At 68.6% G+C, this 54,269-nt stretch carries 55 protein-coding genes, 1 other RNA gene and 1 pseudogene (1 of these 57 cut by a window edge); 25 read left to right on the top strand and 32 right to left on the bottom strand.

What is annotated here, in order from left to right:
* Window positions 1–195: 195 nt before the first annotated feature.
* The gene (locus AAD027_RS17245; protein WP_341727270.1) at window positions 196–768 is read left to right on the top strand and encodes an LON peptidase substrate-binding domain-containing protein; all 573 of its coding nucleotides are present in this window, start codon (window positions 196–198) and stop codon (window positions 766–768) included.
* 96 nt (window positions 769–864) lie between these two features.
* On the opposite strand, the gene AAD027_RS17240 is transcribed toward AAD027_RS17245, so the two are convergent.
* Complete coding sequence (locus AAD027_RS17240) at window positions 865–2,868, bottom strand: bifunctional DedA family/phosphatase PAP2 family protein (protein ID WP_341727269.1); 2,004 nt, start codon at window positions 2,866–2,868, stop codon at window positions 865–867.
* A gap of 64 nt (window positions 2,869–2,932) precedes the next feature.
* Here AAD027_RS17240 and AAD027_RS17235 point away from each other — a divergent pair, with 64 nt between their 5' ends.
* From AAD027_RS17235 to AAD027_RS17220, 4 genes are all read left to right on the top strand, one after another.
* Window positions 2,933–3,595 carry a protein kinase family protein gene (locus AAD027_RS17235; RefSeq protein ID WP_341727268.1) on the top strand — a complete coding sequence of 221 codons (663 nt, stop codon included), beginning with the start codon at window positions 2,933–2,935 and terminating at the stop codon, window positions 3,593–3,595.
* Between the two features lie 148 nt (window positions 3,596–3,743).
* Window positions 3,744–4,562 carry an SDR family oxidoreductase gene (locus AAD027_RS17230; RefSeq protein ID WP_341727267.1) on the top strand — a complete coding sequence of 273 codons (819 nt, stop codon included), beginning with the start codon at window positions 3,744–3,746 and terminating at the stop codon, window positions 4,560–4,562.
* Complete coding sequence (locus AAD027_RS17225; RefSeq protein WP_341727266.1) at window positions 4,559–5,029, top strand: HIT family protein; 471 nt, start codon at window positions 4,559–4,561, stop codon at window positions 5,027–5,029. Before AAD027_RS17230 ends, AAD027_RS17225 begins: the two co-directional genes overlap by 4 nt.
* Window positions 5,013–5,420 carry a DoxX family protein gene (locus AAD027_RS17220; RefSeq protein WP_341727265.1) on the top strand — a complete coding sequence of 136 codons (408 nt, stop codon included), beginning with the start codon at window positions 5,013–5,015 and terminating at the stop codon, window positions 5,418–5,420. Before AAD027_RS17225 ends, AAD027_RS17220 begins: the two co-directional genes overlap by 17 nt.
* A gap of 26 nt (window positions 5,421–5,446) precedes the next feature.
* On the opposite strand, the gene AAD027_RS17215 is transcribed toward AAD027_RS17220, so the two are convergent.
* Window positions 5,447–6,583, bottom strand: a complete 1,137-nt coding sequence (locus AAD027_RS17215; RefSeq protein ID WP_341727264.1) for a trans-sulfuration enzyme family protein — start codon at window positions 6,581–6,583, stop codon at window positions 5,447–5,449.
* 89 nt (window positions 6,584–6,672) lie between these two features.
* Here AAD027_RS17215 and AAD027_RS17210 point away from each other — a divergent pair, with 89 nt between their 5' ends.
* The 3 genes from AAD027_RS17210 to AAD027_RS17200 all read left to right on the top strand — a co-directional run bounded on the left by AAD027_RS17210 (window position 6,673) and on the right by AAD027_RS17200 (window position 9,102).
* Window positions 6,673–7,110: a VOC family protein gene (locus tag AAD027_RS17210; protein ID WP_341727263.1), complete on the top strand. Its 438-nt coding sequence runs from the start codon at window positions 6,673–6,675 to the stop codon at window positions 7,108–7,110.
* Between the two features lie 128 nt (window positions 7,111–7,238).
* On the top strand, window positions 7,239–7,775 hold the full coding sequence (locus tag AAD027_RS17205; protein ID WP_341727262.1) for a cysteine hydrolase family protein: 537 nt from the start codon (window positions 7,239–7,241) through the stop codon (window positions 7,773–7,775).
* A gap of 94 nt (window positions 7,776–7,869) precedes the next feature.
* Complete coding sequence (locus tag AAD027_RS17200) at window positions 7,870–9,102, top strand: acetylornithine transaminase (protein ID WP_341727261.1); 1,233 nt, start codon at window positions 7,870–7,872, stop codon at window positions 9,100–9,102.
* A gap of 324 nt (window positions 9,103–9,426) precedes the next feature.
* Here the strand turns inward: AAD027_RS17200 and AAD027_RS17195 are convergent, their stop codons facing one another.
* Together AAD027_RS17195 and AAD027_RS17190 are read right to left on the bottom strand one after the other, a co-directional pair.
* Window positions 9,427–11,778, bottom strand: coding sequence for a TonB-dependent receptor (locus AAD027_RS17195; RefSeq protein WP_341727260.1), 2,352 nt, complete (start codon window positions 11,776–11,778; stop codon window positions 9,427–9,429).
* 157 nt (window positions 11,779–11,935) lie between these two features.
* A complete protein-coding gene (locus AAD027_RS17190) occupies window positions 11,936–12,352 on the bottom strand; it encodes a hypothetical protein (protein ID WP_341727259.1) in 417 nt (138 codons plus the stop codon).
* A gap of 181 nt (window positions 12,353–12,533) precedes the next feature.
* On the opposite strand from AAD027_RS17190, the gene AAD027_RS17185 reads away from it, so the two are divergent.
* Both AAD027_RS17185 and AAD027_RS17180 read left to right on the top strand, forming a co-directional pair.
* Window positions 12,534–13,214 carry a Fe2+-dependent dioxygenase gene (locus AAD027_RS17185; RefSeq protein ID WP_341727258.1) on the top strand — a complete coding sequence of 227 codons (681 nt, stop codon included), beginning with the start codon at window positions 12,534–12,536 and terminating at the stop codon, window positions 13,212–13,214.
* Window positions 13,211–14,323: an alpha-hydroxy acid oxidase gene (locus AAD027_RS17180; RefSeq protein ID WP_341727257.1), complete on the top strand. Its 1,113-nt coding sequence runs from the start codon at window positions 13,211–13,213 to the stop codon at window positions 14,321–14,323. Before AAD027_RS17185 ends, AAD027_RS17180 begins: the two co-directional genes overlap by 4 nt.
* Before the next feature lie 326 nt (window positions 14,324–14,649).
* Here the strand turns inward: AAD027_RS17180 and AAD027_RS17175 are convergent, their stop codons facing one another.
* The 3 genes from AAD027_RS17175 to thiE form a co-directional block, all read right to left on the bottom strand.
* On the bottom strand, window positions 14,650–15,267 hold the full coding sequence (locus tag AAD027_RS17175) for an HAD-IA family hydrolase (protein WP_341727256.1): 618 nt from the start codon (window positions 15,265–15,267) through the stop codon (window positions 14,650–14,652).
* A complete protein-coding gene (gene hemL / locus AAD027_RS17170) occupies window positions 15,264–16,556 on the bottom strand; it encodes a glutamate-1-semialdehyde 2,1-aminomutase (RefSeq protein ID WP_341727255.1) in 1,293 nt (430 codons plus the stop codon). The genes AAD027_RS17175 and hemL overlap by 4 nt, the downstream gene beginning before the upstream one ends.
* A 141-nt stretch (window positions 16,557–16,697) precedes the next feature.
* Window positions 16,698–17,345, bottom strand: a complete 648-nt coding sequence (thiE, locus tag AAD027_RS17165; protein ID WP_341727254.1) for a thiamine phosphate synthase — start codon at window positions 17,343–17,345, stop codon at window positions 16,698–16,700.
* 65 nt (window positions 17,346–17,410) lie between these two features.
* On the opposite strand from thiE, the gene AAD027_RS17160 reads away from it, so the two are divergent.
* Entirely contained in the window at window positions 17,411–17,605 is a 195-nt protein-coding gene (locus tag AAD027_RS17160) for a rubredoxin (protein ID WP_341727272.1), read from the top strand.
* A 311-nt stretch (window positions 17,606–17,916) separates the two neighbouring features.
* Here the strand turns inward: AAD027_RS17160 and AAD027_RS17155 are convergent, their stop codons facing one another.
* The 4 genes from AAD027_RS17155 to AAD027_RS17140 all read right to left on the bottom strand — a co-directional run bounded on the left by AAD027_RS17155 (window position 17,917) and on the right by AAD027_RS17140 (window position 21,351).
* Window positions 17,917–18,765 (bottom strand): SirB1 family protein, encoded by an 849-nt coding sequence (locus AAD027_RS17155; RefSeq protein WP_341727253.1) that lies wholly within the window; start codon window positions 18,763–18,765, stop codon window positions 17,917–17,919.
* Between the two features lie 38 nt (window positions 18,766–18,803).
* The gene (locus AAD027_RS17150; RefSeq protein ID WP_341727252.1) at window positions 18,804–19,253 is read right to left on the bottom strand and encodes a DUF192 domain-containing protein; all 450 of its coding nucleotides are present in this window, start codon (window positions 19,251–19,253) and stop codon (window positions 18,804–18,806) included.
* 52 nt (window positions 19,254–19,305) lie between these two features.
* Window positions 19,306–20,778 carry a DNA polymerase Y family protein gene (locus AAD027_RS17145; RefSeq protein ID WP_341727251.1) on the bottom strand — a complete coding sequence of 491 codons (1,473 nt, stop codon included), beginning with the start codon at window positions 20,776–20,778 and terminating at the stop codon, window positions 19,306–19,308.
* A gap of 126 nt (window positions 20,779–20,904) precedes the next feature.
* Window positions 20,905–21,351: a hypothetical protein gene (locus tag AAD027_RS17140; protein WP_341727250.1), complete on the bottom strand. Its 447-nt coding sequence runs from the start codon at window positions 21,349–21,351 to the stop codon at window positions 20,905–20,907.
* 193 nt (window positions 21,352–21,544) lie between these two features.
* Between AAD027_RS17140 and AAD027_RS17135 the strand changes: the two genes are divergently transcribed.
* Window positions 21,545–21,934 carry a hypothetical protein gene (locus AAD027_RS17135; protein WP_341727249.1) on the top strand — a complete coding sequence of 130 codons (390 nt, stop codon included), beginning with the start codon at window positions 21,545–21,547 and terminating at the stop codon, window positions 21,932–21,934.
* 103 nt (window positions 21,935–22,037) lie between these two features.
* Here the strand turns inward: AAD027_RS17135 and AAD027_RS17130 are convergent, their stop codons facing one another.
* The 9 genes from AAD027_RS17130 to AAD027_RS17090 form a co-directional block, all read right to left on the bottom strand.
* The gene (locus AAD027_RS17130; protein ID WP_341727248.1) at window positions 22,038–22,469 is read right to left on the bottom strand and encodes a TA system VapC family ribonuclease toxin; all 432 of its coding nucleotides are present in this window, start codon (window positions 22,467–22,469) and stop codon (window positions 22,038–22,040) included.
* Complete coding sequence (locus AAD027_RS17125; RefSeq protein ID WP_341727247.1) at window positions 22,459–22,698, bottom strand: DUF2191 domain-containing protein; 240 nt, start codon at window positions 22,696–22,698, stop codon at window positions 22,459–22,461. The genes AAD027_RS17130 and AAD027_RS17125 overlap by 11 nt, the downstream gene beginning before the upstream one ends.
* Window positions 22,699–22,807: 109 nt before the next feature.
* Window positions 22,808–23,455: a ribose-5-phosphate isomerase RpiA gene (gene rpiA / locus AAD027_RS17120; RefSeq protein ID WP_341727246.1), complete on the bottom strand. Its 648-nt coding sequence runs from the start codon at window positions 23,453–23,455 to the stop codon at window positions 22,808–22,810.
* A 210-nt stretch (window positions 23,456–23,665) separates the two neighbouring features.
* Complete coding sequence (locus AAD027_RS17115; RefSeq protein ID WP_341727245.1) at window positions 23,666–24,133, bottom strand: EVE domain-containing protein; 468 nt, start codon at window positions 24,131–24,133, stop codon at window positions 23,666–23,668.
* Entirely contained in the window at window positions 24,130–24,732 is a 603-nt protein-coding gene (locus tag AAD027_RS17110; protein WP_341727244.1) for a 5-formyltetrahydrofolate cyclo-ligase, read from the bottom strand. The genes AAD027_RS17115 and AAD027_RS17110 overlap by 4 nt, the downstream gene beginning before the upstream one ends.
* Window positions 24,733–24,940: 208 nt before the next feature.
* Window positions 24,941–25,127, bottom strand: a non-coding RNA gene (gene ssrS, locus AAD027_RS17105) — 6S RNA.
* A gap of 80 nt (window positions 25,128–25,207) precedes the next feature.
* Complete coding sequence (locus tag AAD027_RS17100; protein WP_341727243.1) at window positions 25,208–25,504, bottom strand: cell division protein ZapA; 297 nt, start codon at window positions 25,502–25,504, stop codon at window positions 25,208–25,210.
* Window positions 25,501–25,722, bottom strand: a complete 222-nt coding sequence (locus AAD027_RS17095; RefSeq protein WP_267793510.1) for a TIGR02449 family protein — start codon at window positions 25,720–25,722, stop codon at window positions 25,501–25,503. The genes AAD027_RS17100 and AAD027_RS17095 overlap by 4 nt, the downstream gene beginning before the upstream one ends.
* A 208-nt stretch (window positions 25,723–25,930) precedes the next feature.
* The gene (locus AAD027_RS17090; protein ID WP_341727242.1) at window positions 25,931–28,192 is read right to left on the bottom strand and encodes a putative bifunctional diguanylate cyclase/phosphodiesterase; all 2,262 of its coding nucleotides are present in this window, start codon (window positions 28,190–28,192) and stop codon (window positions 25,931–25,933) included.
* A gap of 136 nt (window positions 28,193–28,328) precedes the next feature.
* Here AAD027_RS17090 and AAD027_RS17085 point away from each other — a divergent pair, with 136 nt between their 5' ends.
* The gene (locus tag AAD027_RS17085; protein WP_341727241.1) at window positions 28,329–28,871 is read left to right on the top strand and encodes a UPF0149 family protein; all 543 of its coding nucleotides are present in this window, start codon (window positions 28,329–28,331) and stop codon (window positions 28,869–28,871) included.
* On the top strand, window positions 28,871–30,196 hold the full coding sequence (locus AAD027_RS17080; protein WP_341727240.1) for an aminopeptidase P N-terminal domain-containing protein: 1,326 nt from the start codon (window positions 28,871–28,873) through the stop codon (window positions 30,194–30,196). Before AAD027_RS17085 ends, AAD027_RS17080 begins: the two co-directional genes overlap by 1 nt.
* 113 nt (window positions 30,197–30,309) lie before the next feature.
* Here AAD027_RS17080 and AAD027_RS17075 read toward each other — a convergent pair whose 3' ends face one another.
* Window positions 30,310–30,540 (bottom strand): hypothetical protein, encoded by a 231-nt coding sequence (locus AAD027_RS17075; protein WP_341727239.1) that lies wholly within the window; start codon window positions 30,538–30,540, stop codon window positions 30,310–30,312.
* 147 nt (window positions 30,541–30,687) lie between these two features.
* Between AAD027_RS17075 and AAD027_RS17070 the strand changes: the two are divergent.
* Window positions 30,688–30,951: pseudogene (locus tag AAD027_RS17070) on the top strand (IS30 family transposase); the annotation flags it as partial.
* Between the two features lie 21 nt (window positions 30,952–30,972).
* Here the strand turns inward: AAD027_RS17070 and AAD027_RS17065 are convergent.
* Entirely contained in the window at window positions 30,973–31,335 is a 363-nt protein-coding gene (locus AAD027_RS17065) for a hypothetical protein (protein WP_341727237.1), read from the bottom strand.
* A gap of 226 nt (window positions 31,336–31,561) precedes the next feature.
* Here AAD027_RS17065 and AAD027_RS17060 point away from each other — a divergent pair, with 226 nt between their 5' ends.
* The gene (locus tag AAD027_RS17060) at window positions 31,562–32,485 is read left to right on the top strand and encodes an IS110 family RNA-guided transposase (RefSeq protein ID WP_341727236.1); all 924 of its coding nucleotides are present in this window, start codon (window positions 31,562–31,564) and stop codon (window positions 32,483–32,485) included.
* Between the two features lie 427 nt (window positions 32,486–32,912).
* On the opposite strand, the gene AAD027_RS17055 is transcribed toward AAD027_RS17060, so the two are convergent.
* From AAD027_RS17055 to rph, 9 genes are all read right to left on the bottom strand, one after another.
* On the bottom strand, window positions 32,913–33,209 hold the full coding sequence (locus tag AAD027_RS17055) for a hypothetical protein (protein WP_341727235.1): 297 nt from the start codon (window positions 33,207–33,209) through the stop codon (window positions 32,913–32,915).
* 83 nt (window positions 33,210–33,292) lie between these two features.
* Entirely contained in the window at window positions 33,293–33,628 is a 336-nt protein-coding gene (locus AAD027_RS17050) for a hypothetical protein (RefSeq protein WP_341727234.1), read from the bottom strand.
* A gap of 348 nt (window positions 33,629–33,976) precedes the next feature.
* Window positions 33,977–35,320 (bottom strand): Xaa-Pro dipeptidase, encoded by a 1,344-nt coding sequence (gene pepQ / locus AAD027_RS17045; protein WP_341727233.1) that lies wholly within the window; start codon window positions 35,318–35,320, stop codon window positions 33,977–33,979.
* Between the two features lie 441 nt (window positions 35,321–35,761).
* A complete protein-coding gene (locus tag AAD027_RS17040; RefSeq protein ID WP_341727232.1) occupies window positions 35,762–36,109 on the bottom strand; it encodes a PilZ domain-containing protein in 348 nt (115 codons plus the stop codon).
* On the bottom strand, window positions 36,106–38,766 hold the full coding sequence (locus AAD027_RS17035; protein WP_341727231.1) for a DUF1631 domain-containing protein: 2,661 nt from the start codon (window positions 38,764–38,766) through the stop codon (window positions 36,106–36,108). Before AAD027_RS17035 ends, AAD027_RS17040 begins: the two co-directional genes overlap by 4 nt.
* A gap of 107 nt (window positions 38,767–38,873) precedes the next feature.
* Complete coding sequence (gene hemW, locus AAD027_RS17030; protein WP_341727230.1) at window positions 38,874–40,028, bottom strand: radical SAM family heme chaperone HemW; 1,155 nt, start codon at window positions 40,026–40,028, stop codon at window positions 38,874–38,876.
* 79 nt (window positions 40,029–40,107) lie between these two features.
* On the bottom strand, window positions 40,108–40,701 hold the full coding sequence (gene rdgB / locus AAD027_RS17025) for an RdgB/HAM1 family non-canonical purine NTP pyrophosphatase (protein WP_341727229.1): 594 nt from the start codon (window positions 40,699–40,701) through the stop codon (window positions 40,108–40,110).
* Window positions 40,702–40,724: 23 nt separating this feature from the next.
* Window positions 40,725–41,117 carry a VOC family protein gene (locus AAD027_RS17020; protein ID WP_341727228.1) on the bottom strand — a complete coding sequence of 131 codons (393 nt, stop codon included), beginning with the start codon at window positions 41,115–41,117 and terminating at the stop codon, window positions 40,725–40,727.
* 130 nt (window positions 41,118–41,247) lie between these two features.
* Window positions 41,248–41,973, bottom strand: coding sequence for a ribonuclease PH (gene rph, locus AAD027_RS17015; RefSeq protein WP_341727227.1), 726 nt, complete (start codon window positions 41,971–41,973; stop codon window positions 41,248–41,250).
* Between the two features lie 110 nt (window positions 41,974–42,083).
* Between rph and AAD027_RS17010 the strand changes: the two genes are divergently transcribed.
* The 5 genes from AAD027_RS17010 to AAD027_RS16990 all read left to right on the top strand — a co-directional run bounded on the left by AAD027_RS17010 (window position 42,084) and on the right by AAD027_RS16990 (window position 47,059).
* Window positions 42,084–42,944, top strand: coding sequence for a YicC/YloC family endoribonuclease (locus AAD027_RS17010; RefSeq protein ID WP_341727226.1), 861 nt, complete (start codon window positions 42,084–42,086; stop codon window positions 42,942–42,944).
* 40 nt (window positions 42,945–42,984) lie between these two features.
* The gene (gene gmk / locus AAD027_RS17005) at window positions 42,985–43,677 is read left to right on the top strand and encodes a guanylate kinase (protein ID WP_341727225.1); all 693 of its coding nucleotides are present in this window, start codon (window positions 42,985–42,987) and stop codon (window positions 43,675–43,677) included.
* A gap of 289 nt (window positions 43,678–43,966) precedes the next feature.
* Window positions 43,967–44,266, top strand: a complete 300-nt coding sequence (rpoZ, locus tag AAD027_RS17000) for a DNA-directed RNA polymerase subunit omega (RefSeq protein WP_341727224.1) — start codon at window positions 43,967–43,969, stop codon at window positions 44,264–44,266.
* A 132-nt stretch (window positions 44,267–44,398) separates the two neighbouring features.
* Window positions 44,399–46,570, top strand: coding sequence for a RelA/SpoT family protein (locus AAD027_RS16995; RefSeq protein WP_341727223.1), 2,172 nt, complete (start codon window positions 44,399–44,401; stop codon window positions 46,568–46,570).
* Between the two features lie 105 nt (window positions 46,571–46,675).
* On the top strand, window positions 46,676–47,059 hold the full coding sequence (locus AAD027_RS16990) for a RidA family protein (RefSeq protein ID WP_341727222.1): 384 nt from the start codon (window positions 46,676–46,678) through the stop codon (window positions 47,057–47,059).
* Between the two features lie 12 nt (window positions 47,060–47,071).
* On the opposite strand, the gene AAD027_RS16985 is transcribed toward AAD027_RS16990, so the two are convergent.
* Window positions 47,072–48,115: an AraC family transcriptional regulator gene (locus AAD027_RS16985; protein WP_341727221.1), complete on the bottom strand. Its 1,044-nt coding sequence runs from the start codon at window positions 48,113–48,115 to the stop codon at window positions 47,072–47,074.
* Window positions 48,116–48,200: 85 nt separating this feature from the next.
* Here AAD027_RS16985 and AAD027_RS16980 point away from each other — a divergent pair, with 85 nt between their 5' ends.
* The 4 genes from AAD027_RS16980 to recG form a co-directional block, all read left to right on the top strand.
* Window positions 48,201–49,472, top strand: coding sequence for a parallel beta-helix domain-containing protein (locus tag AAD027_RS16980; protein ID WP_341727220.1), 1,272 nt, complete (start codon window positions 48,201–48,203; stop codon window positions 49,470–49,472).
* 8 nt (window positions 49,473–49,480) lie between these two features.
* Window positions 49,481–50,665 carry an SO2930 family diheme c-type cytochrome gene (locus tag AAD027_RS16975; RefSeq protein ID WP_341727219.1) on the top strand — a complete coding sequence of 395 codons (1,185 nt, stop codon included), beginning with the start codon at window positions 49,481–49,483 and terminating at the stop codon, window positions 50,663–50,665.
* A gap of 45 nt (window positions 50,666–50,710) precedes the next feature.
* Window positions 50,711–53,146 (top strand): TonB-dependent receptor, encoded by a 2,436-nt coding sequence (locus tag AAD027_RS16970; RefSeq protein ID WP_341727218.1) that lies wholly within the window; start codon window positions 50,711–50,713, stop codon window positions 53,144–53,146.
* Window positions 53,147–53,248: 102 nt separating this feature from the next.
* Window positions 53,249–54,269, top strand: partial view of an ATP-dependent DNA helicase RecG gene (gene recG / locus AAD027_RS16965; protein ID WP_341727217.1) — the 5' end (the start) only. 1,133 nt of this gene lie beyond the right edge of the window; only the first 1,021 of its 2,154 coding nucleotides appear in the window; it begins with the start codon at window positions 53,249–53,251; the stop codon falls past the right edge of the window.

Below are 54,269 nucleotides of genomic sequence, written 5' to 3'. Positions count from 1 at the left end.
GAAGTTTGCTACCGCTTCAACCACCGCCAGCAGGATCTCAAACCCCTGCTTTTCAGGCTTTTGAAGGCCACTTCGATCCAGGAAATGCGGCCCATTCTGGTCCGGAAAGCTTAGGAATTACCTAAAAACCAGCCCCGGTACCTTTTGCAGTTAGCCTGTCGGGGCCCGAACCCTTTCCACGGAATCGTCGCCGCAATGGTCGAAACCCTGCCGCTGTTCCCGCTGCACACCGTGCTGATGCCCGGCGCCGCCATCGGGTTGCGCGTGTTCGAGCGCCGTTACCTGGACCTTGTGCGCGACTGCGGTCGCAGCGGCGGCGGGTTCGGCGTCTGCCTGATCCTGGAAGGAAGCGAAGTCGGCAAGCCGGCGACGCCGGCGGCCTTCGGTACGGAGGCCGCCATCGAGGATTTCGACACCGGGCCGGATGGATTGCTGACATTGCGCCTGCGCGGCCGCCGCCGTTTCCATGTCAGCCGCACGCGGGTGCGGGACAACGGACTGGTGGTCGCCGACGTGGCGTGGTGTCCGCCCGACCCGGATGACGAACTGCAGCCCGAGCACAGCCTGCTCGCCACCTTGTTGCAGACGCTGCTGGACCAGATCGGCGGCGACCAGCGCGGCCTGTCGCCACGCCTGTTCGAGCAGGCGGCCTGGGTGGGCTGGCGACTGGCGGAAGTGCTGCCGCTATCGCCCGAACAGCGCGTGTCGCTGCTGCAGGAAGACGACCCGCATCGACGCCTGGACCAACTGCTCGGCTGGATCGACTGAGCAGTCATGCTGCCGTAGGAGCGCCCTTGGGCGCGATGCTTTTTAAGGTGGTTGCCGAAGAAAGCAGGAGCATCGCGCCCAAGGGCGCTCCTACATTCAGTGCTCCGCCACGCTTTCCACCGTGCGGATGCGCAGCACCGGCAGGCCGGATTGCGGGTGCGGTGCGATCTGGTGATCCAGCGACTGCGTGGCTTCGGTCACCGCATCCAGTGCGGTGCGGGCTTCGCGCAGCGGGCGCCACAGGCGGATCAGGTTGAATGCGCGCTGCTGTTGCAGCACCTGCGCGCTGCCGATCCACAGCGGCGTGTCGCCGGGTTGCAGGCGCGCATGGGCCGGCCACAGCCGCAGCACCAGCACTTCGCCGGCACGGCCGCCCTTCAGCATCAGCAGGCTTTCGGCGCGCGTATCCAGCGTGGCGGGCAGTATCGGCTGCTGGTCGTCGGGCAGGTCGCTGTCTAGCAGGTTCAGCGCCTCCTGCCAGCCGGCCTGCGGCTGCGCGCGCCAGCCCGCCGCCTCCAGTTTCGCCTGCAAGGGCGCCAGCGGGCCCGCCACCTGCACGTCGAGCGGCCAGCGCTGTTCGTCGTCGAACTCGTTGCGACGTGCGGGCAGGGTCTGCCAGTCCTGCCGCCACCAGTCCTGCAACGCCAGCGTGCGCTCGACCACCGGAGTCTGGAACTGCGCCAGCATCGGTTCGATGTTGCGTGGCGCGTGCCACAGCGCCGCGGCGGCGAACGCGCCATAGAACAGCCAGGCCAGCGGCTTGATCCAGAACGAACGCACCACGCGCCGGCGGTAGGCGATGCCCAGCACCAGCAGCCACACCATGCCGAACAACATGCCGCCGATGATGTCGCTGAGCCAGTGCGCGCCCAGGTAGATGCGGGCGAAGCCGATCAGCGCCACCACCACGCCCGACACCAGGTACGGCCACACGCGGGTGCGTCCCGGCAACTCGCGCGCGATCAGCACCGCGAAGAAGCCGAAGGTGATGGTGGCCATCGTCACCGCGATGGACGGGAAGCCGAAGCCGCTGCTGACGCTGGGCGGCTTGGGGATGTCCACCGACGCCCCCAGCCACGCGGTCAGCGCCAGGCCGAAGGCCAGCGCCGCCAGCCAGTGCGCCGCCGCCATCCAGCGCTTGCGCCAGCACAGGTACAGCAGCACCAGCAGCGAGGCCGGCGCCAGCACCTGCTCGTCGCCCAGCGAGGCGATCGCGGCCAGCGGATAGTCGGCCAGCGGATTGCGCAGCGCCTGCATCAGTTCGTAGACCGCCAGGTCGACCATCAGCGGTTCGCCGTGGCCGATCACGATCATCAGGAAGGCGAACCATACCCAGACGATGGCCAGCAGCACGATGGCCAGCAGCGCCAGCGGCACCGATTCGCGGCGGCGCGGATCGAACAACGCCTCGGTATGCCGCCCCAGCACCGGATGCGCGTGCGACCACGCCAGCGCGCGCGCCAGCAGCGCATCGGCGTGGTCGGCGAACCAGCGGTAGGTATACAGCACCGCGGCCCAGGCCACCGCCAGCACCAGCAACAGCAGTCCCAGCACCAGTCCCAGGCGCCCGGCCACCGCCGCCACCGCGTCGTAGGCGTGGCCGAACACCCAGCCCGGCAACAGGAACAGCGCGGCCCACGATGCCGACGCCAGGCCGCTGGCCAGGAAATAGCGCCGCAGCGGCATCCGCAGCATGCCGGCCACCGCCGGCACGAACGGCCGGATCGGCCCCACGTAGCGCGCCACCAGGATGCTCTTCAGCGCATTGCGCCGGAACAGGGTCTCGCCCCGGTCCAGCAGCTGCGGATACTTGCTGAACGGCCAGGCCTGGCGCAGCCGAGGCCCCCAGCGGTGGCCGATCCAGTAGCTGGTCGCATCGCCGATCAGCGCGCCCAGCGCTGCGCACAGGAGGGCGTAGGGGCCGGATATCTCGCCCAGGCCGATCAGCACGCCCACCGCGAACAGCAGCGGCAGCGCCGGCACGATGGCTCCCAGTATGATCACCGCGTCGCAGAAGGCGATGGCGAAGATCACCAGGCCGGCCGCGATCGGATGTGCGCTGATCCAGGCCAGCAGGGTGTCGAACCAGGAGGAATTCATCCACCGATTATAGGCGGCGGCACATGACCGGCGCCTGCCACTTTCGGCCAAGTAGAATGGCCGCGTGGATACGCAGCCCCCCGTCGAGATCGCCGCGCTGAAGGCCGACAGCTTCGGCCGCATCGCCCTGATGCGCGATGCGCGCGGCGTTTTCGTGCGCCGCGACCTGTCGGCCTCGCCCTGGTGGCTGCGGCTGCCGGCATGGCGGCTGGCGCGGCGCGAGGCGCGCGCCATCGGCCAGTTGGCGGGGCTCGACGCCACCCCGCAACTGTTGGCGTGGGACGGCGTGCGGCTGGACCGAAGCTACCTGGAAGGCGCGGCCATGTACCAGCAACCACCGCGCGGCGACCTGGCCTACTTCCGTGCCGCGCGCCGGTTGTTGCAGCAGGTGCACCGGCGCGGCATCGCGCACAACGACCTGGCCAAGGAAGCCAACTGGCTGGTGCTGGCCGACGGCCGCCCGGCGGTGATCGATTTCCAGCTGGCCGTGCGCGGCGATCCGCGCTCGCGCTGGATGCGGTTGCTGGCGCGCGAGGACCTCCGGCATTTGCTCAAGCACAAGCGCACGTATTGCCCCGAGTCGTTGACGCCGGTGGAGCGGCGCGTGCTGAAACGCCACTCGTGGGTGCGCGATGCGTGGTTCCGCACCGGCAAGCCGGTCTATCGCTTCGTCACCCGCAAGCTGTTGAAATGGGAAGACAATGAAGGGCAGGGGCCTAGGCCTTGACGCCCGGGATTCGGGATTGAGGATTGAGGGTTGAGGATTGTAGGAGCGCCCTCGGGCGCGATGCTCTTGGCGGGATCGTTTGGAAAAGCATCGCGCCCGAGGGCGCTCCTACAATGGTGGCTTGACGAACGCAGGCGCAGGAGCCGACATGAACCTTGCAGGCAAGACCCTCTTCATCACCGGCGCCTCGCGCGGCATCGGCCTGGCCATCGCATTGCGCGCTGCGCGCGACGGCGCCAACGTGGCGATCGCGGCCAAATCGTCGGTGCCCAATCCGAAGCTGCCGGGCACCATCCATACCGCCGCGCAGGCGGTGACGGACGCGGGCGGGCAGGGGCTGGCGCTGAAGTGCGACATCCGCGAGGAGGACGAAGTGCGCGCCGCGATGGCGGCCACCGTGGATGCCTTCGGCGGCATCGACATCCTGGTCAACAACGCCAGCGCGATCTGGCTGGCCGGCGCGTTGGACACGCCGATGAAGCGCTTCGACCTGATGCACCAGGTCAACGCGCGCGGCAGCTTCCTGTGCGCGCAGGCCTGCCTGCCGTACCTCAAGCATGCCGCCAACCCGCACATCCTGACCCTGGCGCCGCCGCCATCGCTGGACCCGAAATGGTGGGCGCCGCACACCGGCTACACGCTGGCGAAGATGGGCATGAGCTTCGTGACGCTGGGCTTGGCCGGCGAGTTCGGCCCGCAGGGCATCGCGGTCAACGCGCTGTGGCCGCGCACCATCATCGCCACCGATGCCTTGAACATGATCCCCGGCGTGGAGATACCGCGCTGCCGCACGCCGCAGATCGTCGCCGATGCCGCGCACGCGGTGCTGGTACGGGAAGCGAAAGGTTTCCATGGCCGCTTCCTGATCGACGAGGACGTGCTGCGCGAGGCCGGCGTCAGCGATTTCGCGCCGTATGCGGTGGACGCGTCGCAGCCGTTGTTGCCGGACCTGTTCCTCGATCCGTGAGCGCGGACTGCCCGTTCTGCGCCATCGTGGCCGGCAAGGCGCCGGCCAGCCGGGTGGCCGAGAGTCCGGGTGCCGTCGCCTTCATGGACCTGCGCCAGCCGGTCCCGGGCCATGTGCTGGTCGTTCCGCGCGAGCACGTGGAAACGATCTACGACCTGCCACCCGACATCGCCGCCGACCTGATGCGGCTGGCGGTGCGCGTGGCCAACGCATTGCGGGCGCTGCACGATCCGCCCGGGCTCAACCTGTGGCAGTCCAACGGCGATGCCGGCGGCCAGGAAGTGCCGCACGTCCACCTGCACGTGCAGCCGCGCCGGCACCGCGACGGCCTGTTCCGCCTGTATCCCCATGGCCTGCCTTCACCCGTGCCGCGCGATGCGCTGGATACGATGGCCGCCGCGCTGCGCGCGCAGCTTGGCCCGCCCTCTGATCCGCACGAGGAAAGACACGATGGCACCCTCACGTGATGCTTCCACCCGCCAGGCGCTGGCGTTCGTCCGCGTGGCATTGGCCGTACTGCTGTTCATCCATGGCGTGGCGCGCGTGCTGGCGGACGGGGTGACGCCGTTCGGTGCGTTCCTGGATTCGCGTGGTTTCCCATGGGGCTTGGGCATCGCGTGGTTCGTGACCGTGTTCGAACTGGTCGCCGCCCCGGTGTTCGCGTGGGGCCGCTGGGTCGCGCCGATCGCGCTGGTGTTCAGCGCCATCTACGCCTGCGGCATCTGGCTGGTGCATGCGCCGGCCGGCTGGTTCGTCGTCGGGCTGGGCCGCAACGGTGCCGAATACAGCGTGCTGATCCTGGCCTGCCTGCTGGCCAACGCCTGGGCGCATCGCCCCCGCGCGTCCGTCCTCGACTGACGCTCGGTCGCCCGTCGTGGCCGCTTCTATCGCGCGTCCAATGCCTGCGCCAGGTCGTCGATCAGGTCCTGCGGGTCCTCCAGGCCGATGGAAAGGCGCAGCAGTCCGCGCGGCGACACCACGCGCGGTTCCTCGATCGAGGCGCGGTGCTCGACCAGCGACTCGGTCGATCCCAGCGAGGTCGCGTTGACGAACAGGCGCAGACGACCGGCGACTTCCAGTGCCGCGGCGCCGTCGGCGACCTCGAACGACAGCATGCCGCCGAAGCCGCCGCGCATCTGCCGCGCCGCCACGGCGTGCATCGGATGCGTCTCCAGGCCCGGATAGTGGACCTCCCGCGCGCGCGGGTGCGCCTCCAGGAAGCGTGCCACCACCAGCGCATTGCGGCAGTGGCGCTCGACCCTCACCGGCAGCGTGCGCAGGCCGCGCAGCACCAGCCAGGCCGACAGCGGCGAGGCGGTGTTGCCGGTGAAGCGGCGCAACTCGTTGCAGGCCGCGGCGAAGTCGTCGTCGGCCGCGAAGGCCAGCGATCCGCCCATCGCATCGCCGTGCCCGTTGAGGTACTTGGTGGCCGAGTGCAATACGATGTCCGCGCCCAGCGCCAGCGGCTGCTGCAGCACCGGCGTGGCGAAGGTGCCGTCCACCAGCAGGCGGGCGCCGGCGGCGTGCGCGATGTCCGCCAGCGCGACGATGTCGCAGACCTTCAGCAGCGGATTGGAAGGGGTTTCCGCCCACAGCAGGCGGGTATCGGCGGTGATGGCCGCGCGCACCGCGTCCAGGTCGGTCATGTCGACCACGCGATGGCGCACGCCCCATCGCGGCAGCCATTTCTCGCTGATCGCGCGATAGCCGAAGTAGGTGTCGCCGGCGATCAGCAACTCGCTGCCGGGCGGCAGGGCCTGCATCGCCGCGGTGCCGGCGGCCATGCCGGTGGCGAAGAACAGTGCCCTGGCCGCGCCGTCCAGTGCGGCCAGGGCTTCCTCCACCTGCCGCTGGTTGGGATTGTCGTAACGCTGGTACAGGTAGCCCAGCGGCGTCCGCGCGTCGGGCGTGTGCTCGAAGGTGGTGGCCAGCTGCAACGGCGGCGCCAGCGCGCCGTTGACGGGATCGGGATCGACGCCGGCATGCGCGGCGAGCGTGTCGAAGCGGAGCGGACGGGTCATCTCTGCGAACCTGGGAGTGAGGCACCATAATGCCAGCCTGCGGCCTGCGCGCCGCGGCTCCCTCGCCACACCGCCACCGGACCCCCGCCATGAAATACCTGCACGCCATGATCCGCGTCCACGACCTGGACGCCACCGGGAGATTCTTCACCGAAGGCCTGGGCCTGACCGAAACGCGGCGGATGGAGAACGCGCAAGGCCGGTTCACCCTGGTCTACTACGGTGCGCCGGCCAATCCCGAGGCCGAGATCGAGCTGACGTACAACTGGCCGCCGGAAGACGGCTCGCCGCCCGAGGACTACGGCAGCGCGCGCAACTTCGGCCACCTGGCCTTCGAGGTGGACGACATCTACGCCACCTGCGCGCACCTGCAGTCGCAGGGCATCGCCATCAACCGGCCGCCGCGCGACGGTCGCATGGCCTTCGTGCGCACGCCGGACCTGATCTCCATCGAACTGTTGCAGAAGGGCGAGCGCTTGCCGCCGCAGGAGCCGTGGCTGTCGATGCCCAATACCGGCAGTTGGTAGCGGGCGATGGCCTGCTCGCGGCACAGGACGCGCGCCGAAGGCCAGGTGAACGGAGTGCGACCCCGTACCTTGGCAGTGCGCCGGGGATGAGGGAAGCTGGCGGCCTGCCTCCCTTCCGCAGGTGACCGATGAACCTCGCCCTGGTCGTGATCGATGTGCAGCGTGGCCTGTTCGAGACCGAACCCGCGCCGGCGGAGGCCGGCGCGGTGGTGGCGCGCATCAATGGACTCTCGGCGCGGGCGCACCAGGCCGGCGTGCCGGTGATCTTCGTGCAGCACGAGGACGATGGCGACCTGGCGCCGGATTCCAGAGGCTGGGCGCTGCATCCCACGCTGGACGTGCAGCCGGGCGACCACCGCATCCGCAAGACCACGCCGGATGCGTTCCTGCGCACCGGGCTGGACGAAGTGCTGTCGTTCTGCGGTGTGGAGGGCGTGGTGCTGTGCGGCTACGCCACCGAGTTCTGCGTGGACACCACCACGCGCAGCGCGGCGGCGCACGGCTACCACGTGGTGCTGGCGGCCGACGCCCACACCACCCACGACAAGCCGCACGCCGACGCCGCGCGGATCCGCGCGCACCACAACGCCACGCTGCCGGCCATCCGCAGCTTCGGCCCGAGCATCCGCGCGTTGCCGTCGGCGGAGATCGCGTTCGCCGGCTGACGGCGCGTCCCGGGGCATATGCTGCGGTGCCCGGTGGCCTGGCCGGCGCGATCGGCGACAATGACAGGCTGATCCTGCCGCCCGAGCCGCCGCCATGAGCGCCATCGCCACGTCCGACCTGCTGGCCAACGGCCAGCGCTACTACCTCCCCGTCTACCGCCCGCGCGACGTCGTGCTGGAGCGCGGGCAGGGCGCGCGCGTCTGGGACAGCGAGGGCCGCGAGTACGTCGACCTGTCCGCCGGCATCGCCGTCTGCGGACTGGGCCACAACGACCCGGACCTGGTCGCCGCGCTGACCGAACAGGCCGGCAGGCTGTGGCACACCAGCAACGTCTTCTACAGCGAACCGCCGCTGCGGCTGGCGGAGGAACTGGTGGGCGCCTCGCGCTTCGCCGAGCGCGTGTTCCTGTGCAACTCCGGCGCCGAGGCCAACGAGGCCGCGATCAAGCTGGTGCGCAAGTGGGCCGCCTCGCAGGGGCGCGCGCCGGACCAGCGCGTCATCGTGACCTTCCGCGGCAGCTTCCACGGCCGCACGCTGGCCACGGTCACCGCCACCGCGCAGCCGAAGTACCAGGAAGGCTACGAGCCGCTGCCCGCCGGTTTCCGCTACGTCGACTTCAACGACCTGACCCAGCTGGAGATCGCCATGTCCTGCGGCGACGTGGCCGCGGTGATGGTGGAACCGGTGCAGGGCGAAGGCGGCGTGATGCCGGCCGCGTCCGGCTTCCTCAGCGCGGTGCGCGGGCTGTGCGACCACCATGGCGCGCTGCTGGTGCTGGACGAGATCCAGGCCGGCATGGGCCGCACCGGCACGCTGTTCGCGCACTGGCAGGACGGCGTGACGCCGGACATCGTGACGCTGGCCAAGGCGCTGGGCGGCGGCTTCCCGATCGGCGCGATGCTGGCCGGGCCCAAGGTGGCCGAGGTGATGCAGTTCGGCGCGCACGGCACCACCTTCGGCGGCAACCCGCTGGCCGCGGCGGTGGCGCGGGTGGCGCTGCGCAAGCTGGCCTCGCCGCAGATCGCCAACAACGTGGCGCGCCAGTCGGCGGCGTTGCGCAAGGGGCTGGACGCGATCGACGCGGAGTTGAACCTGTTCGCACAGGTACGCGGCCGCGGCCTGATGCTGGGCGCGGTGCTGAGGCCCGAATACGCTGGCCGTGCCGGCGAGATCCTCGACCATGCCGCCGCCCACGGCCTGTTGCTGCTGCAGGCCGGCCCCGACGTGCTGCGTTTCGTGCCGGCGCTGAACATCTCCGACGAGGAAATCGCCGAGGGCCTGAGGCGCCTGCATGCCGCGTTGCGCGAGTTCGTGGCCCGCCCGTAGGAGGCCTTGTGGGAGCGACGTCAGTCGCGACGGCTATCCGCAAGGACCGCGACGCGGATTGAAGCGGATGGAGACGACTGGAAGGCGACATCCCGGTTCGGGTCGCTGGCCGTCGGGAGGTTCCATTGAAGCGGTCCGTGTTCTTGCAGCCGACGGCATGCATTGCCTTGTCGCGACTTACGTCGCTCCCACAGGTCGCTACCATGGGTTGGGCGCATCCCGCACGGTGGCATCCGCCTTGAAGCGGCAAAAAAGAACCCCGGATGCCTGGGCATCCGGGACGGGTGGGGCGCGCGTCGGAGAGAGCAACGGCGACCCGGGGACTCACCAGAACCGGAAGTCGGCGCTGAGCAGGTACGAACGCGCCGGGCCGAGGAAGGCGCGACTCATCGCCCAGTTCGCCGACGTGGCGTAGGTCTCGTCGGTGACGTTGTCGATGTTCAGGCGCAGCGCGAACTTCTCGTTGAACTGGTACGACGCCATCAGGTTGCCGACGGTGTAGCCGGGCAGCTTGCCCCAGCGGCCATTGGGGATCAGGCGGTCGGCATCGTCCGGGCGGCCGGCCCAGGAGTCGCCGACGTGCTGCACGCCACCGCCGATCGTGAAGCCGTTGCCGAAGGCGTAGGTCGTCCACAGGTTGGCCGAGCGCTTCGGGGTGAACGCCAGTTCGTCGCCGTCCACGCCGCCGGACCCGGCGACGATGGCGGCGCAGTCGGCGACCGTGGCGCCGGCGACGTAGTCGGTCGGGGCGGCGGTGCAGCGGGCGGCGTCGAGGTATTCGCCCAGTTCGCGCTCGCTGTCCAGGAACACGGCGCCGGCGAACACCGTCCAGGCGTCGGTGATCCGGCCGACCGCGCTCAGTTCGACGCCGCGCACGATCTGCTTGCCGTAGCCGCGCAGCACTTCCGGACTGCTGGCCACGCCCGGCTCCTTGCCGGTGATCGCCACGCCGCGGCGCTGGGTATTGAACAGCGCCGCGCTGGTGCTCAGGCGGTCGTCGAAGAAGTCCCACTTCACGCCGATCTCGTGGCTGACCGCGCGCTGCGGCTTGGCCGCCTCGTTATTCTGGCCGACCAGCCCGGGGAAAGTGTTGACGCCTTCGCGCGAGATGTCCGGGTTGGACAGGTAGTTGCCCGGCGGCAGCGTGGCGATGTTGACCGAGGCGTACAGGCTGCCGTTCTCGGTGGGCTTGAACACCAGGCCCAGCTTGCCGCCCAGGGTGGTCTCGCCGACCTCGTAGCCGTCCGGGCCCTGCGGGCTGTCGTCAGCGTTCCTGCTGGCGATCTCCACCTCGTAGCGCTCCGCGCGCAGGCCGCCGGTCAGCTGCCAGTGCTCGTTGAACTCGACGGTGTCGTAGACGTAGGCGGCGACGGTGTCGATCTTCACCCGGCTGGTCTGCACCGGCGCGATCTTGCCTTGCACCGCCCGCAGGTAGTCGGGGTCGAGCACGCTGGTGGCGGGCTGGGTGATGGTGGGGAAGCGGTCGCTCTCGCTCTCCTCGCGGGTGAACTCCAGGCCGGCGGACAGCGTGTGGCTCAATGCGCCGGTGCCGAAGCGGGCGCTGAGGTTGGTCAGGTTGGCGAAGCCGGTGTTCTCGCGGCTGAAGAACTGGGTTTGGGTGCCCACCAGTTGCGTGGCCGGCGTGTAGCCGGTGGGCACGGTGTAGCCGGCGTCGCGGCTGGTTTCCGTCCAGCGGGTCAGGTTGCTGATCGATACCGCCGGCGAGAAGTCGTGCTCGATGCGCGCGCTGATCGATGTGGTGGTGTTGTCGTCGTAGTCCGACTTCAGGCCGTAGAAATTGTCCGTGTCCGCACGCGCGGCGTCGGCGTTGTAGTTGACGGTGCCCTCGACCATCGCGCCCGGCACACCCCAGTCGGGCCGGCCGCTCTGGCTCACGTACTGCGCGGCGAGGGTGAGGCGGGTGTCGGTACCCAGGCCGAAGGCCAGCGACGGCGCGATGCCGAAGGCGTCGCTCTCGACGTGCTCGCGGCCGGCGACGCCACCGGTCTTGGCCAGCAGGTTCAGGCGCAGCGCGCTGGTTTCGCCGATCTGGTTGTTCAGGTCGATGGTGGTGCGCACGCGGCCGTCGGCGTCGGTGGCGTCGGCGCCGAAGCTGGCGGTGCCCCGCGCGAAGTAGCCCAACTGCGGGGCCTTGGTGACCAGGTTGACGTAGCCGCCCAGGCCGCCGCGGCCGTTGTCGGCGGCCGGCCCCTTCGCCACTTCCACCTGCTCGATGTTGAACACGTCGCGGGCGTAGTTGCCCGAGTCGCGCACGCCGTCGATGAAGATGCTGCCGCTGGTGTCGAAGCCGCGCAGGCTGAAGTTGTTGTTGTTCGTGGCGAAGCCGTTCTCGCCGGCGCTGAAGCTGATGCCGGGGGTGTTGCGCAGCACGTCGGTCAGGTTCTGCGCGCCCTGCGCGTTGAACACGTCGGCGGGGACCACCGAGATCGTCTGCGGGGTGTCCAGCAGCGGCGCGGTGAACTTCGGCGAGGAAGCCTTCTCTACCGCTTCGCCGACCACTTCCACCGGATCGAAGGTCGGGGTCTTGTCGGCCTGGGCGTCGGCGGCGACTTCGGCAGCAGCCGGCATGGCGACAGCGACCAGCAGGGCGGCGGCCAGCGGCCGGCGGCGGAGTTGGGCGGCGCGCGCGGTGGCGTGGAGGGTGCGAGATGTCATGGTGTTCCCCATAGAGGTGTTGGAAATCGATAGGAGGCGGGAGAGCCGTGCGCGGCCGGGTGCTGCGGCGCGTGCGGCGGCTTGCCTGGGAGAGCGGGAAGATCCGGTTTCGCGGCGGCGTGCGGCTCGGGCCGCGCGCCGGGAGGACGGGCGTGAATCAGCCGGCGAAGCGGTGCGGCGGTGCGCGGCTGCGTTGCGTTTGCCGCGGCGGGTCGGAAGGCGGGCGGGCGGCGAAGCGCGGCGAACCGAGGCGATGCGGCGGGAGCGCCGCGACATCGGATGCGCGCACGACCGATGCGGCCGTGCGGAGGATGTCGGCCTTGGGCGCGGTCGGCATGCGCACCAGCCGGCGCAGCTTGGCTTCGTCCGGCAGCCCGTTGCGGGCGGGGGACTGGGGCGTGTCGCGGGTGCTGGATTCGCTGTACCCGATCGCCGTCGGCGAGGTGTCGGCCGGCATTCCCGCCAGCAGCATCAGGCATACCGCCAGCGCGCCCGCCATGGACACGCCGATCCGCCGCCAGATCGCGAGCGATCCGGCCCGGGCGAGGCCAGGGCAAGGGAGGTGTGGCGCCATGTCGGGAATCCGGGCGGTGGGATACTGCGGCTGTTAATGTAATCGATAATGATTATCATTGCCAGAATTTGAGCAAGTCTACGGCGGCCGGGCGTGCACGGGCGGGTACCGCAGGCACCCCGCCAGCCAGTAGGCTTGGCGGCTGCCGCCCCGATGCGACGATGCCAAGGCCTTCCGATCCATGATGCTGACCATCCCCGACGTGCTGGACCCGCAACAGGTCCGGCAATGCCGCCAGGCGCTGGAACAGGCCGACTGGACCGACGGCCGCGCCACCGCCGGGCACCTGGCGATCAAGGCCAAGCGCAACCTGCAACTGCCGGCCGACAGCCCGGTGGCCGCCCGCATCGGCGACCTGATCCTTGACGTGCTGGGGCGGACGCCGCGCTACCTGGCGGCGGCGCTGCCGCTGAAGGTGGTGCCGCCGCGCTTCAACCGCTACGAGGGCGGCGGCGAATACGGCAACCACGTGGACAACGCCGTCTTCAGCGTGCCGGGCACGCCGCACCGCATCCGCAGCGACGTGTCCTCCACCCTGTTCTTCAGCGACCCGGACGAATACGACGGCGGCGAACTGATCGTGCAGGACACCTACGGCGAGCATCGGGTCAAGCTGCCCGCCGGGCACCTGGTGCTGTATCCGGGCACCAGCCTGCACCGGGTGACGCCGGTGACGCGCGGCACGCGCTACGCCGCGTTCTTCTGGACCCAGAGCCTGGTGCGCGAGGACAGCCAGCGCAGCCTGCTGCTGGAGCTGGACGACGCCATCCAGGCGCTCACGCAGCAGGTGCCCGACAGCCCGGAGCTGTCGCGCCTGACCGGCGTGTACCACAACCTGCTGCGGCGCTGGTCGCAGACATGACGCCGCTGCCGCCGCTGGCCCAGATCCCGCCGCAGATCGCGGCGGTGGCCGATTACGAGACCTATGCGCGCGAACGCATGTCGCCCGCCGCCTGGGCGTATTTCAGCGGCGGCGCGGCCGACGAACTGACCCTGCGCGACAACGTGGAGGCCTTCCAGCGCCTGAAGCTGCAAGGCCGCGTGCTGCGCGAGGTGGTCGGCGGGGATACCCGGCTGTCGCTGCTGGGCGAAGAGTTCGATTACCCCATCCTGCTGGCGCCGGTGGCGTTCCAGACGCTGGCGCACCGCGACGGCGAGCTGGCCGCCGTGGTGGGCGCCTCGGCGATGAAGGCCGGCATGGTGGTCAGCACCCAGTCCGGCATCACCCTGGAAGAGATCGCGCAGGCAGCGCAGACCCGGCTGTGGTTCCAGTTGTACCTGCAACCGGACCGCGACTTCACCGCCGAACTGGCGAAGCGCGCCGAGGCCGCCGGCTACCGCGCGCTGGTGGTCACCGTGGACGCGCCGGTGAACGGTGCGCGCAACCGCGAGCAGCGCGCGGGCTTCGCGCTGCCGGCGGGCGTGGAAGCGGCCAACCTGCGCGGCCTGCACGTGCCCCCGCAGACCGCCACGGCCGGCGGCAGCCCCCTGTTCGGGACGGCGCTGCTGGACCACGCGCCGACCTGGCGCGACGTGGCCTGGCTGCGTTCGACCACTTCGCTGCCGATCGTGCTGAAGGGAGTGATGTCGGCCGACGATGCGGCGGCGGCGGTCGAGGCCGGCGCGGCGGGCGTGATCGTTTCCAACCACGGCGGCCGCACCCTGGACACGCTGCCGGCGACGATCGACGCCCTGCCCGCGGTCGTGCGGGCGGTCGATGGCCGCATCCCGGTGCTGCTGGACGGCGGCATCCGCCGCGGTACCGACGTGCTGAAGGCGCTGGCACTGGGCGCCGACGCCGTGCTGGTGGGCCGCCCGTACGTGCACGCGCTGGCCAGCGCCGGTGCGGTCGGCGTGGCGCACGTGCTGCACCTGCTGCGCGCGGAACTGGAAATGGCGATGGCGCTGACCGGCTGCCGCACGCTGGCCGACATCGACCGCGGCATACTCTGGAACCCGCCGCCCCTGTAGGAGCGGCTTCAACCGCGACCGGAAGCCATAAAAAAGCTTCAGCCACGGATCGACACGGATCGCATGGATGAAGCGAAGGCTTTATCCGCGTTTGTCCTCATCAATCCGTGGTAGCTCACGATGCATGGCCGTCGGCCGCGCAGGACCGGCCCGCGTCACCCCACCAGGGACGATCAAGCACTGTGGGAGCGACGTCAGTCGCGACTGCGCCACAAGACACCGGGAGTGTCCCAGGAATGAACGCGCCGCCGTGCGGCAGGGTGATGAGCAACTGGTTCTCGGGCCTTCAAGCCGTGCGGTCGCGACTTACGTCGCTCCTACAGGGATCAGGCCAGCCCGTAGCGCTTCAGCACCTTGCCCAGCGAGCGCGCATCGGTGACGGTCTCGGCATGCAGGCCGGCGGCGCGTGCGCCCTGCACGTTGGCGAAGACGTCATCGACGAACAGCGTGCCGGCGGCATCCCAGCCCAGCCGGTCCAACGCGCGCGCGTAGACCGCCGTGTCCGGCTTGCGCACCTTCAGGCCGCCACTGCACAGCACGCGGCCGTCCAGTCGCGGGAACACCGGCGCGACGATGCGCGGAATCGCCTGCGTCATCAGCAGGCCGTTGTTGGTCAGCACGCCCAGTTCCAGCCCGTCGTCGAGCGACTGGACATGCCGCAGCACATCGTCGTCCGCAAGGCTGCCGGCCATCCGCGAACCGATCCACGTCTCGCTGTCGATCGCCGCGCCCAGGCCCTCGCTCAGCCGGCCCAGGTAGGTGTCGGTATCGATCAGGCCGCCGTCGTATTCGGTTTCCAGCCCGGAGGCGAACAGCACCTCGCGCACTTGCTCGTGTCCGGCCTCCGCGTGGCGCGCCAGATGGCCGATGCGCAGTTCGTGCCGGTAATGCGCCAGCACGCCATCGAAATCGAACAGCACCCGGCGGATGCGCGGCGGCGTCATCCGGCCGCCACCACCTTGAACGCCTCGCGCGCGGCGGCCAGCGTGGCGTCGATGACAGCGTCGTCGTGCGCGCTGGACATGAAACCGGCCTCGAACGCCGACGGAGCCAGGTACACGCCGCGCTCCAGCATCGCGTGGAAGAAGCGGTTGAACGCCGCGGTGTCGCAGGCCACGGCCTGCGCGTAGGTATCCACTTGCTGGTCGGTGAAGAACAGGCCGAACATCGCGCCCACGCGGGTGGTGGTCAGCGGCACGCCGGCCTCGCGCGCGGCGGCTTCCATGCCTTCGCAGAGCTTCGCCGTGGCGGCGGCGAGCCGGTCGTGGAAGCCCGGCGCCTGGATCAGTTCCAGCATCGCCAGTCCGGCGGCCATCGCCACCGGGTTGCCGCTCAGCGTGCCGGCCTGGTAGATCGGACCGGCCGGCGCGATCTGCTGCATCAGGTCGCGGCGGCCGCCGTAGGCGCCCACCGGCATGCCGCCGCCGATGATCTTGCCGAAGGTGGTCAGGTCGGGCGTGATGCCGTAGTGCGCCTGCGCGCCGCCCAGCGCCACGCGGAAGCCGGTCATCACCTCGTCGAAGATCAGCAGCGCGCCGTGCTTCGTGCACAGGTCGCGCAGGTGCTGCAGGTAGCCGTCGCGCGGCGGCAGGCAGTTGGCGTTGCCCACCACCGGTTCGATGATCAGGCAGGCGATCTCGCCGCCGATCTCGTCGAACAGCTTCGTCGCGCCCTCGAAATCGTTGTAGCTCAGCGTCGCGGTCAGCTCGCTCAGCCCGGCCGGCACGCCCGGCGAAGTCGGCACGCCCAGCGTCAGCATGCCGCTGCCGGCCTTGACCAGGAACGAATCGCCGTGGCCGTGGTAGCAGCCCTCGAACTTGACGATGCGGTTGCGGCCGGTGGCGCCGCGCGCGAGGCGGATCGCCGACAGCGTGGCCTCGGTGCCGGAGTTGACCATGCGCACCATCTCGCAGGACGGCACCAGCCGGGTGATGGTCTCGGCCATCGTCACCTCGGCCGGGCAGGGTGCGCCGTACGACAGGCCGTCCTGGATGGCGGTCTGCACCGCGTTACGCACCGCCGGATGGTTGTGGCCGGCGATCATCGGCCCCCACGAACCCACGTAGTCGATGTAGCGGTTGCCGTCCACGTCGTGCAGGTAGGCGCCATCGGCGCGCTGCACGAAGAACGGTTCGCCGCCCACCGACTTGAACGCGCGCACCGGTGAGTTGACGCCGCCGGGCAGCAGCGTCCGGGCGCGGGCGAACAGGGCGTGGGACTTTTCGTGGTTCATTGCAATTCCTGTAGGAGCGCCCCATGGGCGCGATGCTTTTTTCTGGATGCCGGGAAGGGCTCGCGGCTGGCCGGCTGTTGCAGGAGGGGCTTCAGCCCCGACCGCTTTTGGCAGCGAAGGCGGTCGGGGCTGAAGCCCCTCCTACAGGGAGTCCAGGTCGAAGCCGCGGCGATAGGCCCGCACCGCCGCCGCCGGGTCCGGCGCATCGAACACGCCGCCGATCACCGCCATCAGGTCGGCGCCGGCCGCGACCAGAGGCCCCATATTGTCCGGGGTTATGCCCCCTATCGCCACCCGCGGCACGCCCAGCGCCGCGGCCTGCGCCAGCAGCGCCGGCGAGGCGCGACGCGTGGTGAGCTTGCTCTGGGTCGGGAAGAAGGCGCCGAACGCCACGTAGCTGGCGCCGGCGGCCACCGCCCGCTGCGCGCGCGCCAGTTCGTCGTAGCACGACGCGCCGACGATGGCCTGCGGGCCCAGCAGCGCGCGCGCGGCGGCGATGTCGCCATCGTCCTCGCCCAGGTGCACGCCGGCCGCGCCCACGGCCTGCGCCAGCGCGACGTCGTCGTTGACGATCAACGGCACGCCCGCTTCCGCGCACAACGCCTGCAGCGCGGCGGCCTGTTGGTGGCGCAGTGCGTCGCCCGCGGTCTTCTGCCGGTACTGCAGCCAGGTCGCGCCGGCCGACAGCAAGGGCGCCACGCGCGCCAGCAGGCGGGCGGTGTCGGGTTCGTCGGGGGTGATCAGGTACAGGCCACGCGGGGCGCCGATGGACGGCGGGACGGGATTCATCGGCAAACTTCCGGTGCGGGGGCGGGAGTGGGACAATGGATGCCCCCTCGAACGCCCATTATCCGATGACCGATGCCACCGCCACCATCTACCGCACCTGGATGTGCGTGGTCTGCGGCTTCATCTACGACGAGGCGGAAGGGCTGCCGGAAGAGGGCATCGCCCCCGGCACGCGCTGGGAAGACATCCCCGACACCTGGACCTGCCCGGACTGCGGCGTGACCAAGGACGATTTCGAGATGGTGGAATTCGACGCGTAAGCCCGGTCGGACTGTGGGAGCGACGTGAGTCGCGACACGATCACCCCGCCCTGCCAGGACAGTGACTTGCCCGCAAGAACGATGAGCCGGCCTTTGGCGGACTTTTTCCTTCTGCCGTGACCCTCCGGTTCGTGGTCTTTTTCTGTCGCGACTCACGTCGCTCCCACAACAGCGGCGTAGGGTGCGCCCTGGCGCACCATGACCGGTGCAAGGCACACCGCGTCGGCGCAGTGGAGTGGAACCAGAGGGGCCGGGCATGGACGGCGCATGCGCGCGGGTCCACAGAAGCGGTGCGCCAGGGCGCACCCTGCTCAATGCATCCGCGACGTGCGCGAGGCGCTGATCTCGACCAGCTGCTCGCGCACGGCGGTGGCATCGTTGGCTTCCGGCGCCAGGTGCAGGTAGCGGGCCAGGTCGTGGCGGGCGCCGGACTGGTAGTCCATCTGCAGGTAGGCCAGCCCGCGGTCGCGCAGGGCCTCGGGCTGGTCGGGCGAGAGCTTCAGCACGCGGTCGGCGCTGCGCGCGGCGCGGTCCCATTCCTCGCGCTCGGCGTACACGCCGTGCAGGTTGCGCAGGGTGCGCACCAGGATGGCGCGGTGCGAGGCGGGGTTGAGGATGTGCAGCAGCGCGTTGTCGTCGGGGATGTCGCCGCCCAGGTGCGGCTTGGCGCGTTCGCGCAGTTCGTCCACGCCCAGCGGGCGGCCGCCGTTGAACGGGTCCATCACCAGCAGGCCGTCGTCCACCGGCAGGCGGACCAGGAAATGACCGGGGAAGGAGACGCCGTCCAGCGGCACGCCCAGCCGCCGCGCGACTTCCATCTGCACCATCGCCAGCGACACCGGATTGCCCAGGCGGCGTTCGAACACCTGGTTCATGTAGCTGTTGCGCGGGTCGTAGTACTCGTCGTGGTTGCCGGTGTAGCCCAGCTCCTCGAACAGGTGGCGGTTGATCGCCGCCATCTTCAGCGGCCACGCCTCGATGGCGTCGATCTCGTGGCGCAGGTGTTCGGCGTAGCTCTGTGCCAGCGTGTCGTACAGGTCGGGGTCGAGATCGGGGTACTCGTCGCGCGCGATCAGCAACGAGGTTTCCAGCAGCGGCACGGTGTCGTCGGCCAAGGCAGCCAACGCATTCCAATCCGGCAATGTCAGTCGATCCCCCATGTCGGGAGAGTGCGACCAATCGCCGCGACAATCAAGTCTCAGCGGACGGGTGGGATGCCTTTGCCGAACCGGAGTTCGGCGCCGTCCTGCAGCTCGAGCCGCGCCGCCTCGCCGGCGTTCAGTTCCAGCACGTAGCGGGCGGGCCGGCCGCTGGGGTAGGACGGGCAGGCGTTGCCGCCGGAGCAGGGCGGGGTGTCGCGCCGCTGCGACACCAGCTTGCGGTCGTCGTCGAAGTACAGGATGTCCAGCGGGATGCGGGTGTTCTTCATCCAGTACGCCTGCGGCTCCTCGCGGTCGTGGATGAACAGCATGCCGGTGCCATCGGCCAGGCGGTCGCGGAACATCAGCCCGCGCGCGCGCTCGGCATCGTCGTCGGCGATCTCCACGCTGAACCGCTCGCCGCCGATCTCCACCCAGGGGTTGCCGGCATTGGCGCACCCGCTCAGCAGCAGGGCCAGGGCGAGCAGGGGCAGGCGGAAAGCGGGCATGGCGGATTCCATCGAGGGAGACGCCGCCTAGTGTATCGGCTGGTCGCCGCGCTCAGAACAGCGGCAGGGTCCGGCCGATCTCGGTGGCGGATGTCTCGTCGCGCCCGCGGCCCGCGGCCCAGCCGCCGGCGCCGGCCTTGAAGGGCTCGGCGGGCGCGGAGGCCTGGCGGGCACGGCGCTTCTGTGCCTCGCGATGGGCGGTTTCGGCCAGCGCCTTGTACTGGCGTTCGCGTTTCAGGTACAGCTCGTCGGCGGCCTTGTCGCGCGTGCCGATGTCTTCCTCGCGCGCGGTTTCCGGGATCTGCGCGAACGGGATGCGCATCGGCGCGGCGTCGTGCTTCAGCGCGTGCTGCATGGCGCCGAAGTAGATCGCGTTGTTGCCGTACTTCTGGTTGATGCGGTCCACCACGTGGCTCATGTCGCGGTCGCGCCGGCGCCGCTCGATCAGCTCGGCGGTGACGTCGCCGGCCTGTTCCAGCCCCAGCAGGGTCACCGCCACCGACAGCGGCGGGTGGCGGCGCGGATGCCAGCGTTTCCGTTCGATGGCCTGTTCCAGTGCCCGCAACTGCTCGCCCAGCAGGTGCAGGAAGGTGGGCGTGTCGTCGATGGGCGCGAAGCCCAGGTCGCGCTCGAAGCGGTGCTCCAGCCCGACGAAGCGGATGCGGATCGCCATGCCGGTGGCCAGGAAGCCGTCCTTGCGCAGCCGCATCGCCGCCTTGGCCAGCAGCTTGAACAGCACCGAACGCGCGCCTTCGAAGCTGCGCAGTTCCGGCCCCAGCACGTGCGAATGGCCGACCGAGCCGCGCTGGGTGACGCGGTCCGGCAGGTCGTGCCCGCGCAGCTGCATCCAGAAGCGTTCGCCCTCCACGCTGCCCCAGGCCGCGCGCAAGTGGTCGCGGGTGGTGCCGCAGAGCTGCTCGACGGTGCGGATGCCGGCGGCGCGCAGGCGCCGTTCCATCGACGGGCCGATGCCGCACAGGTCGCGCAGCCCCAGCGCATGCAGTTTGTGCGGCAGGTCGTGCGCCTCCAGCAGGGTCAGTCCGTCCGGCTTCCGCATGTCCGAGGCGGTCTTGGCCAGGAACTTGTTGGGCGCGATGCCGATCGAGCAGCGGATCCAGTCGAACTCGTCGGCGATGCGCCGCTTGATGCGGTGGGCGATGGCGATGGCGTTCGCGGGGTCGCGTTCGCGGCCGATCAGCCAGCACGGCACCTCGTCGATGGATTCGGCCTTGCCGTGCGGGATGCAGTCCTGGATCGCGTCCATCAAGCGGTGGTGCACTTCCACGTAGCGCGCCGGCCGCGCTTCGACCAGCGCGATGCCGGGATATTTCTCCATCGCTTCCCACACCGGCGTGCCGGTGCCGATGCCGTGGTCCTTGGCCTCCGTGCTGGCGGCGATGCAGCAGGTGGTGGCCGCGACCACCGGCACCACGCCGACCGGCTTGCCGCGCAGCGCCGGCCGGTCCTGCTGCTCGACCGAGGCGAAGAACGAATTGAAATCGACGAACAGGCAGCGCAGCGTCATGGCGGCCGGCGGGATTCCGATGGGCAGGCAGTATCGCGCCGGCGCGTCTCAACCCGGGAGATACCCGCCGGATCAGGCACTTGCCGGAACGGGCGGTCGGTCGGCGGAGGCGGCCGCGCGGGCCGGTCAGCCGTGGGGCGCGCGGAAGCAGGCGGCGATGCGCTCGGCCACCTGCGTGTGGTCGCGGTAGTAGGCCGCGTTGTCGGCCAGGGAATGCCAGCGCTGCTGGTCGTGGAACTGGTCGTGCAGTTGCCGCACCAGGCGCCGCATGGTGGCGGCGTCCGGCATCGCGCCGTTGTCCAGCATGCCCTGCAGCAGGTCCAGCACCAGCAGGATGCCGTCCTGGCAGTGTTCGGCCTGCCGGCGGGCGCTGAGTGTGAGTTGGTCCAGTTGCGATGGCGACAGCACGGTGATGCCGGGATCGGCCAGGCTGTTCGCCGTCGTGCCTTGCAGCAGGTGCAGCAACCGATCCAGCGAACTGGGCGAATCGTCCAGCGGATGCGGCGCGGCGAGGATGCGCCCGTTTTCCGGCGCGGATTCCTCCGACTCCTCGACGACATGGGGTAACGACATGAGCACTCTCCTTGGCGTCCGTGCGTGCTGGCCCGAGAGATGGAGCGACTCGGCCAGGCGGTCCGGCGAACGGCATCGCGCGTGTGACATTCCCGCGCGACATTCCGTGTTTCGACTATATGAACTCAAAAAGTTAGTGTCAATTAACTATAAATGTGAGTTAAGTGACAGCGCGCGCGCTTAACTTTCCCGCATGAGCGATGAGCGCGAAAAATTCTCGCAGCGGTTGGCGCAGTCGATGCGGCAGGCGGGCTACGAGCCGCGCCCGGCGGTCCTGTTCCGGCTGTTCAATGCGAAGTACCGCGGCCGCTCGGTCAGTTTCCAGACCACATCGCGCTGGCTGGGCGGGCACGCCATGCCGGCGCAGGACAAGCTGCAGGTGCTGGCGGATCTGTTCGGCGTCGAACCGCATGCGCTGCGGTTCGGAGCATCGTCCAAGTCGCGCGTGTCCGAGTCGCGCCTGCCGTGGCCGACGGGCGTGGGCAGCCGCGAGCGCCAGATGATCGAGACCTTCCTGGCGCTGCCGGCGAAGAAGCGCGAGCTGGTGGCCGAACTGGTCAAGGTGTTGTCGGAAGGCGCGTAGCAGCGCCCTCGGGCGCGATGCTCTTGTATCTTGGCATCAAAAAAAGCATCGCGCCCGAGGGCGCTCCTACAGGGCGAGACAGGCGAACGGGGTGCGCGGAACGTCAGGGCGCCAGGCGAGTGAACCGCGTGCGCGGCAGCAGCCGCTTGAAGTCGCCGTCGAAGCTGACCAGATGTTCGCCCTGCTGGATGACGGCCGCGGCCAGCCAAGCGTCGGGCAGGTCGTTGGCGCGCAGGTCCCTGTCCCTGCACAACTGTGACAAGGGTTGCCATTCTCCGTCCAGTACGCCCATGCCCACTCCGGGTGCGGCGAGCAGGGCTTCGATGAAGGCCAGCGCCCGGTCGATCGGTGTCGGCGTCGGGAAGATTTTCGGATGGGTCGCCAACCGCAGGAAGCTGGCCACCACCATGGGTTGCAGCATCAGGGGTGCACTTTCCGTTGCGGCCACCGCCTGTTCCAGCCATGCAAGCGCAACGGTGTGATGGGGATGATCGCGGCGCGAGGCGGCGAGCAGGACGTTGACGTCAGGCGTCATCGTCGGCCGCATCCCGCAGCGCTTGATTGCTCAGCCCATCCAGGCCGGGTGCGAGACCGCTGCCGCCATCGAAGACCGGAATCTTCACCCGTCGCCGGGGAGAGGACGGTGCGCGCAGGCGCAGGCGAAGCCCCTCCTCGATCAGGCGCGTCAGAGTGATGCGCTGGCGCGCCGCCTGCGCCTTGGCATCGGCGAGCAGCGCATCGTTGATGTCGAGCGTGGTCTTCATGGCGGCTCAGATCATACAGATTTCTGTATGAAATTCATGAATGGCGGGTTTCCGCCGTGGATCTGTCTATTCCGGGCCGGCATCCTGCCATCGCGCCGCCATGCGTCGTCTACAGAACCTTCGGCGGCTCGCCACCGATGATGACCACGTCCGCCGGGCGGCGGGCGAACAGGCCCACGCTGACCACGCCGGGGATCTGGTTGATTTCGCGCTCCAACGCCACCGGGTCGGTGATCGACAGGTTGTGGATGTCCAGGACGACGTTGCCGTTGTCGGTGGTCACGCCGTCGCGCCACACCGGCTGGCCGCCGGTCATCGCCAGGATCTCGCGCGCCACCAGGCTGCGCGCCATCGGGATCACTTCCACCGGCAGCGGGAACCTGCCCAGCACCGGCACCTGCTTGGACGGGTCGATGATGCAGACGAAGCGCTTGCTGGCCTCGGCGATGATCTTCTCGCGCGTCAGCGCCGCGCCGCCGCCCTTGATGAGATGCTTGCGCGGGTCGCATTCGTCTGCGCCGTCCACGTACAGCGACAGCGTGCCGGTGTGGTTGAGGTCCAGCACCTCGATGCCGTGCTGCTTCAGCCGCGCGGTGCTCTGCTCGGAACTGGACACCGTGCCCTTGATGCGGTGCTTGATCGTCGCCAGCGCGTCGATGAAATAGGCCACGGTGGACCCGGTGCCGACGCCGACGATCATGCCGTCCTCGACGTATTCGATGGCTTTTTCGCCGGCCAGGCGTTTCGCTTCGCTCATGGGTTCAAGAGTCTTGGTAAGGGATGGGGTTCATGTAGGAGCGGCTTCAGCCGCGACCGGGAGTTGGAGGCCAGAGACTGGGGACCAGAGACCAGGGACCAGGGAAAAGCGGTGAGCTGTCGCTTTGGCTTTTCCCTGGCCCCCGGCCCCTGATCCCTGACCTCAGCCCCCCGGTCGCGGCTGAAGCCGCTCCTACAGGGGGCGTGCGGATCATTCGAGGGAAAGCAGCAGCTTCCACTGCGCCGCCGTCACCGGCATCACCGAGAGGCGGCTGCCGCGCTGGGTCAGCGCGAAACCTTCGCCCAGGGCGTCGGTATGCCGCTTGATTTCCTCCAGCGTGATGGTGCGCGCGAGCTTGCGGTCGAACTTCACGTCCACCAGCGACCAGCGCGGTTCCTCGCGGGTGCTCTTGGGGTCGTAGTAGTCCGACTTGCGATTGAACTGCGTCTCGTCCGGGTAGGCCGCGCTGGCCACGGCGGCGGTGCCGACGACGCCCGGCTCCTTGCAGTTGGAGTGGTAGAACAGCACGCCATCGCCGACCTGCATGCTGCGCATGAAGTTGCGCGCCTGGTAGTTGCGCACGCCGTTCCACGGTTCCACGCCGACTTTCTCCAGGTCGTCGATGGAGAAGGCGTCCGGTTCGGACTTCATCAGCCAATAGCGCTTGCGTGCGGTCATTCGCGGGTTTCCGGCAGGGGGTGCGAGGGAATCAGCGTGGCCTGCGCCGTGCAGACCGCGTCCAGCGCCACGTCCCACGCCTGCGCGTCCACGTCGTCCACGCGTTGCGCGTCGAAGCCGACGCCGACCAGGTACGGCGGCGGCGCCTGGCGGTGGCGGAAGGCCAGCGTGCGGTCGTACCAGCCGCCGCCCATGCCCAGCCGGTGGCCGCGCGGGTCGAACCCCACCAGCGGCACCGCGATCAGCGACAGCTCCTGCGCGGACAGGCCGGAACGCGGATCGATGTCGGGTTCGGGAATGCCGTAGCGGTTGGTCACCAGTTCGTCGCCCGGACGCCACGGCGCGAAGCGCAGCGTCTCGTCCTCGGCCAGCACCGGCAGGCAGTAGACCAGTCCGGGCGGCAGCCGGAGCTGCCAGCTGTGCAGGCCGATCTCGCCATCCATCGCCCAGTAGCCGGCGACGTAGCCGCTGGCGGGAAAGAACGGCAGCGCGAACAGGCGCGCGGCCAGCGCGTCCGCGGCGGCGATGCGCTCGGCGGCGGGAATGGCCCGGCGGCGCGTACGCAGTTCGCGGCGCAGCGCATCGCGCAGGACCGTCATGGGCGTGGAAGGAGGGAAGAGGGCATGCCGCGAATTTTAAGGCATGCCGCCGGCCATTGCCGGCGTGGGACCGCGGGAGCGGCGCCAGTCGCGGCCCAAGGCATCGGGTCCCCGGTGCGTCGGCTTCGTTTCGAAGTCATCCCGCCCAAGGGTGGGTGCGACAGGACCGGCTGGGCCGCGGCTGATGCCGCTGCCGCGGGAAAAAAATACGTCCTCCGCCATGCACGATGCTCGCGAAACGACCTTGAACCCGGGGTTCAAGTGGGAGGGTTGGGCAACCATCGGGCTTTCCGCTGCGAGGCAGACTTGCACTCCCGGTAACCGTCACCTTCCCGTGGTCGTAATTAAGGGACAAGGCGAATGTTTGCGCTCGCTGTCGAGAACAGCAGAGGACGCCGGATCAGTATAGCGATTGAAGAAAAATTGCCTAGCCCGTTCGTCGGCAGGTTCAGTGTGCAGCGGGAATACGCTGCGTTTACGGCGCGCCGAGCACGCTGTCCAGCTTGCGGTGCAGTTCCTGCAGCGTGCGCGCCACTTCGCGGTCGCGCGCGTGCTGTTCGTCGCGCAGTTGCTGCAATTCGTGTGCCAGGTTGAGCGCGGCCAGCACGGCGACGCGGTCCACCGCGGCCATGCGGTTGCTGCCGCGCACCTCGCGCATGCGGCTGTCCAGCAGCTTGGCGGCGGCGATCAGACTGGTGCGTTCGTCGGGGGCGACGCCGACGGTGTATTCGCGGTCCAGCAGGTGGACGTTGACCGGTTCGGTGGCGCTCACGTGTGCTGCTCCAGGGATTTCAGGCGGGTGATCATGGCTTCCACCCGCGAACGCGCCTGCTCGTTCTTGGCCAGCAGTTGCGAACGCTCGCCGACCAGTTGCTCCTGCTGGTGGCGCAGGCTGCGGTTCTCGTCCGCCAGCCGCTGGCAGCGGTCGGCCAGGTCCTGGATGCGCGCGCTGAGGCTGCGGAGCTGGTCGAGGAGTTCGGCGTTGTCCATGGCGGTCACGATAGGCATGCGCTTGGCGGGCGGTCAAGGGACGAAGCGTACTGTAGGAGCGACGTAAGTCGCGACCGCACGCCGAAAAGAAGGCGGATGGGCTGTACCGGGCGCCGGCTGCGGGTGGCGTCCTGCCGCAGGGCTGCTCCAGTCGCGACTTACGTCGCTCCTACAGGGACCCGTCCGGGAACATGAACAGGCGCCGGGCTCAGGACGCCGCGCGGATGCCCGAGCCGGGGTAGTACTCGCGGATGAAGCGCAGGCACTGGTCGGCGGTGAGCGCCTGCGAGACCCAGTGCCCCTGCACTTCGTCGCAGCCGTGGTTGCGCAGGAACTCGTACTGGTCGTAGGTCTCCACGCCCTCGGCCACCACCTTCAGCGCCAGCGACTGGCCCATGGTGATGATGGTGCTGGTGATGGCTTCGTCGTCGGTGTCGTGGGTCAGGTCGCTGATGAACTCGCGGTCGATCTTCAGCGTGGTCAGCGGCAGCCGCTTCAGGTAGGCCAGCGAGGAATAGCCGGTGCCGAAGTCGTCGATGGCCAGCGAGATGCCCAGGCGGCGGCAGGCGCGCAGCGTGTCGGCGTTCTGCTCGGGGTTGGCCATGATGACGCTTTCGGTGAGCTCCAGTTCCAGCCGGTGGGCGGGGATGCCGGTTTCCTCCAGCGTGCGCGCCACCACGGTCTGCAGGTCGCCGCGCTGCAACTGGGTGGCGGAGACGTTGACCGCCATGCACAGTTCCTCCAGCCCGGCCTCGTGCCATTCGCGCAGGGTCAGGCAGGCTTCGCGCAGCGCCCAGGCGCCCAGTTCCAGGATCATCCCGGACTCCTCGGCCAGCGGGATGAACTGCGCCGGCGAGACCATGCCGAACTCCTTGCTGTCCCAGCGCAGCAACGCCTCGGCGCCGGTGACGCGCTGGCGCGAGATCGACAGGCGCGGCTGGAACACCAGCGACAGTTCGTTGCGGTCGATGGCGCGGCGCAGCGCGCTGGCCAGGATGGCGCGGTGGCGGTTCTTCTCGTCCATCGACTCCGAATACACCTGGTAGGTGTGCCGGCCCATCGCCTTGGCCTGGTACATCGCGGTGTCGGCGTGCTTCAGCAGTTCCGTGGGCACCTGCGCGTGCTCCGGGTACAGGCTGATGCCGATGGAGGGCGAAACCGCCAGTTCCAGCCGCTCGCCGAAATTCAGCGGCGTGCGGAAGGCCTGGATGATGCGCTGGGCGATGCCCTCGGCGTCGCGCATGCCGTCGATGTCCTCCAGCACCACGGTGAACTCGTCGCCGCTGAGCCGCGCGACCGTATGCTCGGTGCCGACGGTCTGCTGCACGCGCGCGGCGGCGGCGCGCAGGATGCGGTCGCCGGTGGCGTGGCCCAGCGAGTCGTTGATGTCCTTGAAGCGGTCCAGGTCGATGAACAGCACCGCCACGTGGCCGTGTTCGCGGCGAGCCCGCACGATGGCGCGCGACAGCCGCTCGGACAGCAGCGAACGGTTGGGCAGGCTGGTCAGGGTGTCGTAGTTGGCCAGGTAGCGCAGTTCCTGCTCGGCGCGCTTCTGTTCGGTGATGTCGGTCAGCACCTGCACGTACAGCGGGCGCTCGCCGCTGGCGTCGGGCACCACGTTGGTCTCGATGCGGCAGAGGATCTCCTCGCCGTCCTTGCGCACCTTCCAGATCTCGCCGGACCAGCGCCCGGTCAGGCGCAGTTCGCGGTTCATCCGCTCGAAGAACGCTTCTTCGTGCTGGTCGCTGTCCAGCATGGTCATCGGCTGGCCGATGATCTCTTCCTCGGCATAGCCGGTGATGCGGGTGAAGGCGGGGTTGATGGTGACGAACTGGTGCGCCCAGTCCAGCACCGCCACGGCCTCGTTCATGCTGCGCATCACTTCGCCGGCGATGCGGTGCTCGTGCTCGGCGTTGCGGCTGACGGTGATGTCGCGCGCGGTGCCGGCGATGCGCACCGGGCGGCCGTCGTCGTCGCGCTCGACCACGCGGCCGCGCGCGCGCACCCAGACCCAGGTGCCGTTGCCCTGCACGTCCATGCGGTGCTCGGACATGAACAGCGGCGCCTTGCCCTGCAGGTGCAGGCGCAGGCGTTCCATGACCAGCGGCAGGTCCTCCTCGTGGATGGCGGGGACTTCGCCATGGCGGGTCAGCACGGTGATGTCGGCCGACTGCACGGCGTTCTCGTCGGCGCGCATGCGGTGCAGCTTGCGCTGCACCAGGTCGTAGTCCCAGAACTGTTCGCCGGACGCCCACAGCGCCAGTTTCAGGCGTTCGTCGCGGCTGCGCAGCGATTCGCTGCGCGGCGGCTCCAGCGGCGGTCGCTGCGCCTCCAGCCAGGCCTGCCACCAGCGGCGCGTGGCGATGGCGATCACCGCCAGCAGCACGGCGCCGGCCAGCAGCATGAGCGGCAGGCGGGACGACAGCGGTGAAGCCGTTGCCAGGATTGCAGCGACAGAGGGGTGGTGCATGGGGTTTTTTGGCCGTCCCGAGCCAAGGCGTTGGTGGAGTGTAGGCATGCGATTGCACGCACAACAAGCCGGGCGTGCGCTTTTCGTTGCTACACTGGCAGGCCTGTCCGAATCCTCTGGCGGATTGCGTTTCTATATGCCCGAACTGCCCGATTTCGCCGATATCGCCCAGGCGTCGCGCCAGCTTGGCCTGGCCGTGGACACCGCGGAACTGCATGGCGCACTGTGCGGCTGGCTGGCCGGCGGCGGCGCCAACGTGGCGGCCTGGCCGGCGCGCGTGCTGGCCGACGACCAACTGCCCGAACCGGCCGCCGGCAGCCCGCTGGACGAGCTGCGGCTGGCCAGCGTGGCGCAGCTGGAGGACCGCGGCTTCGCCTTCGACCTGCTGCTGCCGACCGGCGGCAGTTCGCTGGACGAGCGCGCCGAGGGCCTGTTCGCCTGGTGCCGCGGTTTCCTGGGCGGGTTCGGGCTGGCGGCCGGCGCCGACGCGCCGCTGTCCGAGGAGGGCCAGGAAGCCCTGCAGGATCTCGCGCGGCTGGCCAGGGCCACGCCGGAGAGCAGCGAGGACGAGGAAGACGAGGACGCCCTGGCCGAACTGGAGGAGTTCGTCCGCGTCGCCGTACTGCTGCTGCATGGCGACTGCGTGCTAGGGCCCCGGCATCGCCGGAGCCTGAACTGATGAAGGCGGCGACGGGCATCGGCGCGGCGGAATTCGCGCGCCGGCGCAAGCAATTGATGCGGATGGCCGGCGACGACGCCATCCTGGTGCTGCCGGCCGCGCCCGAGCGCATCCGCAGCCACGACACGCATTACCCGTACCGGCAGGATTCCGACTTCTGGTACCTCAGCGGATTCCCCGAACCGGAAGCGGTGCTGGTGCTGGTGCCGGGCCGCAAGCACGGCGAGGCGCTGCTGTTCTGCCGCGAGCGCGACCCGGAACGCGAAGCCTGGGACGGCCCGCGGGCGGGACAGGAAGGCGCGGTCGGCGACTACGGCATGGACGACGCCTACCCGATCGACGACCTGGACGAGATCCTGCCCGGCCTGCTGGAAGGCCGGTCGCGCGTCTACTACCACTTCGGCCGCGATGCCGACTTCGACCTCAAGCTGATCGGCTGGGTGCGCCACGTGCGCGCGCAGGTGCGGCAGGGCGCGGAACCGCCGCACGAATTCCTCGAACTGGGCCACCTGCTTCACGAACTGCGGCTGTTCAAGTCCAGGGACGAGCTGAAGCTGATGCGCCGCGCCGCCGACATCAGCGTGCAGGCCCATCTGGCCGCGATGCGCGCGGCCAGGCCGGGCATCCACGAATACGAATTGCAGGCGGACGTGGAACGGGTGTTCCGCGCGCACGACGCATGGCCGGCCTACGGCAGCATCGTCGGCGCGGGCGCCAACGCCTGCGTGCTGCACTATCGCGCCAACAACGCGCAGGCGCGCGACGGCGACCTGGTGCTGGTCGACGCGGGCGCCGAGTTCCGCGGCTACGCGGCGGACATCACCCGTACCTTCCCGGTCAATGGCCGCTTCACGCCGGCGCAACGCGCCCTGCACGATCTGGTCGGCGCCGCGCAGCGGGCCGCGCTGGCCCAGGCGCGGCCGGGCCTGCCGTACGAGGCGGGCCACAACGCCGCGGTGGAGACCCTGACCGAAGGCCTGCTGAAGCTGGGCCTGCTGAAGGGAAAGCTGGAGAAGAACATCGCCGACGGCAGCTACCGCCGTTTCTACCGGCACAAGACCGGCCATTGGCTGGGCCTGGACGTGCACGACGTGGGCGACTACCGCATCGACGGCGAATCGCGCCTGCTGGAACAGGGCATGGTGTTCACCATCGAACCGGGCCTGTACGTGTCCCACGACGACGAGACCGTAGACGCGAAGTGGCGCGGGATCGGCATCCGCACCGAAGACGACGTGCTGGTCACCGATGGCGATCCCAGCGTGCTGACCGACGCGCTGGCCCGCAACGCCGACGAGATCGAAGCGGCGATGGCAGCGGGTTGATAGGGCGCCGTTGTCCCGACGCCGCGCGCGTCAGCGTGGGATAGGTCCGGCTTCCTTCGGCTGTCGCGGTGAGGTGCCGACCGCGACGCACGGCGTTCGATGTGGACGAATCGTCAGGCCGCCGCCGCGTGGCGCGCCTGCGCGGGTCGCCAGCCAAGCAGGCGCGCAGGCAGGAACAGGATGGCCTGCAAGAGCGCAAACAGGGCCGAGAACGTGATGCCCACCAGGCGGAACGGCAACGCAAGCAGCCAGACGATCGGCCAGAGCAGCAGGGCCAGCAAGGCCAGTGGCCAGCACAGTACGAACAGGATGCACCAGGCAATCACTCCAATCAGCGTCTTCATTCCAGGTCTCCTTGTGGCGTCATTAGCGATGCCGGATCGAACGGCACGACGAGCAGGGTGCAGAGCCGAGGAGCGACGGGCAACCGGCTTGCGACGAATCGCCGGAAATCCCGACCAAGCCGGAAAGAGGGCGACGAAAAGCCCCAGGGCTATCGGGAACTTGAGCAGTCCACGGGCGTACGCTGCTACTTCGCCTACCTGCACCGCCCATGGCAGCGCGGCAGCAACGAGAACTTCAACGGGCTGCTGCGACAGTACCTGCCCAAGGGCAAAAGCCTGTCACGAGTGTGCCAATCGGAGTGCGACCGGATCGTGCATAAACTCAACACACGACCGAGGAAACGATATGCCTACAAGGCACCCATCGAGCGAATGCAGCAACTCTCAGGCGTGTTGCACTTGGGGTGTTAATTCACCCCCCGGACCGACCATTCAGCAGGTCCAATAGACCTTCCGCTCAAGATCAACTACCTCGGGACCATCGCTGCAACCACCGACATCTTGGGCTTGTTGGTCTGCGGAGCTATGGCCAATGATCCATTGATTGGAGCCGGCGTGCCACATTAAGGTGCCCTCAGCGACGATGCCTTGTGGAAAAACGTCAGATGGCGTTTCGTTGACCAGGACGATGCGACCACCGCTGATCTTGGCGATAAGCGGAATGCTTGGGATGCTCGGATGCTCCGAGAACCTGTGCTGGAAAGTGTGCTGCCCAGATTGAATGGGCAGCGCCGGACCTGAGCTGGCCTGAGCTGATGTGACGAGGAGCGCGGCAAGTACGACCAAATGTTTCATACGGGGCCTAACGCCTTATGTCTTGAGTTTTCCCTAGCCTAAGAGCCGAGAGCCCGGCGTGCGCGCCCGATAACGCCTCGGTGTCAGCACCACCGTAATTCAGCAGGGGCCGCACGCCGGATCTCGCGCCCTGCGCCCGAACAGTTGATCGAGGTTGCCCTCGAACCGATAAGCGTGGGCCTCGGGCGCGATGCTCTCGGCCACTCAACTGTAGCGGAGAACGGGGATGACGGCAGCAGGGATCGACGTGTGCAAGGCCCATCTGGACCTGGCCGTGGACGGACAGCCGGGCGTGGTCCGGTTCGCCAACAATCGCGCGGGCATCAGCAAGCTGGTCAAGCGCCTGACAGCACTTGGAACCACACGGATCGTGGTCGAAGCCACCGGCGGCTACGAGGACCCGCTGCTTGAGACCTGCTGCGATGCCGGCCTGTGGATTGCACGAGTCAACCCGCGCCAGGCCCGCGACTTTGCTCGGGCCACCGGCAAGTTGGCCAAGACCGACGACATCGACGCCCGGATCCTGGCACTCATGGCCCGGCTGTTCGCCGAGCGCCTACGCCCGCATCTCGCACCGCCGCCCTGGCAGCGCGAGCTGCGTGACTGGCTGCGCCGCCGCGGCCAAGTGGTCGTCCTGCTTCAGGCCCAGAAGCAGCAGGCGGCCATGGCGCCGCCTTCGGTCCGCAAGCTGGCAGCACGCACCATCGCGGCGCTGGCCCACGAACTGACAGCCATCGAGAAGACGATGAAGGCCTTGATCCACGAGCACGCCACGCCGGCGCTGCGCTCGAGCAAGGGCTTGGGACCGGTGTTCCAGGCCACCATCCTTGCGTTGCTGCCGGAGCTGGGCCACCTTGATCGCAGACAGATCGCCAAGCTCACCGGGGTCGCCCCGATGAACCGGGACAGCGGACAGGCCCAAGGCAAGCGGCGCATCCGTGGTGGGCGGGCACCGGTTCGCATTGCGCTCTACATGGCCACGCTATCGGCCGTACGCTGGGAGCCGATGATGAAGGCGCACTATCGGCAGCTTCGGGCACGCGGGAAGCTGGGCAAGGTGGCGCTGGTGGCGTGCATGCGCAAGCTGCTTGGGATCATCAATGCCAGGCGGCGCGATGAGCTGCAGATCGAGAGCTTGGCACTGGCTTGAACCGAGCGCTTCAAGACAGTTGCTGAATTAAGCCGACCCGCGAAGCGGGTTCGGCTTGAATGAATTGTTAGGCATTGCTGCCCGGAACCTCACGGACTGACTCTACGGCAAACGATATTGGTGCTGACTCAATGGGCAAGCAAGCGCAAATCGCGTCCGAGAACTCGTCCAGGAGGGCTTTCCCCTCTGGGTCAAAGTCGTTCTGAGCTTCAAGCACGATGCAATCGCTTTCCCAGCGGCAAGACACGTTCTGGTGCCATGGACGACTGGCGAACTCGTCTGCAATGTCTGAGAGGTTCGCCAATGCAGATTGCTCTGACATTCCCCGGCAAGAGACCGTGATCTTGAACATGCAATGCCTAACGCCTGAATTAAGCCGCGCCGCGAAGCGGCGTCGGCTTGAATGAATTGTTAGGCATCACGCGCATTAGCCAACAGTAATCTTGATGATGGTGCGCGGAATGTCATGGACAGTGACCTTGTCGCTACCGCGTGTATATACCCACGTTGTGCCAGTTAGCGAGTCTCTGGAAGAGTCAAGATAGGTGACCACGAAGTCGGCGCCTTGAGATTTAAGATAATCGGTAATTTCAGGAAATGTGCCTGCCGTGTAAGGCGCGCTGGCGTTGACAGGAAAGCGAATTCCGGCCTTTGCATCAACTGCGTCCCAAGCGATGTAGCCGTCTCGCGTCACTTCTTCGATCTTGAACTCAAAGTTACTCATGAATGTCTCCTTGTGATGCCTAACGCTTGAGTTAAGCCGACCCGCGAAGAGGGTTCGGCTTGAATGAATTGTTAGGCCCAGCCTCAGTCTGCATAGGTAAAGTCTGCACGGAAGGACCAATTGTTATCCGAAACTTTAGTGTAGCTAAGGTCGGCTTTGATCCACGCGGAGCCGCATGAGGCTGAACTAACGTAGAACTCCTCGCTGAGCTGGGCAATAAGGTCGCTGATTGTGGCCTTACCAGGCTCACCTACGTTGTTCTTAAGCTTGTACTGGGTCCAGTTGCCATCGGTCTCGATGGTGAGGACAGCGCTTGTCCAAGTATCGGGAATGCCGGCCATTACATCCTCATGCAAAGCATCGAGGATCTTTGCCTGCTGTTGCTTGAAATGCGCTGAAATCTGCTGGGGGACCGGCATGGCTGGGCTTCTTGATCTTGGGTTGCAGGAAACTATCTGATGGGCCTAACTACTAATAGACCCCAAACAGGGGCATAACCCCGATTCTGGAGCCGGTGCGACATGGCGTCAAATCAGGCGCTGCATGGGTTTCGGCGCTTTCCGAAGAAGCTGCGGAAAGCGTATGACAGGCCCGCGCAGCCGTCATAACCTGTATCGAGGTGTCCGCGGCGGGTAATGCAGAGGCAGGTTGCGTGTGCCGCGGGCTGCATCGGTGCATCCGGGCCGGTCCCGTTGCCGCGCAACCCCGCGGCCGGCCGATCATGGCAGGGACGAATGGCGGTGCGGCCAGGTCCCGCACGTTGCGGGTCAACCCGCTTCCGCGAACGCCGGCCGGGTCAGGTTGTCGGCATCGCCTTCGGTGCACAGCACGTCGTCCTCGATGCGGATGCCGCCGTAGGGGCGGAAGGCGTCCACGCGGGCCCAGTCGACGCTGGCGGCGTGGCCGTTTTTCTTCACTTCGTCCAGCAGCATGTCGATGAAGTAGATGCCCGGCTCGATGGTCACCACCATGCCCGGCTCCAACACGCGGGTCATGCGCAGGTAGGGATGGCCCGGCGGGCGCTCGATGCGGCCGCCGCGGTCGCTGGCGGCGAAGCCGGCCACGTCGTGCACCTGCAGGCCGATGGGGTGGCCCAGGCCGTGCGGGAAGAACGCCGCGCTGACGCCGGTGGCCAGCGCGGCTTCCGGCGACACGGTGATCACGCCGAAGTCCTTCAGGATGCCCATCAGCGTCAGGTGCGCATCCACGTGCAACCGCTTGTAGTCCGCGCCGGCGCGCACGCCCTCGCACATGCGGACCTGCGCGGCATCGACGGCATCGATCATCGCCTGGAACTCGCTGCCACTGTCGAACGCATAGGTGCGGGTGATGTCGCTGGCGTAGCCGTGGAAGCTGGCGCCGGCGTCGATCAGGAAGCTGCGCACCGGGTCCGGCGCGGCGCGGCCCAGTTCGGTGTAGTGCAGCACCGCGCCGTGCTCGTTCAGGGCGACGATGTTGCCGTAGGGCAGGTCGTTGGCGTCCTGGCCGACCGCGCCGCAGTAGGCCATGTGGATGGCGAACTCGCTCCAGCCTTCGCGGAACGCGGCTTCGGCGGCGCGGTGGCCGCGCACGGCCAGCCGCTGCGCCTCGCGCATCATCGCGATCTCGTACGGCGTCTTGTACGAGCGCTGGTATTCCAGGTACTGGATCACCGCGTCCGGGTTGTTCGGGACGTACTCGCCGAGCGCGCTCTGCGGCTCGCCCAGGATCGCGCAGCGCGCGGCGGGCTTGGGCAGCAGCGCCAGCGCCTCCTCGGGCTTGCGGATGACGTGGATGTCGAAGTGGTCCACCCACCAGCCGCTGGGCGCGTCCGGCACCACATGCCAGTAGTCGAAGGGCTGGTAGAAGATCACCTTCGGCCGTTGTCCGGGCGTATACACCAGCCAGCTGTACGGCACGCGCGTCAGCGGCAGCCAGGCCTTGAACTGCGGGTTGACCGCATACGGATAGTCGCGGTCGTCGAACACCTGCCAGTGCTGCGTGCCGCTGGGCACGACCAGGTGGTCGAAGCCGCCGCGCGCCAGCGCCTCGTCCGCACGCCGCTTCATCGCGGCCAGGTGATCGGCGTACAGGGGGACGAGTTCGGTGCTGGGGGAAGCGGGTGCGTTCATCGCGGCGGCTCTTGCAGGAGAGCCGCCATTTTGCCGCAAACGGGTAAAGCGGTAAGGGGTGAAGCGTGAAGTCGGCCGCTGGCGCGGCCTGTGAAGGGTGTAAGCCGGCTGCTACGCAGCCTGCAAGAACCTGTTCACGCTCTCGAGCGGCGCGGCCGGCTCGAGCAGCGCGGCCGGTATTCGGGAAAAAAGACCCGTCATTCCGGCGCAAGCCGGAACCCAGCGACTTTCATTGAGTCGACGCGAGCATTCCGAAGAGCTAAAGACACTGGGTTCCGGCTTGACCAGCCATTCGGCTGTTGAAGCCGCCGGAATGACGAACTCACTTTTTCGAGATCGTGAACAGGTTCTAAGTCAGGGGTGAAAGCGCTTTTCTTCGCTCTTTACAGGCGGCGTAAGCCGCCGACTTTCAGTGCGCGAAGCGCACGGCTTCACTGCTCTCTACTCCGCTTCCGGCCCGGCGTTGACCCAGCGCCGCAGCAGTTCCAGCGGCTCGCGTTCGATGGTCAGGAAACGCAGGCCGGCGAATGCCTGCCCCGGCGTGTTGGCCTGCGCGGACCACAGCAGGTGCGCGCCGACGTCGATGGGGACGTCCTGCCCGCGTTCGTCGCGCAGGTGGAAGCGCAACTGGTACAGCGCGTCGTCCACCACCGGTGCGGTGGCGATCAGCAGCATGCCGGACTCGGAGACGTTGCCCAGGCGGCCGATGGCCTGCTCGGTCATCAGGTCGAACACGGTGACCGGCTTGGGCACGTTGCGGCGGCGGGCGCGGCGGAACTCGCGGATCATGCGGAGGCTCCGGTCGGGGCATCGGCGGCGGGGGCGTCGCCCTTGCCCGTCAGGCTGCGCAGGGCCTTGAGGGTGGCGTTCCAGGCGCGGTCGATCAGGCGGCCGCGGTCCTCGGTGACCACCTGCGCCTGGCCCTTGGCCATCAGGTGCGCCAGCATGTCCAGCGAATGCTCGCCGACGCGCTGGCCGCGCTGGTTGACGAACAGCGCGTTGCCGGTGATCGGGCTGAACCACGACAGGCGCTGGCGGTGCACGTCGCCCTGCTGGTTCCGGGTGAACTCGAACCAGGTACCGAACGGCAGCGTGCGCAGGTAGTCGTAGCACTCCTGTTCCTGCGGCGTGCGCGGCTGCGCGGGTTTCTTCCTGGCTTCGCCCTTCTCGCCCAGCCGGGTGCGCGCCTTCAGGCGGGCGGTCAGTTCGGTGCGCGAGGTGGTTTCGTCCTCCTCGGAACTGGAAAGCCGGCGCGCGATGGCGGCGGCCTCGTCCTCGTGGTAGCCCACCTGCACCAGCGACTTCTCGACCTTGCCGGCCAGCTCCGCGTTCGGCGGCGCGTTCTCGGCGGTGGTGGCGGCCACGATCTCCAGCGTGGTCTGCAACTGCTCGGCCCACTCGCCGGAGGATTCGCCGTTGCGCAGCAGGGTCAGCGTGAGCACGTCGGCCCAGGCCTGGTTCAACAGCGCCTGCACGAACTTCTGCGGTTGCGACTCGCTCAGCGCGGTCCTGATGGTGTCGGCCGCGCGCTGCTTGGCCACTTCCAGCCGGTCCTTGCCGCGGGCGGCCTCGATATGGCGCCGCTCGGCCAGCTCGGCCTTGCGCGCCATGGCGGTCAGGTGTTTCTGGACGTCCTGGTTGGCGTCCTCGAAGACCTTTTCGTCGCCCTGGTAGGTTTCGACGACGGTATCCACCGCAGTGTGCAGTTTCTGCACCAGGTGCGGGTCCACGTCGTCCTCGCCCAGCCAGGTGGCGCCGGATTCGGCCACGGTGTTGAGCAGGTCGCGCGCCGGATGCTGCGCGCGCAGGAAGAAGTTGCGGTCGCGCAGCGCCGCCTGCACCACCGGCACCTGCAGGCGCACCAGCAGGTCGGCGGCGGGTGCGTCGTGCTGCACTTCGCGTTCGATCTCGTTGTACAGCAGGTCCAGCAGTTCGAAGGTGTCCGAATCGGCGCTGGCCAGCGAAGCCTGCGGGCCGTGTTGCTCGCGCACGCGCGTCAGCAGTTCCTGTTGCAGGTCCTGCACGGTGCGGCGCGGCTGGTCCGGCGTGCGCGGCGGCAGCGGCGCGGTCTGCAGCACCTGCAGGGTGTCCAGCACGTCCGGCGTGGGCAGCAGGCGCCGCATGGGCACGCTGCCGCCCGTATTGGCGGCGGAATGTCCGGGCGAAGTCCCGGCGCCGGCCTCGGTGCCGCCGGTTCCCGCGCTGTGCGCGGGGTCTCCCGTGTTGCCGGCGGCGCCTTCACCGCCGCCGGCATGCCCCGGCCCGGGTCCGGAGCCGTCGGCCGCAGCTCCGGAACCGCCGCCGGCCACGGCCGGCCCCGTGGCGCCGCCGGCGGCCAGGCCCGGGCCGTGTCCTGCCTGCGCCAGGGCATCGGCCTCCAGACCGCCGCGACGGATCGACAACAGCTTCTGCAGGACTTCGAACGAACCGGCCCATTCGTCGGGGCTGCCCGCCGGGACGGGCGAAGAGCCCGCCGCGCCCGATGCCGCGGCGGCCCCGCCGCCGGCATGGGGCGCGGCGCCGCCGGGCGCCGTCGTCGTGGAGCCGCCGCCGCCCGCCCCAGGCTGTGCCGCGGCGTGCGGGGTGCCGGTCAGCGCGCTGGCCACCGCGCCCAGCTGGTCGGGCGTCAGCGTGGTCCAGTGCGATGCGCCGGCCTGGCCCTGCCAGTTGGTCATGGGCCGTGCGCCGCTGTCGCGTTCGTCCAGCGGGCTGCGGCGGATGGCGTCGGTCGCGCGCACGCGCCGCGGGGTGTAGACCAGGCCCGGCAGGATGCCTTCGCGCGACAGGAACTGGTTCACCGTCCCGGCCCACTCGGTGTAGTTCTGCATCACCTTCGTGTCGAAGGTGCGGTACAGCACCAGTTGCGCGTCCAGCGCGATCTCCAGGTTGGCGGCGGCGTCCTTCAGCACGTGGCACAGGCGGTTGGGCCCCAGCGGCAGGGTGTCCGCATCGAAGGCGGGCCCGCCGGCCAGCACGCCCATGCGCTGGCCCAGCATCATCATCTGCGCATTGGCGCGGATCTCGTGGCGGCGCGCCACTTCGCGCAGCACGATCTCCTGGTCCATCACCGCGTCTTCCACCAGCGTCAGCGTCTGGTAGTCCACGCGCACGGGGGACTTTTCCTCGTTGACGGCGCGCGGCGTGCGCAGCGCGGCCAGTTCGGCTTCCAGGCCGAACATGTAGTGCGGGATCAGCTCGCCGCGGTTCTTCTGCAGGGCGCGCAGGTTGACGAAGTGTTCGGCCTGGCGGTTGTTGTTGCGCGCCTGTTCGGCCTGCTTGAACAACTGCTGCTCGAACTCCGCCAGCATGCCGTTGAGCGCGGTGATGAAATCGGGGGCGATGTGGTCGTACAGGTTCTGCAGCACGCGCCGCACGCGGGGCGGCAGCGGTGCGGACGCGATGGTGGTCGGCGCGGCGGCGGGCGAAGGCGGTCGTGGCGCTGGCATCGGTGGCAATGGCTCCCCTGTTACAGGATCATTTATCACACTCCGGCCAGCTTACAAACCGGAAAGTTGACGAGGGGTGAGGGCGGCGGGGCCGGCGGGAGCCGGGATCAGTCCGTCAGGAACAGCGCCACCACGTCGTTGGTGAAACGCCGCCCGAGCGCGGTGGGGACGACATGGGTCGGGCCGACGGCAAGCCAGCCCTGCCGTTCGGCGTGGGCCAGCTGCGGCGCGATGCGGTCCACCGGCAGGCCGGTGCATGCGGGGAAATCCGCCAGCGCGAAGCCTTCGTGCAACCGCAGCACATTCAGCATGTACTCGAACGGACGCCGTTCCGGCGCGATGTCGTCGTCGCCGCCGATGCCCTGCGGCACACCGGCCTGGGCCAGGTAGGCGGTGGGGTGCTTGACCTTCCAGCGGCGCAGGATCTGTTGGGTGGCGCCCAGGGTGATCTTGCCGTGCGCGCCGGCGCCGACGCCCAGGTAGTCGCCGAAGCGCCAGTAATTCAGGTTATGCCCGCACTGCCGGCCCGGCCGCGCATAGGCGCTGACTTCGTAATGGCCGTAGCCGGCATCGGCCAGCAGCGCCTGGCAGTGTTCCTGCATGTTCCAGGCATGGTCCTCGTCGGGAATGCCCTGGGGCGGCCGGGCGAAGAAGATCGTGTTGGGTTCCAGCGTCAGCTGGTAGTGGGAGATGTGCGCCGGCTGCAACGCGAAGGCGCGTTCCAGGTCGTGCTCGGCCATCGCCAGCGACTGCCCGGGCAGGGCGTACATCAGGTCGAGGTTGAAATTGTCGAAGCCGGCATCCTGCGCCAGCTTGACCGCGTGCTCGGCCTCGCGGCTGTCGTGGATGCGGCCGAGTTTCTTCAGGCTTTCGTCGTCGAAGCTCTGGATGCCGAAGCTGATGCGGTTGACGCCGGCCTCGCGGTAGCGGTCGAAACGGCCGTGCTCGGCGGTGCCGGGATTGGTTTCCAGCGTGATCTCCAGCCCCGGCGCGAAGCGCAGCCGGCTGCTGGCCGCCTGCAGGAAGCGGTCGATCGCCTCCGGCGGGAACAGGCTGGGCGTGCCGCCGCCGAAGAACACGCTGTGCACGGTGCGGCCCCACACCAGTGGCAGGTCCTGGTCCAGGTCGCGCAGCAGCGCGTCGATGTAGTCGTCGAACGGCAGCGCGCCCTTGCCCTGGTGCGAATTGAAATCGCAGTACGGGCATTTGCGCACGCACCACGGCAGGTGCACGTACAGCGACAGGGGTGGCGGGATCAGCATGTGCCTATTGTAGGAGCGGGCCATGCCCGCGATGCTCTTTTCCGGCGATCAGGCAAAAGCATCGCGCCCGAGGGCGCTCCTACGGTTGCTCCAGCAAGCGTTGCTTCAACGCCGCCAGCGCCTTGCCGCGGTGGCTCAGGCCGTTCTTCAGCGTCAGTGGCATCTCGGCGGCGGACTGGCCGTGTTCCGGGTCGAAGAACACCGGGTCGTAGCCGTGGCCGCCATCACCCTGGCGCGCGTGCAGGATGCGGCCGCGCCATTCGCCTTCCACGATCAGCGGTTGCGGGTCGTTGGCGTGGCGCAGCAGCACCAGCACGCAATAGAAGTGCGCGCTGCGCTGCGCGTCCGGCACGTCCGCCAGGGCATCCAGCAGCTTGTCGATGTTGCGGCCGGCGTTGCCGTGCTCGCCGGCATAGCGGGCCGAGTACAGGCCGGGGGCGCCGTTCAGCGCATCCACGCAGATGCCGGAGTCGTCGGCCAGCGCCGGCAGGCCGGTGAGCTGGCAGGCGTGGCGGGCCTTGATCAGCGCGTTCTCGACGAAGGTGGTGGCGGTTTCGTCGGCATCGTCCACGCCCAGGTCGGACTGCGCGATGAGTTCGATGTCGCTGTCGGCCAGCAGGCTGCGCAGTTCTTCCAGCTTGCCGTGGTTGGAGGAGGCGAGGACCAGCTTCACGTGGGGTGTCCTGTGGTGGGGTGTCAGGGCTTGGGTTGCAGCAGGTCCCAGCGGTTGCCGTAGGCATCGCGGAACACGGCCACGGTGGCGTAGCGTTCCTCGCGCGGCGTTTCCAGGAACGCCACGCCGTTGGCGATCATCCGCGCATGGTCGCGCCAGAAGTCGTCGGTCCGCAGGAAGAAGCCCACCCGGCCGCCGGTCTGGTCGCCGATGCGCGCGCGCTGCTCGTCGGTGCTGGCCTGCGCCAGCAGCAGGCAGGTTTCCGTGCTGCCCGGCGGCGCCACCCGCACCCAGCGCTTGCCGCCGCCGTGGTCGCTGTCCTCGCGCAGCTCGAAGCCCAGCGCGCCGCAGTAGTGGGCGATGGCGCGATCGTAGTCGTCCACCAGAAGGGTGATCAGGCTGAGGGTCTGGGGCATGGAAGTTCCAGGGATCATCGCGTAGGTCGGCCCTGCGCGGCCGACGCAGGGTCGGATTGTGGGAACGATGTGAGTCGCGACGGGGCTTTACCGGCGGGTCCGTCGCGACTCACATCGCTCCCACAGGGGGCTATCCCGCCAGCGCCGCGCGCTGGGCCGCGAACAGTTCGCCGATGCCCTTTTCGCCCAGCGCCAGCAGCGCATCCAGTTCGTCGCGGCGGAACGCATGGCCTTCGGCGGTGCCCTGCAGTTCGATGAAACCGCCGCCGTCGTTCATCACCAGGTTCATGTCGGTGTCGCAATCGCTGTCCTCGGCGTAGTCCAGGTCCAGCACCGGCACGCCTCGGTAGATGCCCACCGACACCGCGGCCACCGCGCCGTGGATGGGGTCGCGCTTGATGTCGTTGCGCGATTTCAGCCAGTTCACCGCGTCCACCAGCGCCACGTAGGCGCCGGTGATGGCGGCGGTGCGGGTGCCGCCGTCGGCCTGCAGCACGTCGCAGTCCAGGGTGATGGTGCGCTCGCCCAGGGCGGCACGGTCCACGCAGGCGCGCAGGGTGCGGCCGATCAGCCGCTGGATCTCCAGCGTGCGCCCGCCCTGCTTGCCGCGCGAAGCCTCGCGGTCGCTGCGGGTATGGGTGGAACGCGGCAACATGCCGTATTCAGCGGTCACCCAGCCTTCGCCCTTGCCGCGCAGGAAGCCCGGCACCTTGTTCTCCACGGTCGCCGTGCACAGCACGCGGGTGTGGCCGAAGCTGACCAGCACCGAGCCCTCCGCATGCCGGGTGTAGTTGCGCAGCAGGCCGACCTCGCGCATCTGCTCGGGGAGGCGGCCGCTGGGGCGTGAGAAGGTCATGGGCGGTTCCGGGGTGAGGGGGCGCGAGTTTAGCAGTCCCGTGCGGGCGGGCCGGGCAAACGGGCCGGTGCTGGTAACATGCGCGCCTTCATCAGTCCGTTGGGCCAGCCATGATCCGCAGCATGACGGCATTCGCCACCGCCGAACGCGCCACCGAGGGCGGCACGCTGGGGGCCGAACTGCGCGCGGTCAACCACCGCTTCCTGGAACTGGGCGTGCGCCTGCCGGACGAACTGCGCGCGCTGGAGCCGGCGCTGCGCGAACGCATCGCCACCCGCGTGTCGCGCGGCAAGCTCGATTTCACCCTGCGCCTGCGCGCGTCGGAGGGCGATGGCGCCCTGCAGTTGAACGCGCAGCGGGTGGCGCAGCTGTCCGAACTGGCGCTGGACCTGGCGGCGCGCCTGCCCAGCCTGCGGGTCGAACTGACCGACGTGTTGCAGTTCCCAGGCGTGCTTCAGGGCAAGGGCGTGGACCCGGAGAAGCTGCAGGCCGACGCGCTGGCGCTGGTGGACACGCTGCTGGAGCAGTTCGTCGCCGCGCGCGAGCGCGAAGGCGGCAAGCTGGCCACCGCCATCCTGGAGCGGGTGGACGGCATCGCCGCGCTGGCGGCCGAGGCGCGCACGCTGATCCCGCTGATCCGCACCGGCCAGCGGCAGAAGCTGGAGGCGCGCCTGGCCGACGTGGCGCAGAACATGGAGGCCGGCCGGCTGGAGCAGGAACTGGTGCTCTGGCTGCAGAAGCTGGACGTGGAGGAGGAACTGGACCGGCTGGAAAGCCACGTCAAGGAGATCCGCCGCGTGTTCAAGCAGCCCGAGCCGGCGGGCCGCCGGCTGGATTTCCTGCTGCAGGAATTCAACCGCGAAGCCAATACGCTGGGCTCCAAGTCCGTGGACATCCGCACCACCAACATCGCGGTGGAGCTGAAGGTGCTGATCGACCAGATCCGCGAACAAGTGGCCAACATCGAGTAGCCGGGATTCGCGATTGGGGATTGGCAAGAACGCCGCTACGATGACAGACCTGACCTTCAACGAACGGGAAACCGTCTTGGCGAATCCCGAATCCCGAATCGCCGATCACGGCCCCGCCCAGCGGGGCACGCTCTACATCGTCGCGGCGCCGTCCGGCGCGGGCAAGAGCAGCATCGTCAACGCGGTGCTGGCGCGCGATGCGGACATCGCCCTGTCCATCTCGTTCACCTCGCGCGCCGCGCGCCCGGGCGAGCGCCATGCGCAGCACTACCACTTCATCACCGCGGCCGAGTTCGAGGCGATGATCCGCGCCGGCGACTTCTTCGAGTACGCCAGCGTGCACGGCGACTGGAAGGGCACCGCCCGCCAGTCGGTGGAGCCGCAGCTGGACGCCGGCAAGGACGTGCTGCTGGAAATCGACTGGCAGGGCGCGCGCCAGGTGCGCGAGAAGGTGCCCGATGCGGTCAGCGTGTTCATCCTGCCGCCCTCGCGCGACGCGCTGGAACAGCGCATGCGCGCCCGCGGGCAGGACAGCGAAGAGGTCATCCAGCGCCGGCTGGCCGCCGCGCGCGAGGAGATGTCCCATTACGGCGAATTCGACTACGTCATCGTCAACGACGTGTTCGACACCGCCGTGGAGCAGATGCACGCCATCTTCACCGCCAGCCGCCTGCGCCGCGAAGCCCAGGACGTGCGCCATGCCGGCCTGATCGCCACCCTGCTGGCCGAGTGAGTCTGTGTAGGAGGGCCTTCAGGCCCGATGCTCTTTGTAAGAGGGGCTTCAGCCCCGACCGTGTGTCCCCGAAGTGCAGGACAACGACGTCCCGGCAGCACCCCGGGCGATGACAGTCTGATCGCCGTTTAGGGCTCCCTCGTCGGGGCTGAAGCCCCTCCTACAGCGGCCAGGATCAAAGATAACTATTTGATTTTCAAGGAAAGACTTGCAATCCCCCGGCAATCTGCCTACAATCCCGCCCCCTTTCCGTATTCACTGGGCGGCCAGCCGGTCGCCGGGAGCCCGCATGGCCCGCATCACCGTCGAAGATTGCCTGGAAGTCGTCAACAACCGTTTCGAACTGGTCACCATGGCCGCCAAGCGCGCCCGCCAGCTCGCCAACGGGGTCGAGCCGCAGATCGACAACAACGAAGCCCAGGACAAGCCCACCGTGCTGGCCCTGCGCGAGATCGCCGCGCGCCGGATCGACAACGACCTGATCGACCGCGTCGAGAAGGCCGAGCGCGAGCGCGCCGAGCGCGAGGCGCTGGAGTGGGCCGCCGCCGAAGTCGTCGCCGACGACGACCTGTCCAAGGGCGACGACTGAGCATCGCCTTCATCTGACGTTTCGATCGAAACGGACGATCGCCGGAAAGCCCGCTCTCGCGGGCTTTCCGCATTCTGTACGCCTCGGGTCCGGTGCGTTGCCGTTGCCGCGTGACTGGCATAGGCTGGCGGCATGAACCCAGGCCGCACCGCCAAGGCACTCCGCACTCCCGCGTCGTCGCGCGACGACGCGTTGCCGGACTACGTCGCGCAATTCGAAAAGACCGCCGGCTACCTGCCCAAGGACCAGTTGCCGCTGCTGCGCCGCGCCTGGGAAGTGGGCGCCGCCGCGCACATCGGCCAGACCCGCAAGTCGGGCGAACCCTACATCACCCATCCCGTCGCCGTGGCCGGCGTGCTGGCCGAGCTGGGCATGGATGCGGAAACGCTGATCGCCGCCATCCTGCACGACACCATCGAGGACACCCCGCTCACCCGCGACGAGATCGCCGGTGAATTCGGCGAGGACGTCGCCGAACTGGTCGATGGCGTCACCAAGCTGGACAAGCTGAAGTTCCGCGACCGCCAGGAAGCGGCGGCGGAAAGCTTCCGCAAGATGCTGCTGGCGATGTCGCGCGACCTGCGCGTGATCATGATCAAGCTGGCCGACCGCCTGCACAACATGCGCACGCTGGGCGCGCAGAGCCCCGAGGCGCGCAAGCGCATCGCCCGCGAGACGCTGGAGATCTACGCGCCCATCGCGCAGCGGCTGGGCATGAACCTGGTGAAGTCCGAACTGCAGGACCTGGGCTTCCGCGCGTTGCACCCGTGGCGGCACGCGATCATCGAGAAGCACATCCGCAGCCAGCCGGTGGTGCGGCGCGAATCGATGGCGCAGATCGAGGCGCACCTGTCGCAGCGCCTGGCCAAGGAGGGCATCGAGCATCGCCTGGTCAGCCGTATCAAGACGCCGTGGAGCATCTACAACAAGATGCGCGGCGAAGGGAAGAGCTTCGACCAGGTGATGGACGTGTTCGGTTTCCGCGTCGTCGTCGACTCGGTGCCGGCCTGCTACCACGCGCTGGGCGCCGCGCACGCGCAGTACAAGCCGCTGGACGGGCGCTTCCGCGATTTCATCGCCATCCCCAAGGCCAACGGCTACCAGTCGCTGCACACGGTGCTGTTCGGCCCGTACGGTTCGCCGATCGAGGTGCAGATCCGCACGCGGGAGATGGACCTGATCGCCGAGCGCGGCATCGCCGCGCACTGGACCTACAAGTACGGCACCGATTCGCCCAACAGCGCGCAGAACCGCGCGCACGCCTGGATCGTCGAACTGATCGACAACCAGCGCGCGGCCGGCTCGTCGCTGGAGTTCCTGGAGAACGTCAAGGTCGACCTGTTCCCCGACGAGGTCTACCTGTTCACGCCCAAGGGCAAGATCCTGTCGCTGCCGCGCAACTCCACCGCGCTGGATTTCGCCTACGCGGTGCATACCGACGTGGGCAACCAGGCGGTGGCCTCGCGTGTGGACAAGAAGCTGGTGCCGCTGCGCACCAAGCTGAGCAGCGGGCAGAGCGTGGAGATCATCACCGCCAAGTCCGCCGCGCCCAAGCCGCAATGGCTGGAGTTCGTGGTGACCAGCAAGGCGCGCACCGCCATCCGCCACCAGTTGAAGCAACTGGAACACGAAGACGCCGTGCAACTGGGCCACCGCATGCTGGACCGCGCGCTGGAGGACCTGGACAGCTCGCTGGAACGCCTGCCGCAGCAGCGCCTGGAGGCGTTCCTCGCCGAGCACCGCTACCCACGCCTGGAAGCCCTCCTCGCCGACGTGGCGCTGGGCAACTGGATGCCGGCGCAGGCCGCGCAGGCGCTGACCGCCTTCGCCGAGCTGCGCGGCGGTGGGCACTCGCGCCATTCGCAGGAAAAGATCCTGATCAAGGGCACCGAGCGCGGCGTGGTCAGCTTCGCCAACTGCTGCCAGCCGATTCCCGGCGACGAGATCATGGGCTACCACACCGCCGGCAAGGGCATCGTGGTGCACCGGCTGGACTGTCCCAACGTCACCGAATTCCGCAAGTCGCCCGAACGCTGGGTGCCCATCGCCTGGGACGCCAACGTCAGCGGCGACTACGACGCCTCGCTGCTGATCGACGTGGAGAACCGCCCCGGCGTGCTGGCGCAGGTCGCCGCCGCGGTGGCCAAGAGCCAGTCCAACATCGAGCGCGTGGAATACCTGGAGCGCGACATCAACATGGCCGTGCTGCGCTTCTCCATCCAGGTGCGCGACCGCAACCACCTGGCCGAGGTGATGCGCCGGCTGCGCCGCTTGAACGTCGTGCACGGCGTGCGCAGGCAGTAATCTGGTGGGAGCGGCCTCCGGCCGCGAGCTCTTCTTTCCGTGCTGAAGCTCGCGGCCGGAGGCCGCTCCCACACCCCGCGTCATACCTTCAACGAGAAATCCCGCATGACCAAGCAGATCATCCACACCGACCATGCCCCCGCCGCCATCGGGCCTTATTCGCAGGCCGTGCGGGCCGGCAATACGGTGTACTTCTCCGGGCAGATTCCGCTGGACCCGGCCACCGGCAACCTGGTGGAAGGCGACATCGCCGTGCAGGCGCGGCGCGCCTTCGACAATCTCAAGGCGGTGGCGGAAGCCGCGGGCGGATCGCTGGACCGGATCGTGCGGCTGGGCCTGTACCTGACCGACCTGGGCCAGTTCGCCGCGGTCAATGCGGTGATGCAGGAGTATTTTTCCGCTCCCTATCCCGCGCGCTCCACCATCGAGGTGTCCGGCCTGCCGAAGGGCGCGGCGTTCGAGGTCGATGCGGTGATGGCGCTGGATTGATCGGCGGCGAGTTCAGGCCACGTGCCGGCGCGCCTCGCTGGGCGTGTGGCCGGTCCAGCGCTTGAACGCGCGGCGGAATTCGCGCACGTCGTTGAAGCCGATCTGGCTGCCGATCCAGGCGATGGTCAGGTCGGGATTCTGCAGCAGCTCCAGCGCGCGTTCGGTGCGTACGCGGTCGTGGATGGCGCTGAAGCTGGCGTCTTCCTCCGACAATTGCCGCCGCAGCGTGCGTTCGCTCAGGTGCAGCGCCGCCGCGATCTCGGTCATCTGCGGGTTCTCGCGCAGGCGCGGGCGCAGCTGCCGTTCCACCGCCGCGGTGGTCTCGCCGCGCAGCGCCATGGCGGCCAGTTGCGCGCGGCACAGGGCCAGCGCCTGCCGCGAGGTGACCGGGTTGTAGCTGGAGAAGGGCAGTTCCAGCCAACGCCGGTCCACGACCATCGCGTGGTGCGGCTGGTCGAAGCGCACTTCGCAGCGGAACAGTTCGTGGTAGCGCGGCGCATACGAGGGTGGCGCGTAGCCCAGGTCCAGCCGCAGCGGGCTGAACTCGGGTCCGGCCAGCTCGCGCGCCAGCATCAGCGTGCTGGAGAACATTTCCTCGCACAGGAACGGCAGCAGGTCGCTGGCTTCTTCCGGCGCGGTGGCGATGACGGCGATGGTGCCGCCGTCGCGCTCGTCCAGCGCCAGGTCCATCAGCGGGCCCAGGTTGCGCTGGTACTCCATCCCGATGCTGACGGCATCGCCGAAGGTCGGCGCGGTCTTCATGGCCAGGCCCAGCAGGCCGAAATTGCCGCCGTTCTGTTTGCCGCCGATGGCCAGGCCGACGCCGTCGATGGGCAGGGTGGGCAACGCGCGACGGATCACTTCGCTGGCCTGCCGGTAGGACACGCGCGCCTGCGGGTCGTGGATCTCCTGCACGTTGAGCCGCATGCCGGCGAACCAGGCATCGCAGTTCACGCCCAGCTCGCCCGCCAGCAGCACCAGGCTGCACAGCATGTTGGTCGGCAGGTTGGCGACCGAAAGGCGGCTGCCGCCGTCCGAACCCGGTTTCCAGTGCATCGAAGCCCCTCCAGCTTGTCCGCTTTGCCCCCCTTAGTATGCCGCTCCTGCCCTCCGCGTAAAGCGCGCCGGCGCACGAGACTGCATGCTGTATTCGCTGGCGTATGGGAGAGGAGAATTCATGCAGCGCAGCATTTCCACGGCGATCCTCGCCGCATCGGGACTCATGGCCGTCGGTTGCCAGCAGAAGGCGCCCGAGGCGCCGGCCATGCCGGCGGGCGAGGCCGGCTTCGCCGCCACCTTCCAGGAACGGTTGCTGGACGCCAAGCCGGGCGACGTGATCGAGATCCCCGCCGGACGGCACAGTTTCGACCGCAGCCTGACCTTGCGCGCGGACGGGGTGACGATCCGCGGCGCCGGCATGGACAAGAGCGTGCTGAGCTTCAAGGGGCAGAAGGCCGGCGCGGAAGGCCTGCTGGTCAACGGCGACGATTTCACCATCGAGAACCTCACCATCGAGGACTCCAAGGGCGACGGCCTGAAGATCAGCGAATCGGAGAACATCACCATCCGCGGCGTGAAGGTGCAGTGGACCGGCGGCCCCAGCACCAGGAACGGCGCCTACGGCATCTACCCTGTGCTGACCAAGAACGTGCTGATCGAGGACACCGTCTCCATCGGTGCGTCCGATGCCGGCATCTACGTGGGCCAGTCCGACGGCGTCATCGTCCGCCGCAGCCGCGCCGAGCAGAACGTCGCCGGCATCGAGATCGAAAACACCATCAACGCCGATGTCTACGAGAACGTGGCCACCGGCAATACCGGCGGCATCCTGGTGTTCAACATGCCCGGCCTTTCGCAACAGGGCGGCAACATCCGCGTCTACAACAACAAGGTGATAGCCAACAACCACGAGAACTTCGGCGCCAAGGGCACGCCGGTGGCCAGCGTACCGGCGGGTTCGGGCATCGTCATCAATTCCAACGACGACATCGAGATCTTCGACAACGAGATCCGCGACAACGCCACCACCAACATCATCGTCTCCAGCGTGTACTCCACCGGCTACAAGGACAGCAGCGCCTCGCCCAACTTCGATCCGTACCCGGAGCGCATCTTCATCCACGGCAACACATTGTCCGGCGGCGGCGATTCGCCCGACGGGTTCGACCTGAAGGCGCTGAAGGTGGCGATGTACGGCCTGCGCGGCAGCTTTCCCGACGTGCTGTGGGACGGTTACTACAACAAGGACCGCGTGGTGGACGGCAGGAAGACCGGCCCGCAGATCTGCCTGCGCGATGTCAGCGGCGTGATCAACGCCGACGGACCGGGCGGCTACAAGAATCCCAGCAAGGACATGAAGCCGTACGACTGCGAACTGCCGCGCCTGCCGGCGGTGGACCTGAAGCGAGGTTGAGGATCGGCATGCGGAAGTCGGCGGTACGCGGGTTGTTGCTGGGCATGGCGGCGCTGGCGCTGTCGGCGTGCCAGCGCATGCCGGAAGTGAACTTCATCGCCGAAGGCCAGCCGGCCGCGTTGAGCGAGTGGGGCGTGTTGCGCGTCGAGGACGGCAAGCTGCGGTTGAACCCGGGCGTGGTGCCCTACGATCTCAACACGCCGCTGTTCAGCGATTACGCGCACAAGCTGCGCACCGTGTGGATGCCCAAGGGCATGGCGGCGACCTACCAGCCGGAGCATGCGTTCGACTTCCCCGTGGGCACCATCCTCAGCAAGACCTTCTACTACCCGTTGCCCCCCGGGCAGGCGTGGGACGGCAAGTCGGTGGCGCGCACGCCGCCTTCGCAGTCCGTGCTTAAGGACGAAACGCTGGATCTGCGCCAGGTGCGCCTGATCGAGACGCGGCTGCTGGTGCATCGCGCCGAGGGCTGGGTGGCCTTGCCCTATGTTTGGAACGAGGCACAGACCGAAGCCCGACTGAAGCGCACCGGCGACCTGATCGCACTGGAACTGGTCGATGCCGACGGTCTGCGCGAGGCCGCCGACTACCAGGTGCCGGACCAGAACCAGTGCGGCGGCTGCCACATCACCGACAACAGGTCGCGCAAGCTGTCGCCCATCGGGCCGAAGGCGCGGCATCTGAACCGCGAGTTCGATTACGCCACGGGCAGCGAGAACCAACTGGCGCACCTGGCGCGCGTGGGTTATCTCACCGGCGCGCCGGATGCGGGCCAGGCGCCACGAAGCGCGGACGCGTCCGATGCCGTACATGCCGGCGTCGAACAACGCGCCCGCGCCTATCTGGACATCAACTGCGGCCACTGCCACAGCGCCACCGGCCCGGCGATCACGTCCGGCCTGTGGCTGGACGCGGGCACGCAGGACCGGCTGAAGCTGGGTTTCTGCAAGCAGCCGATCGCGGCGGGCAAGGGCACCGGCGATCGCCGGTACGACATCGTGCCGGGCGATCCGGACGGCTCGATCTTCGACTTCCGCATGGACAGCGCCGATCCGGCGGTGATGATGCCGGAGCTGGGGCGCTCGATCGTGCACCGCGAAGGGGTGCAGCTGATACGGGCATGGATCGAGGGTGAGCCGGGAAATTGCGACATCGGTGGTACCGCAGGGCAGGACAATCCGCCGGCCACCTGATGGCCGGCTCCGCACAACGCTTCTTGGGAGGGAGTGATGAGAGTGATGCAACGGAACTTGGTGATCGGGCTTCGCCGTGCGCTGTTCGGCGGCTGCGTGGCGCTTGGCGCGGGCGGCACGGCCTGGGCGCAACAGCCGCCGCCCGCCGCGCCGCCGGCGGACGCGACCACGCTGGATGTCATCACCGTCACCGCGCAGAGCCGCGAGCAGGAGCTGCAGGACGTGCCCATCGCACTGCAGGTGCTCAACGACCGCATCATCAGCGACGTCACCGCCGAGGACATGGGCGACCTGGACAGCTTCGTGCCCGGCCTGCAGATCAACAGCGTGCAGCCGACCCAGCCGTCCATCGCGCTGCGCGGCATCAGCACCGACGACTTCGGCATCGGCACCGATCCGGCCGTGGGCGTCTTCATCGACGGCGTCTACACCGGCCGCAGCGGCGGCATCCTGCTGCCGTTGACCGACGTGGAGCGCATCGAGGTGCTGAAGGGGCCGCAGGGCACGCTGTTCGGCCGCAACACCGCCGCCGGCGCGGTCTCCATCATCACCAAGCGCCCGACCGGCGAGACCGAAGCCGCGCTGAAGCTGAGGCTGGGCAACTACGGCAAGCAGTACGTCGAGGCCATGGCCAACATTCCCGTCGGCGAGCGTTCGGCGCTGCGCCTCAACGGCCTGTTCAACCACGGCGACGGCTGGCTGAAGGACGGCGCCACCGGCAAGGATCTGGGCGGCGACAACGTCTGGGCCACGCGCGCGGCCTGGCAGGTCGGCCTGGGCGACAACACCACCGCGTTGCTGAGCTGGGACCACGAGAGCCTGGACCAGCAGGGGCGCCCGACCACCGGCATCGTGCCGCTGCCGCCCAGCCCGGGCCGGCCGGCGGCGCCGGCCGACCCGGACGCCTACCTGGATCCGCGCGATATCCGCATCTTCAACGACACGGCGGACAATGCCGAGTGGCGCACTTTCGACGGCGTCACCCTGATCGTCGACCACGCGTTCGGCTGGGGCAACCTGACCTCGACCACCGCCTGGCGGCAGTTCGATTCACTGAACCGGGTGGAGGAGGACGGCACCAACCGGCCCAACCTCTATCTGAGTTCCACCAACAGCGAGTCCAACGAGAACAAATACCAGGAGTTCAAGTTCAGCGGCGCCAGCGGCCGACTGGACTGGGTGGCGGGCCTGAGCTACTACGAGGAGGAAGCCAGCCAGACCAGCGAGATCGACACCACCAGCACGGCCGTCGATACCGCGGTCGCCAACCTGGGCCTGGCGCCGACGCCGGACGGCACGTTGTTCGGCTTCTTCTCGCAGGTGCTGGCGGCCAACGGCATTCCGCTGACGCTGCTGGGCCACAGCTGGAACGAGTCCTTCCGGAACACGCTCAAGACCAAGGCCTACGCCGGTTTTGGCGACGTCATCTGGCACGTCAACGACAAGCTCAACCTGACCTTCGGCCTGCGCTACACGCGCGACGAGAAGGACTTCACCTGGTTCAACGACCTGCGCAACGCGCCCACCCTGGACGCCACGCTCGATGCGCTGGACGCGGCCGGCTTCTTCGCGCTGGCCGGCGTGCCGAAGGAGACCTTCATCTTCGACCTGGCCTTCATCGATCCGCCGGCGATGATGAACAAGGGCGTGACCAATCGCGCCAGCGATTCGTGGAGCGACTGGAGCCCGCGCTTCGTCGCCGACTACCACTTCACCGACCATCTGATGGGCTTCGCCTCGCTGGCCAAGGGCTACAAGGCCGGCGGCTTCAACGCGCTGCAGATCGGCAGCGAGTTCGACAACGAGGACGTGTGGAACCTGGAAGTCGGCATCAAGCACGCCCTGCCGGAGGCGCGGCTGGCCTACAACGTGTCGGTGTTCCACTACCGCTACGACAACCGCCAGTCGATCCGGCTGGACAACACCAGCACCATCCCGCGCTTCGTGGTGGACACCGGCGACGTGGAAGCGACGGGCGTGGACTTCGACCTGCGCTGGCAGGTCACCGACGCCTTCGGCATGGACTTCAACGCCGCCTACATCGACGCCAAGTACAAGGACTATGGCGTGGAGACCGCGGCGGGCCTGCTGGATCTGGACGGCGAGCCGACCGGCGAACCGAAGTGGTCCGCGGCCATCGGCGGCCACTACACCTGGCAGCTGGGCGATGCCGGCGACCTGCGGCTGGCGTTGCGCCACTCCTATCGGGGCAGCTGCCGCGCCAACGCCTACAACCTGGGTTCCGGCGATTGCGTGGACCTGCCGGGCTTCTCCACCGGCGAATCGCAGAACCGCACCGATCTACGGCTGGCCTGGACGTCGGCCGATGGCCACTGGAACTGGGCGGTGTACGGCAACAACATCTTCGACGAACAGTACGTGACCCAGCTGAACGTCTACGGCCGCGAAGCGTTCGGCACGGTCGGCGCGGTGGTCAGCGAGCCGCGCATCTATGGCATGGAAGTGAGCGTGAAGTTCTGAACCCGCCAGTCGCGCGTTCGCCAGGCGAACGATGGGGACGCAACCCCGGTGCCGGGAGGCGCCGGGGTTTTTGTTTCGCGCCGATCCCGGCATCCTTGGCGGATGCCTGCACGCCGTGACGCTGTTCCTGTCGAGCTTTCCTCCGAACCCCTGAGCCGCCTGCCGGGCGCGGGCCCGCGCGTGGTCGAGAAGCTGGCGGCGCGCGGGTTGCTGACGGTGCAGGACCTGTGGCTGCACCTGCCGTTGCGCTACGAGGACCGCACCGCGATCACGCCGATCCGCTTCCTGCGGCCCGGCGTGCCGGCGCAGGTGGAAGGCCGGGTGGAAGCGGTCGAACGGGGTTTCCGCTATCGGCCGGTGCTGCGGGTGGCCGTGGGCGACGAGTCGCAGGGCACGCTGGTGCTGCGCTTCTTCCATTTCCGCGCGGCGCAGGTGGCGCAGTTCGCCGTCGGCGCGCGCATCCGCTGCTACGGCACGCCCAAGCCGGGGCAGAACGGGCTGGAGATCGTCCACCCCAGCTACCGCGTGCTGGGCGATGACGACGAGGTCGCGCTGGGCGAGGCGCTCGATCCGGTCTACCCGGCGGTGGAGGGGATCGGTCCGGCCACGCTGCGCAAGCTGATCGGGCTGGCGCTGGACCGGTTGCCGGACGAGGCCGCGCTGGAGTTGCTGCCGCCGGCGATGCTGGCCGGCCTGGGCCTGCCTTCGCTGCGGCAGGCGTTGCTGACCATGCACCGGCCGCCGCGCGATGCCGACATCGCCGCGCTGGCGTTGGGCACGCATCCCGCGCAGCGGCGGTTGGCGATGGAGGAACTGCTGGCCCACCACCTCAGCCTGCGCCGCCAGCGGCTGGCGATGCAGCGGCACGGCGCGCCGCCGTTGGCGGGGAAGGGCAAGCTGGCCAACGCGCTGCAGAAATCGCTGCCGTTCAAGCTCACCGGCGCGCAGCAGCGCGTCTACGCGCAGATCCGCGAAGACCTGAAGCGGCCTTCGCCGATGTTGCGGCTGGTGCAGGGCGACGTGGGCAGCGGCAAGACCGTGGTCGCGGCGCTGGCCGCGATGCTGGCGGTGGAGGCCGGCAAACAGGCGGCGCTGGCCGCGCCGACCGAACTGCTGGCCGAGC

This window comes from Pseudoxanthomonas putridarboris (genome assembly GCF_038321125.1).
Taxonomy (GTDB): domain Bacteria; phylum Pseudomonadota; class Gammaproteobacteria; order Xanthomonadales; family Xanthomonadaceae; genus Pseudoxanthomonas_A; species Pseudoxanthomonas_A putridarboris.
This window is presented reverse-complemented; position numbering and strand designations above follow the sequence as displayed.

Excerpts from the sequence above, each read along its gene's own strand:
- AAD027_RS17245 (WP_341727270.1), top strand. The coding sequence starts at position 196 with ATGGTCGAAACCCTGCCGCTGTTCCCGCTGCACACCGTGCTGATGCCC.
- AAD027_RS17240 (WP_341727269.1), bottom strand. The coding sequence starts at position 2,868 with ATGAATTCCTCCTGGTTCGACACCCTGCTGGCCTGGATCAGCGCACAT.
- AAD027_RS17230 (WP_341727267.1), top strand. The coding sequence starts at position 3,744 with ATGAACCTTGCAGGCAAGACCCTCTTCATCACCGGCGCCTCGCGCGGC.
- AAD027_RS17220 (WP_341727265.1), top strand. The coding sequence starts at position 5,013 with ATGGCACCCTCACGTGATGCTTCCACCCGCCAGGCGCTGGCGTTCGTC.
- AAD027_RS17215 (WP_341727264.1), bottom strand. The coding sequence starts at position 6,583 with ATGACCCGTCCGCTCCGCTTCGACACGCTCGCCGCGCATGCCGGCGTC.
- AAD027_RS17210 (WP_341727263.1), top strand. The coding sequence starts at position 6,673 with ATGAAATACCTGCACGCCATGATCCGCGTCCACGACCTGGACGCCACC.
- AAD027_RS17205 (WP_341727262.1), top strand. The coding sequence starts at position 7,239 with ATGAACCTCGCCCTGGTCGTGATCGATGTGCAGCGTGGCCTGTTCGAG.
- AAD027_RS17200 (WP_341727261.1), top strand. The coding sequence starts at position 7,870 with ATGAGCGCCATCGCCACGTCCGACCTGCTGGCCAACGGCCAGCGCTAC.
- AAD027_RS17195 (WP_341727260.1), bottom strand. The coding sequence starts at position 11,778 with ATGACATCTCGCACCCTCCACGCCACCGCGCGCGCCGCCCAACTCCGC.
- AAD027_RS17190 (WP_341727259.1), bottom strand. The coding sequence starts at position 12,352 with ATGGCGCCACACCTCCCTTGCCCTGGCCTCGCCCGGGCCGGATCGCTC.
- AAD027_RS17185 (WP_341727258.1), top strand. The coding sequence starts at position 12,534 with ATGATGCTGACCATCCCCGACGTGCTGGACCCGCAACAGGTCCGGCAA.
- AAD027_RS17180 (WP_341727257.1), top strand. The coding sequence starts at position 13,211 with ATGACGCCGCTGCCGCCGCTGGCCCAGATCCCGCCGCAGATCGCGGCG.
- AAD027_RS17175 (WP_341727256.1), bottom strand. The coding sequence starts at position 15,267 with ATGACGCCGCCGCGCATCCGCCGGGTGCTGTTCGATTTCGATGGCGTG.
- hemL (WP_341727255.1), bottom strand. The coding sequence starts at position 16,556 with ATGAACCACGAAAAGTCCCACGCCCTGTTCGCCCGCGCCCGGACGCTG.
- thiE (WP_341727254.1), bottom strand. The coding sequence starts at position 17,345 with ATGAATCCCGTCCCGCCGTCCATCGGCGCCCCGCGTGGCCTGTACCTG.
- AAD027_RS17160 (WP_341727272.1), top strand. The coding sequence starts at position 17,411 with ATGACCGATGCCACCGCCACCATCTACCGCACCTGGATGTGCGTGGTC.
- AAD027_RS17155 (WP_341727253.1), bottom strand. The coding sequence starts at position 18,765 with ATGGGGGATCGACTGACATTGCCGGATTGGAATGCGTTGGCTGCCTTG.
- AAD027_RS17150 (WP_341727252.1), bottom strand. The coding sequence starts at position 19,253 with ATGCCCGCTTTCCGCCTGCCCCTGCTCGCCCTGGCCCTGCTGCTGAGC.
- AAD027_RS17145 (WP_341727251.1), bottom strand. The coding sequence starts at position 20,778 with ATGACGCTGCGCTGCCTGTTCGTCGATTTCAATTCGTTCTTCGCCTCG.
- AAD027_RS17140 (WP_341727250.1), bottom strand. The coding sequence starts at position 21,351 with ATGTCGTTACCCCATGTCGTCGAGGAGTCGGAGGAATCCGCGCCGGAA.
- AAD027_RS17135 (WP_341727249.1), top strand. The coding sequence starts at position 21,545 with ATGAGCGATGAGCGCGAAAAATTCTCGCAGCGGTTGGCGCAGTCGATG.
- AAD027_RS17130 (WP_341727248.1), bottom strand. The coding sequence starts at position 22,469 with ATGACGCCTGACGTCAACGTCCTGCTCGCCGCCTCGCGCCGCGATCAT.
- AAD027_RS17125 (WP_341727247.1), bottom strand. The coding sequence starts at position 22,698 with ATGAAGACCACGCTCGACATCAACGATGCGCTGCTCGCCGATGCCAAG.
- rpiA (WP_341727246.1), bottom strand. The coding sequence starts at position 23,455 with ATGAGCGAAGCGAAACGCCTGGCCGGCGAAAAAGCCATCGAATACGTC.
- AAD027_RS17115 (WP_341727245.1), bottom strand. The coding sequence starts at position 24,133 with ATGACCGCACGCAAGCGCTATTGGCTGATGAAGTCCGAACCGGACGCC.
- AAD027_RS17110 (WP_341727244.1), bottom strand. The coding sequence starts at position 24,732 with ATGACGGTCCTGCGCGATGCGCTGCGCCGCGAACTGCGTACGCGCCGC.
- AAD027_RS17095 (WP_267793510.1), bottom strand. The coding sequence starts at position 25,722 with ATGGACAACGCCGAACTCCTCGACCAGCTCCGCAGCCTCAGCGCGCGC.
- AAD027_RS17090 (WP_341727242.1), bottom strand. The coding sequence starts at position 28,192 with ATGCACCACCCCTCTGTCGCTGCAATCCTGGCAACGGCTTCACCGCTG.
- AAD027_RS17085 (WP_341727241.1), top strand. The coding sequence starts at position 28,329 with ATGCCCGAACTGCCCGATTTCGCCGATATCGCCCAGGCGTCGCGCCAG.
- AAD027_RS17080 (WP_341727240.1), top strand. The coding sequence starts at position 28,871 with ATGAAGGCGGCGACGGGCATCGGCGCGGCGGAATTCGCGCGCCGGCGC.
- AAD027_RS17075 (WP_341727239.1), bottom strand. The coding sequence starts at position 30,540 with ATGAAGACGCTGATTGGAGTGATTGCCTGGTGCATCCTGTTCGTACTG.
- AAD027_RS17065 (WP_341727237.1), bottom strand. The coding sequence starts at position 31,335 with ATGAAACATTTGGTCGTACTTGCCGCGCTCCTCGTCACATCAGCTCAG.
- AAD027_RS17060 (WP_341727236.1), top strand. The coding sequence starts at position 31,562 with ATGACGGCAGCAGGGATCGACGTGTGCAAGGCCCATCTGGACCTGGCC.
- AAD027_RS17055 (WP_341727235.1), bottom strand. The coding sequence starts at position 33,209 with ATGAGTAACTTTGAGTTCAAGATCGAAGAAGTGACGCGAGACGGCTAC.
- AAD027_RS17050 (WP_341727234.1), bottom strand. The coding sequence starts at position 33,628 with ATGCCGGTCCCCCAGCAGATTTCAGCGCATTTCAAGCAACAGCAGGCA.
- pepQ (WP_341727233.1), bottom strand. The coding sequence starts at position 35,320 with ATGAACGCACCCGCTTCCCCCAGCACCGAACTCGTCCCCCTGTACGCC.
- AAD027_RS17040 (WP_341727232.1), bottom strand. The coding sequence starts at position 36,109 with ATGATCCGCGAGTTCCGCCGCGCCCGCCGCCGCAACGTGCCCAAGCCG.
- AAD027_RS17035 (WP_341727231.1), bottom strand. The coding sequence starts at position 38,766 with ATGCCAGCGCCACGACCGCCTTCGCCCGCCGCCGCGCCGACCACCATC.
- hemW (WP_341727230.1), bottom strand. The coding sequence starts at position 40,028 with ATGCTGATCCCGCCACCCCTGTCGCTGTACGTGCACCTGCCGTGGTGC.
- AAD027_RS17020 (WP_341727228.1), bottom strand. The coding sequence starts at position 41,117 with ATGCCCCAGACCCTCAGCCTGATCACCCTTCTGGTGGACGACTACGAT.
- rph (WP_341727227.1), bottom strand. The coding sequence starts at position 41,973 with ATGACCTTCTCACGCCCCAGCGGCCGCCTCCCCGAGCAGATGCGCGAG.
- AAD027_RS17010 (WP_341727226.1), top strand. The coding sequence starts at position 42,084 with ATGATCCGCAGCATGACGGCATTCGCCACCGCCGAACGCGCCACCGAG.
- gmk (WP_341727225.1), top strand. The coding sequence starts at position 42,985 with ATGACAGACCTGACCTTCAACGAACGGGAAACCGTCTTGGCGAATCCC.
- rpoZ (WP_341727224.1), top strand. The coding sequence starts at position 43,967 with ATGGCCCGCATCACCGTCGAAGATTGCCTGGAAGTCGTCAACAACCGT.
- AAD027_RS16995 (WP_341727223.1), top strand. The coding sequence starts at position 44,399 with ATGAACCCAGGCCGCACCGCCAAGGCACTCCGCACTCCCGCGTCGTCG.
- AAD027_RS16990 (WP_341727222.1), top strand. The coding sequence starts at position 46,676 with ATGACCAAGCAGATCATCCACACCGACCATGCCCCCGCCGCCATCGGG.
- AAD027_RS16985 (WP_341727221.1), bottom strand. The coding sequence starts at position 48,115 with ATGCACTGGAAACCGGGTTCGGACGGCGGCAGCCGCCTTTCGGTCGCC.
- AAD027_RS16980 (WP_341727220.1), top strand. The coding sequence starts at position 48,201 with ATGCTGTATTCGCTGGCGTATGGGAGAGGAGAATTCATGCAGCGCAGC.
- AAD027_RS16975 (WP_341727219.1), top strand. The coding sequence starts at position 49,481 with ATGCGGAAGTCGGCGGTACGCGGGTTGTTGCTGGGCATGGCGGCGCTG.
- AAD027_RS16970 (WP_341727218.1), top strand. The coding sequence starts at position 50,711 with ATGCAACGGAACTTGGTGATCGGGCTTCGCCGTGCGCTGTTCGGCGGC.